This is a genomic window from Paenibacillus brevis (genome assembly GCF_018919145.1).
Classification (GTDB): domain Bacteria; phylum Bacillota; class Bacilli; order Paenibacillales; family Paenibacillaceae; genus Fontibacillus; species Fontibacillus brevis.
Map to the genome: position 1 here is coordinate 1 of NZ_JAHLQJ010000024.1, position 57671 is coordinate 57671.

Consider the following 57671-nt stretch of genomic DNA (forward strand, 5'->3'; position numbering starts at 1 on the left):
CCAGCGTTCGTCCTGAGCCAGGATCAAACTCTCCATTAAGGTGTTTGACTTGCTCATTTCAATACTGACGAGAATGATTAATTCTCTTATAATACTCACTCGTTGTTCAGTTTTCAAAGATCAACCCGCGATGTTTAATCGCTTCATTTCATCACCGCGCTGTCTTAGCGGCGACTTTTATAATATATCATACGCTCTTCCATGAAGTCAACACTTTTTATTTCACTTCATCTTTCGAAGTTATTTGAAAGCGCTTGTCCACCGGAGAAGCGATTTATAATGTACCATAGATAACAAAGTTCCGTCAACTGCCATATGCTGCTAGATCAAAATTAGTTTTAAACCCAACAACAGCCCAATACCCGGTAACCCCAAAACAAGCACTGTCGTCAGTGTCACCGGATTCAGCGGAATATATGCTTCGGCAATCCAACCCGAATAATTGACAATGTATAACCCTAAAGCAGCCACCACAATATGGACGCCCAGCCGGGACAACCAGGCGAAGCCAAGACGTCTCGAGAAAACTATAAACAGTAAGGACAGCAGAGAAACCGCCAATACAGCAATCAGTATAATCTTCATCATTTATTCCTCCTTTCGTTCCCAGACATAATCTCCATAGCCAAAGGGTTCCCAGTGCACATTTGCCTGCTTGGCTTGCTTCAACTTAATTTGATATTTCCGTTCTGCCGCCTCCAAGGTATAGATCGCTACATCGACTTCATCCTTTCCCAGGGCGTATTGAAACGCATGGGATGCTAACTCCCACTCCGCACGAGCCTTCATAACCTCATCGTACAAATGTACTTTATAAGATACTTCTTTATTTGCCTGTGCCATTTTTGAATGGCTATCCGGCCTTAGTGTCCAACGCTTCACCTCAATCCCTCCTTTTAACCTCGGGTCTACTTCATGTGTATCGAGGAAAGGACAAACTTAGAACCCACTTCTATATTTCAAAATAAAACCAAAAAACCGGATCACGAAGACCCGGCTGGATACAGCAATATTCATTTCGAAGATTTACCTAATTAAATATCACATTTCTCATCCGTGCAAAGCGCGTCCTGAGAAGACTCAATCTCCTGCAAAGGAGCGGAAGAATGCTCTTCCTGCCACACCTTTTCCAAAGTTTCTGCAAATAAGCTAACTGGCTGCGCCCCCGATATCGCATACTTACGATTGACGACGAAGAACGGAACGCCACGCACGCCGAGGGTCGCTGCTTCGGCTTCTTCCGAACGAACCTGATCCGTAAATTGCCCGCTGCTTAATACGGTACGAGTCTCTTCCGGATCCAATCCGACTTCAACTGCCAGCTTGATTAACGTATCGTGGGCCCCAATGAATTGCGATTCCACAAAATGGGCCTTTAGCAGCTTTTCGGCCATTTCCGCTCCCTTACCTTTACTCTCTGCGTACTTCGCCAGTCTATGAGCATCCAGGGTATTGATTTGTTTAATGTCATCAAAATTATATGTTAAGCCGGCCTGTGCGGCTCTTTGTATCATTTGATTGTTCATCTCTTTGGCTTGTGCAACAGGCACACCATACTTCTTGGCGAGTGATTCGTCTATAGAGACAGCAGCGTCAGTCTGAACCTCAGGATCAAGCTCAAAGCTCTTGAAAGACACCTCTACCTGATCTTTATGAGCAAATTGCTCTAACGCCTGCTCCAAGTGTCTTTTTCCGATATAGCAAAATGGGCATACATAATCCGACCATATTTCAATTTGCATTCATCGCACCTCCGAAAATTTGTTAGGTAATTACTTAAGGTAAGTTTCCTTACCCCTATTATTACTTCTACCACCTGCAGATGCAAGCTATTCCTCCAAATAAAAAAGATGACCCTGGATACCAGGAATCATCTTCTTACTAATCTAATAAAGGATTAATGCAGCTCCCGCCGTCCTTCAAGCGCTTTGGACAACGTGACTTCGTCCGCATATTCCAGGTCACCGCCGACCGGCAAGCCGTGGGCAATCCGGGTGACGCGAAGCTCAAACGGCTTCACCAGACGCGAGATGTACATTGCAGTAGCCTCGCCCTCAATATTCGGATTTGTCGCCAAGATCAATTCCTTGACGCGTTCATCACTCAAACGGGTCAACAGTTCCTTCAGCCGGATATCGTCCGGTCCGAGTCCCTCCATCGGAGAGATTGCTCCCTGCAGCACATGATAGTAGCCATCAAATTCCTTCGTTCGCTCCATCGCAACCAAATCCTTGGACTCCTGTACGACGCAAATCACAGATGGATCACGCGTCTTGTCCTGACAAATCCGGCATGGGTCTGTATCTGTAATATTGCAGCACACCGAGCAATAGTGCAGATTGCGCTTCACACTGACCAGAGCCTTCGCGAAATCGATAACATCATCCTCTTTCATGCGCAGTACATGAAACGCCAGCCTTGCGGCCGTCTTCGGACCAATCCCCGGCAAGCGTGTAAATGACTCAATCAGCTTCGCAATCGGTTCGGGATAGTACAATGAGAGGATTCTCCTTCACTTCAAGAGGTTGTTCAAAAAGTCACCTTTTGATCACGAAGTAGTTCAAGAGGATCATTCGACATCGAATCTTGCGTTCAACCTAGAAGACCGAGCGGATACTTACGAGGTATGCTTCCTTTGGAAGCATTTCGCTCATGTAGGGGCTGCCTACATTCCGTTTCTCCTTCTTCGGATTCCCGCAACCGTCTCGATGCTGAAAAGTTGACTTTTTGAACTCGCACTTCTTCAATTAGAACAAGCCTGGAATTTTCATCCCGCCAGTAAATTTGCCCATATCCTGGTTCGCAAGATCTTCCGCTTTGGTCAGTGCATCATTCACTGCTGTAAGCACAAGATCCTGCAGCATTTCTACATCCTCCGGATCAACGGCTTCCGGTTTAATCGTCAAAGACATGATCTTCTTATGTCCATTCACTTGGACGGTGACTACGCCGCCGCCAGCGCTTCCTTCAACGGTCTTGCTTCCCAGTTCTTCCTGGGCCTTCAGCATTTGCTCCTGCATCTTCTTCACTTGCTTCATCATTTGATTCATATTGTTCATCGGGTTCACATCTCCTTCACAAGTCTTCATTTATTATAATCGTACTGGCATCCAATAGAAAAGAAAAGCTAATCCTTGATAACCACCAGCTCTTCCCCAAATAACTCGAGTGCTTCATCTACCCAAGGCTCCTGGCTTGTATTCCCGTCCTCAGGCGGCGGCTCCAACTGAAGCGGCTCAGCCGCCGGTGTCTGCGCGCCTTGAAGCGCATCATTCCAATCCTTTTGCATCATCGTTACCAGACGGCATGGCCGTCCCAGTTGACGCTCCATCACCTGTTCAATTAACTGCTTGTTCGCCGGCTTCTCCGTTGTCTCCCGGTGAATATCGTTCTTGAAGGCTACCAGCACTGCATCCTCTTGAACCGATACAGGCTCCCCATTCATAAACCAGGCATGAATCGTGACCTTCTCTTCCTTGACTGCATGCAGGATCTGGTTCCATTTGCCCTGGACCTCCAGGAACTCCTGACTGTTCCGCTGAGCCAAATACCCATCCATTCCGGCAGGCATCTTAGATGGAGAAGAAATCCTTGGCGCGGCGCTTCGAGCCGCAGGACGGCTGCCGCCTGAACCTTGACGGTCTCCGCTGCCGGAAACCAGGCCATCCTTAATCACCTGTTCCAGCTTGCGTTCCAGCTCGGCAACCTGCCGTCTAAGCTGTTGAACCTCGCCAGCAGGCACACCCCCCGCTGCTCCGCTAGCCGAAGCCGGGGACATATGGCTCGACGCCGGCGATTCCTCTGCACTGCCTCCGGACGTCAGACTGCATAGCTTCAGAAGTGCCACCTCAAACAAAGTTTGCGGCTGAACAGCGTACTTCATTTCCGTCTGATAATGATTTAGTGTATCCAGAATCTGAAATAGCTGAGCTTTAGAGAATTTATGCGCCATTTCCCTGAAATCCCGCACATCCAGCACGCGCTCTGTCAGCTTGTCCGCTTGGGGCACCATTTTGATCATCAGCAAATCCCGGAAATAATAAAGGAGATTCTCCATGCATTTATCAGCACTTTTGCCTTCTTGCATAAAGCCCTCAATCATCTCAAGCATACCGCCGATCTCGCCTTCATGGATCATCTCCGCAAGCTTGGCGAACTGGTGCGACGGAATCCCGCCCGTCATATCCAGCACTTGTTGATAGGATACCTGGGCGTTCGAGAACGACGCGATCTGCTCCAAAATACTGAGCGCATCCCGCATTCCGCCATCAGACAATCTAGCTATATATTCCAGTGCAGCCTCCTCGGCCGTAATCTGCTCCTGTTCACAGATGGTACGCAATCTCTCCACCTGTTCCTCCATGGAAATCCTTCGGAAGTCAAAGCGTTGGCATCTGGAAATGACCGTTGCCGGCAACCGATGAGGCTCTGTCGTCGCCAAAATGAACATCACATGCGGAGGCGGTTCCTCCAGCGTCTTCAGCAAGGCATTAAACGCTTCGGTTGTCAGCATATGCACTTCATCTATAATGTACACTTTTTGCCGCACTTCTGTAGGGGCATATTTAACCTTCTCGCGAAGATCCCGGATTTCCTCGACCCCACGGTTGGAAGCAGCGTCAATTTCAAGCACATCCATCACGGCGCCCGCCGTAATTCTCCGGCAAGCATCGCACTCATTGCACGGCTCCAGTGCGGGTCCCTTTTCACAATTGACTGCCTTGGCCAGCACCTTGGCTGTCGTCGTCTTTCCGGTTCCCCTCGGCCCGCTGAAAAGATAAGCATGAGAGAGCCTTTGTTCACGAATCGCGTTCTGAAGCGTGCGGATAATATGCTGTTGCCCTACCGTATCTTGGAACGACTGTGGTCGCCAGGCCCGGTACAGCGCGATATGCTCCATTTGCGGCACCTTCTTTCTATCCATAAGCAGCATTCGCCGCCCATCTATTATACTATACTAGACCTTCCAGAAAAACTCATAATTAGGGAAAACGGCCTCAACCTTGATGAACGACACCGTTATACGCCCTACTCTATCATTTCTGTTATAATCATAGATAGATTTAGCAGAATCTGGAGAGGAGAACCAATATGATCCGCTATTCTCTAAAACTATTACTCGCCGCCAGCTTGCTTGCCGGAGGAGGAGCCGCAGTTGCCTTGCCCGGAACTGTTCAAGCCGCTGCAGCGAATTCCGCTCCCATTCAAATCTTGCTGGACGGCTATCCATTGTCTTCTACAGTAGACCCGATCATCGTTCAAAATACGACGCTTGTACCCTTCCGCACGATTTCCGAGGCCCTTGGCGTATCCGTTACTTGGAATTCTGCCACGAAAACCATACAAGCGGTTAAAGAAAGCGGGAATGAACGCACCGAGGTGGTGCTGACCCTAAACAGCAAACAGGCAATTGTGAACGGAACAACGGTTGAACTGACCGTAGCTCCCCGTTCGATTTCCGGCAACACAGTCATTCCACTAAGCTTCTTCAGCCAACAGTTTGGAGCCGGTGTAGCATGGGACCAGGCAACTAAGACCGTATCGATCCATTCGCCGCAAAAGAGAATGTACACGCTTGGCTTCTATGCCATTTCGTCCATCTCCGATGCCTCCGCCATTTCAACACTGGATGCGGTGGCCTTCGGCTGGAGCCGGATTGATGAGAACGGACAATTCACATTATCAGGCAAAGACTTCAAGCTGCCGCAGCCATTAGGGGATATCACTGCTGACAGCCTGATCGAGGATGCGGCTGAATCCGGCACAACACCTTATCTGATGGTCTATTCCTCCGATGTGAAGGGCGAGTTGACCAAAATTATCGAGGAGACGGAGGCGCGTAATAAAGCAATCTCCGATATGATCGCCGCAGCGCAGGACAAATCCTATTCCGGCATTATGCTTGATTTTGAAGGCCTTGGTCTGACAACGGACAAGCAGACAACCCGTGCATCGTACACTGCATTTGTGAAGCAGCTTACCCAAGAGGCCAAAGCTGCCGGGCTCAAGGTAGCGCTGGCGCTGCATCCGCTGAATTCTTCCTATCAGGGATACGATTACAAATCTCTTGGCCAAATCGCCGATGAAATCGTGATTATGGCCTATGATTATCAGACCAATTCAGGCAGTAGCGCAGCAGCGGCAACCAACCCCGAGCCGATTGCCAAGGTGGATGAAGCTATTCGGCTTGCCCTGCAGAATACTGACAAGAGCAAGTTAATCCTCGGATTGAACCTTCACAGCGAGAACGCCGATTCCGTCACCAAGCTGATCGGCCTTGCGAAGCGTTACGATCTCAAGGGAGTTGCCCTGTGGCGACTCGGCCTGATCAGCTCGGACGAATGGAATTCCATCCGGCAAAGCGTCGAATTTAAATCTTGATTATTCAATATCATCCGGAGTACCAAGATAAAGGCCCCGTTTTTTTCCCGGGCCTTTTTTCTATGACTTATTGAGCCGGGTTTGATGAAAGGCCCTCCGGTACTCCGTGGGCGTAACTCCGGACAAGCGCTTGAACCACTTAATAAACTGCTTATCATCCTTCATTCCGACCTGATCCGCGACCTGCTTGACCGGATGATTGGTACAGCTCAATATCTCTTTGGCCGCCTCCAGCTTCAACTTATGAATATAACTAAGCAAGCCCAGGCCGAAGCGCCGCTTGAACATCCGGGACAAATACTCCCTGTTATATCCCATCTTCTCCGCAATGCGCTGAACCGAAATATCTTCATCCATCGCATGGATTCTTGTCCATTCCAGTAAACGAATCAACTGCGGGTCGAACGGGGGCTGTGCTCCGGTTCCCTCCAACTGCTCTGCCAGCTCAATCAACAGACTCGTCATAAAATAGTCTCCTGCCGATGCCAGCCGGTATCCTCCATTCGCTGCATGCAGCACTTGTCGCGCAAGAATATGCACTCGGCTCGGGTGCGGACAAGCCGCGTATCGTGGAATATAGCCGTCCGGCTTCTCCGGCGGTTCAGCGCATTCAGGCGGATAGAAGTGGAACCAATAGAAGGATACGCCCGGTAAAGACAACCGATAACCCCGATGCTTCTCGCCCGGCTGCAGAATCAGGATATCTCCGGCCTTCACCTCATAGACTACCCTGTCGATCTCCATAAATATGATTCCAGATACGCCGATAATGAGCTCGTAATCCTGAATGACCCGCTCCATATGGGCCCAGGCCTCATCGGAAAGAAACTGCCCTCCGATCACTAACCGATGCGGCGACTTTAAATAGATCGGAAGCATGCTGCTCATCCTCTCCAAATGATCAAGTCACTTTCTAACACCTATTCTACTCGATCTTCTACCGACAAAGCATCTATTGCGGTTTATGATGATAGCATGAAGCAGCTAATATTGCCACCTGGAGAGTGATCTATAATGAATAAACAGCCATTGCCTAAAAGCTTAAGGACCATTGATTTGAACAAAGTACGCATTCAAGACAGCTATTGGTCACCGTATGTTACGCTGGTTAAAGACACGGTCATCCCTTATCAATGGGACGCATTGAACGACCGGGTAGCTGATGCGGAGCCCAGCCACGCCATTAAGAACTTTCGCATTTCAGCCGGCTTGCAGGATGGCGAATTTCACGGATTTGTATTTCAGGATACGGATCTGTACAAATGGCTGGAGGCGGTCGGCTATTCGCTGGCTTCTTATCCCGATCCTGATCTGGAAGCGATTGCAGATGAAGCGATCGAGTTGATTGCAGCGGCACAGCAAGAAGATGGTTATATCAATACCTACTACACCGTCAAAGAACCAGGCAACCGGTTAACCAATCTGACCGAATGCCATGAGATGTACACGATCGGCCATATGATCGAGGCTGCAGTAGCTTATGCTTCCAGCACCGGAAAGACCGCCTTGCTGGAAGTGGCCCGTAAGGCAGCAGACTTCATCGACCGGCACTTTGGTCCGGGAGGAGATCAAATTCAAGGCTATGACGGGCACCAGGAAATCGAGATGGCGCTGATCAAGCTGTATGAGTATACAGGCGAGGAGCGTTACTTGAATCTCAGCTACTACTTGATTAACGAACGCGGTCAAAAGCCCAGCTTCTTCCTTGAAGAATGGAACCGGCGCGGCGGAATCAGTCACTGGTCTCCCGGCAATCCGCAGAAAACCGCTCCTGATTTCAGTTATTTTCAGGCCCACAAGCCCGTACGCGAACAGGAGGTTGCCGTAGGCCACGCGGTTCGGGCCGTCTACATGTATACGGCTATGGCCGAATTAGCGATATATAAGGACGATGCCGAGCTCCTTGCTGCCTGTAAGCGCCTGTGGAATAACATTGTCCGCAAGCAGTTATATATTAACGGAAGCATCGGATCCACGCATCAAGGCGAAGCCTTCACCTTTGATTATGATCTTCCGAATGAAACGAACTACTCGGAGACCTGCGCCTCTATCGGGCTTATCTTCTTCGCCCGCCGCATGCTTCAAGCGGAGCCAAACAGCGAATATGCCGACATCATGGAGCGGGCGCTTTATAACACGGTGACGGCTGGCATTGCAAGTGATGGCAAGCATTATTTCTATGTCAATCCGATGGAAGTATGGCCGGCTGCCAGCGAGGGCAACCCCGATCGCCGTCACGTGAAATCCGTCAGACAAAAATGGTACGGCTGCGCCTGCTGTCCGCCGAACGTGGCAAGATTGTTATCCTCATTGGGCCAATATATTTATACAACCCGCCAGAATACGATCTACACACACCTGTATATCGGTAATGAAGCCCAGTTGGAGCTTGAAGACACTAAGGCTTTAATTACAATGGACAGCAGGCTCCCTTGGCACGGACAAGTAAGCTTGAACATATCGCAGCTTGAGGGTAGCGGTCATTTTACGCTTGCTCTGAGAATCCCTTCCTGGACTGATAGCAGCACCATCACCGTAAACGGATCCCCAGTCCAGCCGGAAATTCATGATGGTTACGCCCATATTAAGCACGATTGGTCCGTCGGTGATGTGCTGTCCGTAGATTTTTCGCTTTCGGCACGACGCGTCTATGCCAACCCTCTTGTCCGGGCGAATGCCGGGAAGGTCGCGTTGCAGCGGGGACCGCTTCTGTACTGCCTTGAGGAAGCGGACAACGGCGCAGTTCTAAGCTCTCTGTCCCTGCCGCACGACTCGGAAATACGTGAAGTGCAAGGCCAGTGGCATCCGGAGCTGATCGTTCTGGAAGCTGACGGATACCGGACCGGGAATGGAGAAGCTCAAGAAGCCCCTCTCTATTCCACCTCGGCTTCCGAGCGGATACCGCAGAAGATCACTGCCGTTCCTTATACACTGTGGGGCAACCGCAAGCCTGGGGAAATGCAGATTTGGGTCCGCGAATAACAACTAACATCAAAAGCCTCTTCAGCCCGTCAGATTCCTAGGGCGGGAGAGGCTTTTATAAAAATAAAAAAACACCTCTGCCTACAGGCAAAGATGTATTCTTAGTAAATTTAAACCGTGCACCTGTTATTGATCGTTGCGATCCAAGCGGCACCTCTGAGGCGCAACTCGGGACAGGCTCCCCTCCGGCACAAGAGTGGGACTGCTTATGGCTGCTTCCTTCCGGACCTGACCAGGTTCACAATTACTCATTGCGGAGGACCCGTCCGTCAACGTCTGCCGCAGAGACCAAGCCTCACATCGACAAGACCGCTAACAGGACTTCAACCTCGCTATAGCGGATTGCGAGTTACAGGGCACCGCTACCTCCCCATCTAGCACGGTGAAATTAAGTATAGCCCATGCCTGTTCAAAAAGCAACCCGGAGGCAAAAGTTGGCTCTGCCCCATTCCCCTTCCGCTCTCCTATTCCGTTATTGCCCTGTCCTCGGCTTCAGGCTCTGCCTTGCTCGAGATCATCGAGTAGCCTATCCCCGAATAGGTCTTGATCACTTCCAGATAATGATCGCAGCCGGCCTGCTTCAGCTTCTTGCGGATACGCGCCACCGCTACTCTTAAATACTCAATTTCATTGCAATAGTCCGGCCCCCAGACCGTCGTCAAAATTTGATCATGACTAATAATCTTGTTCATATGCATTCCCAAAAGCTCGAGAATCAAATATTCGATATTGGTCAGCTTCACTTCATTGCCTTTAACATAGGCGCGCTTCTGGGCGATATTGATCTCTAGGTTATAGGTGGTGATTCGGCTCTCCTCGCGGCTCAGCTCATAATGGACCTTAGTTCTGCGCAGTACTGCCTTCACCCTTGCAAACAGCTCGTCCAGCGAGAACGGCTTCGTCAAATAATCATCCGCCTCCAGATCGAAGGCCTGAAGCATATCGTCCGACGCACTGCGCGCCGTCAGGAAGATCACCGGCACCTTGCTGAACTTGCGAAGCTGCTTCAGCACCGTGAAGCCGTCCATATTAGGCATCATGACATCCAGCAGCACCAGATCCGGCTCATGCAGGTCGAACTCCTCCAAAAACTGCTCGCCGTTGGAAAACGTGCAAACCTGATAATTAAAGGACAGCAGATTGGCTTTAATAAACCGAACGATTTTCGGCTCATCATCAACGATTGCAATTTTGTAGTTATTTCTCATGTTGCCCTCCTATGGAGCTTGGATAAGCGGCAGCTTTACGGTAAAGGTGCTTCCTTCCTTCAACCGGCTCTGTACATAAATATCGCCGCCATGCTCGCGAATCAATCCTTGACTAATCGATAGCCCCAGGCCCGAGCCCCCGCTTTTTCTTGCTGCCGAGATATCAACCCGGTAGAAGCGGTCAAAGATTTTCTTCTGGTTTTTTTCCGAAATGCCTATTCCGTTATCATTTACTTCTATAATAATAAACTCATCATCATGGTGAATGTCGATGGTAATTTTCTTCTTCTCGGCAACATTGTAGGTAAGTCCGTTCATAATCAAATTGATAAGCACCTGTCTAAGCCGGGCTTCGTCTCCGTATAATAACGGAAATTTGGAGTTCGTATCGTAATTGAATACGATCTCTCCTTGACTCATTACCTTTTCAGGCAACTGATTCAGCGTGCCCTTAATTAGCTTGAACAGCGGGAAAAAGTCTTGGTGCAGCAGCAGCGTGCCGGTCTCGATCTTCTTCACATCCATCCAGACATCGATCAACTCTTGCAAATGCAGGACATCCTCATGAATCCCCAGCAGTAAATCATTGGAGAAGGACTCGTCCCACTGATTCGATATCCCCCGCAGCAAGGTCTCTACGCTGCCTCTAATATTTGTTAACGGTGTCTTGAATTCATGGCTGGCGATCGAAATCAGATTGCTTTTGATTTGATCGATCTCGTATTCCTTCGTAATATCCCTGATGCTGTATACGTTGCCAAAGGGCTCGCTATTTTCATAAACCGCAAATTTTTTGACTTCAAAATAGCGTATTTTTCCCGGAGCCTGCACCTTGATACGGATCTGGGCATCATCCTTTGCGGCAAATTCCTCGATATCCGACGACTCCAGCTCGTTGATTTGCACAAACATTTTAAATAATTGATTCTCATTAATAACCGTCTTGCCGTCATTATAGGCTTTGATAAACTTCACGAAGGCCTCGTTCTGATGAATCACGTTCTTTCGTACGTTAAGCAGGACAATGCCGTCGGACATGCTGTTGAGCAGGTTGTCGAGCTTATAGAGCCAATCCCGATAGAGATAGGAATTCAGCTTGGCCTGATACAGGGAGCTAAACAGATTAGCCAGGGAGATTAGACGCTCCGGCGGCTCATGCTGGATATCTGACCGCCCTCCATCGTCAAATACAATTTTACCGTTCTCCACCTCGTGAACATGAATGGAATGCACAATCGGATGACAATGGGGAAAGCGCCCCTCCAGAAAATCTTCCCACGCCTCGCCCTGATGAACCAGGCCGTCCGCAGTGATAGAATAGTCAGGAAACCAACAGCTGACCTCATAGCTCGTCAAATTCTGCAGCTCCTTCAGGCACTCCTTCAGGAACAGCTCCTTCCCTACATATCCCTGCGCACGGGAGCCAAATCGGTCATCCAAGTTATTCTGTTCGCTCAAACCGCTTGTGTTTGGGAGCATCGTCCGGTCTCCTTTGAGATAAGTTCATTCGTTGATTTCTACCTATTTTAAATCATTTGCGGCCATACTTCTAAAAAAGAGAAACGGAAAAACTCCATATTCCAGCTTACAGAATATGGAGTGCGTATATAGACTAAGCGTTAACTTTAACCTGGCGTACCGTCTCAACGGTCACTTTACCGTTCTTGACGACAAACAATCTGGCTGGCATATCGATAATGGCATTAGTTACTGATGCCGTATCCAGCAGCACGAGATCCGCGTTGTTGCCGACCTGAATGCCATACCCCTTCAAATCCAAAGCTTTGGCAGGATTTGTGGTAATCATCGGCAGAACCGTATGCAGATCATCCGCTCCGCCCAAATGAGCGGCCGGGATCGCGATCATGGCTGTCAGCATTAAATCGCCGTTGCCATAAGGCGTGAATGCGTTGCGGATATTATTTGTCGCGATACACATATTTACGCCGCCGTCGCGGAGCAGACGAATCGGGGTTACCGTACGGCGTACATTGTAGGCATCATTGCGTGCCCCAAGATGCAGGTCCGTGCACGGAAGGCTCATCACGCTGATCTGAGCTTCATGCATCTTCTCGATAATCGGCATCAGCTGCTCGCGCGGCATTGCGGCGATACTGGTCAAATGGCCGACCGATACCTTGCCCACGAAGCCTTCGGCAATCGTCTTCTCGGCTACGTAATCGATAGTCGTACCTTCGGCGTTATCTTTGAAATCCTGATGGAGATCAATCGGCTTATTGTACTTTTTCGCAAGCTCGAATACAAAGTCGATATGCTCTTTGGCCGAGAGATCATTATAAGGGACTCCGCCGACAATGTCGCAGCCCATAGCCATAGCTTCGTGCATCATCTTGTCGGTGCCAGGCGCCTTAAAGATCCCCTCTTGCGGGAAGGCAACGACCTGGATGTCCATCAGATTCTTATATTCCTCGCGAAGCTCCAGAATAACTTCCAGACCGGCAAATCCCTGGGATGGATCGAATTCAGAATGCGTCCGCAAATGCGTTGTTCCGTTCTTAACCAGCATGTCCAAGGTTCTCCGCGCCCGGTCACGAATGTCGTCTTTCGTGAACGTCGGCTTCAATTGAGCCGTAACGGAGATGGCTTCCTGCAAGGTACCCGATTTATTCGGCAAGCGATTCGCGATGAGCGCCTTATCCAAATGAAGATGGCTTTCGACCAGGCCGGGAATCAGCACCTTCCCATCGGCTTCGATGATTCGGGCGGCCTCTCCTGCGATATTGGATTCTATTCCAATGATCTTTCCGTTTTCAATCGCAATGTCGCACAGTTCCGTGCTATCGTCTATTCTCGCTTGTTTAATCAAGATGTCCATTGTATACCCCTCCTACTTGAATGTCTGAAAGACTATCTATCCGAAGATCAATGAGAGAACCAAGAGAATGACCATGGCCAGACCAACCCATTTTCCGTTGCCCTTCACCACTTGGAGAATCGGGATTTGGAAGCCGGAGGACAGGGCCTGCATCGTGATATTAACAAAGCTCAATTGGCTTCCCAGACCAACCCCCATCGCAACGAAACCGAAGGCCATAGGTGAAAATCCCAAAGTAACTGCTATCGGCAGTACCAGTGTCAGGATGGAACCTACATAAGCACCTGCCGGAATACCGACCAGAATACCCGCCAGTACGGCAACGGGAACCACAATGGCCGAAGGGGCTTCCGCCGCAACGCTTGAGATCGCCGCAAATGCGCCGGTCTGGCCGATCATATTGATGAATGCCAGGAAGATACCTACGCTGAACAACCGGGTCAAGATATAAGTAGAGCCGTCAACCATCGATTCAAGAGATTTATTAAGCGTAAACTTCGTGCACAAGAAAATCAAACCAACGGTGACCATGGTGTACACAAGCGGTGTGAACAAGCTGTACCCGATCGCTTTGTTGATCATCGGCCCCAGGATAACGGAAGCCAGCAGGAAAACCGCCGGAATCGTCATTTTGAACAGTTGCTTATTGTTCATACCCGCATATTCGCTGCTCTCTTCGCCAACGAACAGAGCTTTTCTCCGCTTAGCTCCCCAGAATGCAATCGCAATTCCAAGGATTACGAAGCCCAGAGTGAACAGACGCATCTCAGCAACATAATCCGCTACCGGGATCCCGGAAAGCTTGGATACGATTCCCGACTCCAGAGATGCAGGGGATGTTGTAAAGCTGACTGCCGATACGATCGACATGGCTGCAATCACTTCCGGAATGGCTCCCAGTGCCGCAAACGCCAGCGGTGCAATAACCATCGCGCTTCCGCCGCCGATTCCCGACATGTAAGTTGCAGCTGCTTGAAGAAGCACGATAAATGCCGCGAAATATTCAACGCGTCCCTTGATCCCTCTACGAACCAAGGTCAGAGCTGAGGTATAACCCCCGGATTTGAATACGGCCATCGCGACCGCCGAATTAATGATCGGCACTGTAATCGAGAGCATACCAGGAATCGAATCCAGGAAATGCTGGTTAGCTTCCTGAAGCGATATACCGCCGATAATCATTGCCATAACACCGCCGACCAAGCCGGCCGCGATCATGTCTACTTTCAAAAAGAGCAGTACCAGAATAACAATCAGCGGCAAGATCGTTAACAGCGCATACCATCCGGTTGGTGTTGTGACCTCCGCACTAATAGAGTCTGCCGCGAAGACTTGCAAGGGCAGCGTCAGCAACAAGAATGCCGCAAAGATCATGGCTGGGAAACGGAGTTTTTTTGTTTTCATAATTTGCACCTTTCTATGGCAGTTTATGATTCGATGAATCTGTATTTGGAACGATCCAGGTACCTGACTTACCTTCAAGTGCGTCGGCCAATTTATCGATGGAAGTAATAATGACATTTTTGCCGCCATTCTTGAGGAAGAGAATTGCTGCTTCAATTTTAGGTCCCATGCTGCCTTTCGGGAACTGCCCTTCATTCAGATAACCGGTCGCCTCATCCAGCGTGATCCGTTCCAGATTCATCTGGTTCGGCTTTCCGAAGTTGATGGCAACCTGAGACACACCGGTTAGGATGAACAAGTAGTCTGCACCAATCTCTGCGGCAAGCAATGCGCTGGCAAAGTCTTTGTCCACGACGGCCTCTACCCCTTTAAGCTGCCCATCGTGATTAACTACCGGAATCCCGCCACCACCTACTGTAATGACCGTTAAATTCTTGGACAACAGGGCTTCAATTGCATCCTTCTCAATAATTTGGGAAGGGACGGGTGATGGCACAACATGTCTGTACCCTCTGCCGCTATCCTCCACATAAGGGAATGCTTCTCCCTCTGCAAAAGCCTTGTCCAACATTTCTTTGGTATAGAACGGACCGATCGGCTTAGTCGGTTGGTGGAATGCCGGGTCATCTTCCGATACCTGCACCTGTGTCACTAATGAAACCGCTTTCTTGTTTGACCCGCGGCTGGCCAGCATATTTGTAATCGTTTGCTGAATTAGGTAACCCAAATTGCCCTGCGATTCAGCTCCATACACATCGAGAGGAAACATCGGAAGAACGTCCGCAGACAATCTCGCCTTGACGATAGAATTGCCCACTTGCGGTCCATTGCCATGCGTAACGACAACCTGATGTCCTTGCTCGATCAGGTCGACAATCGGGGCACAGCTCTGTTCAATATTCGCTTTTTGTTCCGCAATCGTTCCTTTTTGACCCTCTTGGATGATGGCGTTTCCGCCAATGGCTATAAGCATTTTTCCCATAATAAACCTCTCCATTTGAAACTGAATAAGATAGCTATCTATACCTTTATGATACGTACCGAGTACCCTGAAATCTAATCAAAAGATCATTAAAATAATCGGTGCTACGACTTCAAAAAAATAAAAATATCATAACAAAACAAAGCGAAATCAACCTCTAAATCCCTGATTTTGACATGAGCGGCAAGAAATGATGAGGAGGAGTCGGCGAGCCTGCAAGGTACTCAACAGAGTTCATCCTCTGCTAGCCCGCGCCTTCCCCATATTAAAAACCTATAACATTTTTGTATGACAAAATAGCAAACCAAAGTCCGAAATACGTATCGACCCCGGAGGTGCTGCCAACGTTCAGCAAGGCTTCCGCGCACTCTTCAAGATCGAAATCCGGCATCTCCAGCAAGGAGGCCAGCAGATCCAGAATAACGGTGCTGAAATCTCCCGGGCAAGCGCTGTAATAATAATTGACGCTGACCTGGGTTGTTAAGGCGGTCAACTCTTGCAGCAGCAATCTCACCGTCCGGGATACGCCGGAATCGGCCAGCCCCAGCAAATGCTCAATCGCCATGATGCCGACGAGGAAATCGTCTCCGCTAGGCGTCAAGCCCTGGCCTCGGCCTATAAAATATTTGACCAGGCTGGTGTCCAGCGGAAGGTTCGGGGTCTTCAAGGCCTGTGACAGCGATGCTAATTGCCGTTCTAGCTCAGAGTCCCCCTCAGTCCCAGCCGGCCATGACAGGATACTCTCCAGTGACAGACCCAGCCCGGGCTCTTTTGTAATTCGAACGGCCATTTCGCCCAACCGGGCAGCCCAGCCATTCAAATCGGGAGCTGTTCCTGGCGGCGGTTCCAGACGGCAGTGAAATTCTTGCATCAACAAAATATGGATATGAACATTGCAGTTGACGAAAGAGAGCCGCTTTCTTAAGCCGTTCCATTCTACAACCTCACCGATAAAGGTCTCCGCGGCCAGGCGATCATACAAGTAAGACTCGATATGAATACCGAACGGCACGCCATTGCCATATTCTGTCCCTACGAATACCAGATAGTCACCAAAAGAAATATTAAGTCCATTCGTAAAGATGCTATGAACCACACCCAAGCTCCTGGTCTGACTCAAGAAACCGACCGAAGAACTATAACGCCCCCTGGAAATGAACGTAGCCGGATAAAGCATTACACTTCAATTCCCAACTTTTCCGCATAAGCGAGCAGTGCCTTCTCGAAGCATCCGAATGGCACCCGAACCGTACCGGCACCGACTTGACCGACACCCGCTTGCTTATGGGCGATGCCGGTATTAATAATCGGCGTAATTCCGGTCTCGACCACCTTGCGAACATCAATGCCAAGGCAGGTCCCTTGGAAATTCCAAGTAGGAATCGCATAATTCGAGTTGTAGGCGATGCATATTTCGCTCATCTCGTTGCTGATCGCAAGCGCATTGTCAAAGCCGCCTGCACCAATGAAGCGGGTAACCCCCGGTGCGGCTACCATTGCCATACCGCCAACGCCGAATGTCTCGGTAATTGCGGAATCGCCCATATCCGGGTTCGCATCCTCCTGAGAATAGCCGGTAAAGAACAAGCCCTCAGGGGTATTTACCGGAGCGGTAAACCATTGGTCGCCCAGACCCGAGACACGAATGCCGAACTCGTGGCCATTCCGGGTCATCGCCGTAACGATGGTTCCATGCTCTACACTGCGGGCCGCGTCCATAGCCGCCTTGGAAGCAGCCATCATGATGTTCAGGAAGAATTGATCGGTATCGGCCAGGAACTTCATAACATCATGCTTGGTTTTCTCATCCAAATCGGCAATCGTTAAGTGAGGCGCAACCTCTTTTAGGAAGACCAGCGAAGCCGCAATGTTGCGTTGGTGGAATTCATCCCCCATCGTGATCGCTCTACCGATGATGACGTTAACATTCATTCCGCCGTCCATCGATCTAAGCACCTTAGACAAGGCAGGGCCGAGAACGTCCCGCATCCAGTTCAGGCGAGTGATAACTTCTTCACTGTAAGCCCCGAAGCGGAGCACCTTTCCGATGCCTTCGTTCATTGTGCAATATGCACGGTTTCCATGCTCTTTATTTTCAACAACAAGTACCGGCATATTGCCCGAGGTGATTCCCCCCATCGGACCCACGGCAGACACATGGTGGCAAGGAATGAACTGAATCTCGCCCTCTTCAAGCATTTTCCGGGCCTTGGCTTCATCATCTGCCCATCCTTCAAACAATACCGCTCCTACACAGGAGCCCTTCATTGGATCGGTCATCTGGTTCCATTCCATCGGTGGACCCGCATGCAGGAGAACCTTGCCGTTTAGCTCGGAAATCACCGATTTGGCCGGGACTACGTCCAGCAGGAAGGGCTGTGAATTTTTTATTTTTTCAATGACTGCTTGATTGGCCTCATCTATTTTTTTGAACATGTCCATCACCCCGTATGTTAATGTTTACATCTTATTGAGTATGCTCAGGATCTTTCTCAGCTTGTCATTACCGCCGGCTACCGGTCTCCAGTCGAACTGTACGACGCTGCTGCCTTCCGTCTCCAGATTGTCGGCAAAGCTGCTCAGACCGATATTGATGACTCTTGGCTTGGCATCGAGTAACTGCTTGATCGCTTCGGATGGCGAACTCACAACGGCTTCCGGCAGAGTTAGCTCTTGAACCGGAAGCTCTCTGGAGCCCACTTCAACCTCGTGCCCGATCATGCGAAGCGCTGTACGAACCGCGCTGAAATTGCTGTCTGTCATGATTGCTCCGGCATCCAGCATTAACTTGAGCTGGCTATCATAGTTCTGAGGATCCTTCTTCGTACCGCAGATCGATCCTACGAAATACAATTTGCGTCCTTCATTTGCTGCATTGGCCATAGCCTTCTTGATCGCCTTCGATAAAGATGCCGCCATGTCCTCATGCGCTCCGTAACCAAGCACCAGATCGAATAACACCACGGCCACCTCAGGAAGCTTGGACGTCTCTTCGATGAATTGGAAGCGTGTGGTTCCGTCAATCATCGGGTGAGGACGCCCTTGCGTGTACATATCGTCGCCGAGGTCAATAACCTCATGACCCTCATGCTGCAGCAAGTAGCCTTCATCGTACTTCCGGTATTTATCAATCATCAGCGCTTCTTTCATGAGTGTAGCCGCTTCATAGGCCAAGGTTCCGCCCGTGTACAGTCCGCGAATTTTTGTCTGAACGGAGGTAAGTCCCAGATCGGAAGGCAGCTCGGCTTCAGACGCCAACTTCAGCTTCGTTCCTTTCGCCAGCTCTACCGCCAGGATCGCGGTCTCTTCCAGCGTATGGGCAAATTTAACGGATGGCAGATAAAATTCAGGCTTTTCACCCATGAAAATCGCGACAACCGGCTTTTCGATATTCGCCAGCAGAGCTACAACCTGCTCACGCACCTTCGGTGCCGGAGGCTTGGAGATCACGACTACAACTTCAGTATCCGCGTTGTCGGCGAGTGCACGGATTCCGTCCAGCATCGTAATCGCTTCAATGCTCTCCGACAGATCGCGGCCGCCCGTTCCAATCGCATGGCTGATGCCCGCACCGAGCTTGTCGATCAACGTAATCACTTCCTGAATACCCGTACCGGAAGCGCCGATGACGCCGATATTCCCCTTACTCACAATGTTGGAAAATGCAATCGGTACACCTCCAATTACGGCGGTTCCGCAATCCGGACCCATAACGAGAAGCCCCTTCTCCTTCGCGAATTCCTTTACGCGCTTCTCGTCTTCAATTGCCACGTTATCGCTGAACATAAAGACATGGAGTCCGTTCTCAAGAGCGCTCATCGCTTCATCCGCAGCATATTTGCCGGGGATGGAAATGACGGCGAGGTTCGCGTCAGGCATCGCTTGTACGGCACGATCCCAAGTTCTGACCTTCTCCACCTTTTTGCTTGCAGATGAGGAAGCCTGATTCTTCAAAAATTGGTCCACTTCATCGAGAACGGTTGCGACAACTTCTTCGCGTTCTGCATCAATCGCGATGCATAGGTCGCTTGGAGCGGCCTTATCCAGCTCTGTGTTATGCATACCGGTATTTTTCATAATATCGATATTCGCAGGCGTTCCCATCATGACGGACACCTGGTTTACCCCGTCGATATCGGACAGTTTATTGGACATAAGCATCAGACTTACGGAATCTTGATATAAGTTTGGCTTTATGATGATGTGCAGCAAGCCAATCCCTCCCAGTTCATGTAGTTAGCGTTTACATAATCAATTGTACTTGCTGGGCCGTAACAATCGCATAAATTCCAGGCCCAGTACATTAAAAATAGATAAACAATTGCCAAGTACATTATTCTATATAAGAGTCGAACTAAGGAGCACACACTCCGGGTGAAAACGTGTGAAGTGCTCCTATAGTATTATCATCCCTGAAAAGTGCAAAAAAAAATCCCCCGCAATATTGCGGAGGATTTCGCATTTTCTGATTAGATACCGTATTTCTTTTTGAAACGGTCCACACGGCCACCTGCATCCAAGAACTTCTGCTTACCTGTGAAGAATGGATGGCAGTTGGAGCAAATTTCAACGCGCAGCTCTTGCTTAACGGAACCTGATTCAAAGGTATTACCGCAGGCACAAGTAACTGTAGTCACGTGATATTTAGGTTGAATGGCTTCTTTCATGACTTTCACCTCTTTCCGCCCTGGGCCTCATGCGGGCACAGAGTTATCATGACACATAAAATGATTATAGCACGGCGGTATTCCATGCGCAATTGCCTATCTCAGGAAATTTTGTAATCTTCGGAGCTATACTCGAACCTTTACCCGAGCCAGTTCCGCAGGCGGGACATGAGTGTAAGACCCAATGACCACATCGGGAAGCTCCTCCTGAAAAATCTCAATCGCCTGCTTCATCCCAAGCACATCGCCCTTGGCCTTAGGAATCAAATCCAGATAGCTCTCCGGATCGATATTCAGATTACGGAACTGTATCAAGCGCAGCTTGGTACGACGAGCAAATTCTATCATCGCTTCCAGTTCCTCCTCCCGGTCTGTAACCCCTGGGAAGATCAGATAGTTGATCGAAGTATATACACCTTGATCATATGCATATTTCAGTGACTTTTCCACATTAGCCAAAGTATAACCGCGTGGACGATAGTAGGCGTTATAATGATCATCCCGGGCGCTGATCGTGCTTACGCGCATCAAATCAAGCCCCGCATCGACAATACCCCGAATATGATCGCTGAGTCCGGCATTCGTGTTGATATTAATATAACCCATATCCGTCTGACGGCGGACCTCGCGAATGGATTCGATGATCAGCTTCGCTTGAGTAGAGGGTTCTCCTTCACAGCCTTGACCGAAGCTAATGATCGACTCCGGTGTCTTCAAGTGCTCCAGCATAACCTCAACCAGCTCCTCCACACGAGGGCGAAAGTTCATCCGCGTCTGTGGAGAGACGAAGCCGCTGTCATCCGGTTGCTCGGAGATACATCCGAAGCAGCCCGCATTACAGGAATAAGATACGGGAACCGCCCCTTCCCAACGATTCAGAAACGTATTGGAAGCCGTCAGGCACTCATAGCCGAGCGCACAATTCGACAGGTGGTCATACAATCGGTTTTCGGGATATTTTGATTTAAAGGCCTTAACCTGACTCTTCAGCTCCAACGGATCGCAGTGAAGCGGATTCCATTTCTCCGGATCATCGGAAAGACGGGCCGTTACATAGAACTGGCCTTCCTTCCACACAACCGCAGAATACCCAAACAAGGGAAGCTTATATTCCTTATCCGTCTTCACATAGCCAGGCAGGCACAACCGCGTAAAGCCTTGGGGCAGCAAGGCTCCAACAGCCTGGAACTTGCCATCCAGCGGGGTCATTTCCCCGGTGTCAGGGTCCATTCCGATTGGCCGTGTACAAGGAAGACTAACCAATGTCGCCCCATCCGGAAGCGGAATCAGCTCATCCTCCAATATTTCCACGATCATATCCGCGCTGCGGGCAAGCCCGTACAGTGACGGATGATCAAATACTTGCCCTTGTTCATCGGCATATACTAAATACATGTTGTTCTCCTTCTATATGTGCTGGTCCGTTGAAACATCCTGCATTAAGCGGGCAGCCGTGTGAGGTGTTCTTACGATCGCTGTTGTTCGCGGATTTCTCTGATTGGACTAAACCAAGTTAAGGTAGAAATCCGCTCACAAAGGCGAACATTCCATTTCTTCAGAACACCTCACACTCTTGCCTTACCATTAACACAGATCTGTTCAACGGGACTACGTCGCAGAGTTCGAACTCGAACTGGAAGACGACGACGGACGGGAGGTTCGGCGTGCAGTGTTGCTTCCGCTATTGGAAGCGGTGGAATTGCCCGCCGCGTCGAACGAAGCCAGGAATTCAGCGTTGGATTTACTATCACGCAGCTTCTTCAAGAAGCCCTCCACAAAGTCATGGGAATCATTCATACTCTTACGAATGGCCCAAATGGTATCCAGCTCTTCCTTAGTTAACAGCACCTCTTCACGCCGTGTACCGGAACGCCGGATATCGATAGCCGGAAAAATACGGCGCTCTGCCAGCTTGCGATCCAGGTGAAGCTCCATATTGCCCGTTCCCTTAAATTCTTCATATATAATGTCGTCCATCCGCGAACCTGTATCCACGAGAGCGGTCGCCAGAATCGTCAAGCTGCCGCCTTCCTCAACGTTCCGCGCCGAGCCGAAGAAACGCTTAGGACGGTGAAATGCAGCCGGGTCAATCCCGCCGCTCAATGTGCGGCCCGATGGTGGAACCACCAGGTTATAGGCACGGGCTAGCCGCGTAATACTGTCCAGCAGAATGACAACATCCTTTTTATGCTCCACCAGTCTGAGAGCCCGCTGCAGCACCAGCTCTGCCACCTTGATATGATTTTCAGGCAGTTCATCAAAGGTCGAAGCAATCACTTCGCCTTTAACAGAGCGCTGCATATCGGTAACCTCTTCGGGGCGCTCGTCGATCAGCAGGACGAATAACTCGATGTCGGGGCGATTCGTAGAAATGCTGTTGGCAATCTCCTTCAGCAGCAAGGTCTTTCCTGCCTTTGGCGGCGCTACGATCAATCCGCGCTGTCCAAGGCCAACTGGGGCAAGTACATCCATAATTCGTGTGGATAAATGCGTCGGGGATGTTTCAAGCACAAGCTTTTCTTGCGGATATAAAGGGGTCAAAGCCGGGAAGTGCAAGCGCTCAGCAGCAACCGTCGGATTCTCTCCGTTCACAGCATTCACTTGCAGCAGCCCGAAATACCTTTCATTCTCCTTCGGTGTCCGGCATTTACCGGATACAAGGTCACCGGTTCTTAGGTCAAACTTCCGGATCTGAGAGGCCGAGATATAAATGTCCTCGGTACTGGGCAAATAGTTAATCGGCCTGAGAAAACCGTATCCTTCCGGTAAAATCTCCAGTACGCCTTCCATAAACATCAGACCGCTGGACTCAGCCTGCGCTCTGAGTATGGAAAAAATCAGCTCTTTCTTCTTTAATTGTCCGTAATATGGAATTTGATGCTGCTTTGCCAGCTTGTACAGCTCCGTCAGCTTCATCTCTTCCAGATCGGCGATTTGCAGATCCATTGTAATAACCACCTATTTTCCGATTATATGAAACACTTAAAAATTGCTAGACTATAATGTCTATTATTACCCTATATTAAGCACATTATGCGAGAATCGCCCTACCTATTCAACCTGACGCCAAACATCTGCACCCAGCATCCGTAGATTTGTAACCAGGTTATCGTATCCGCGATCGATCAATTCGACCCCCGAAATCTCTGTTACCCCCGATTCCACGGTCAATCCGGCTACGACCAGCGCGGCTCCGGCACGCAAATCCGCCGCTTTCACCTTCGCCGCATTCAATGGGGAGCCCTCGATAATCGCGGACCTGCCCTCTACGCGAATCTTCGCCCCCATCCGAACCAATTCAGGCACATGCTTGAACCGGTTGCTATAGACAAAGTCGCTAAGCACGCTAACGCCCTCAGCCTGGGTAAGCAGACTGGTCATCGGAGATTGAATGTCCGTAGGAAACCCAGGGTAGACCAATGCTTTGACATCCACATGCTCATATCTTGACGTACCGATCACTCGAATGGACTCGTCCAGCTCTTCGACGGAGACGCCCATCTCCAGCAGCTTTGCTGTAAGAGCCTCCAAGTGCTTGGGAATAATCCCGTCTATCATTACATCACCGCGGGTTGCTGCCGCAGCGATCATATAAGTGCCTGCCTGAATCCGATCCGGGATAATCGAGTGCCGGCAGCCCTTAAGCTCCTTCACACCCTCGATCCGAATCGTCTCGGTTCCGGCTCCTTTAATGCTTGCGCCCATGGAATTGAGCAATGTTGCTACATCTATAATCTCAGGCTCTTTAGCCGCATTTTCAATAGTTGTAAGTCCTTTGGCCCGTGTAGCAGCCAACATAATATTAATCGTAGCACCGACACTGCTGACGTCCAGATAAATCTTGGCTCCGCGCAGCTCCGTCGCTTTCAGATGAATTGCACCATGTTCATTCGTTACCGTCGCGCCCAGCGCTTCAAAACCTTTGATATGCTGGTCAATCGGGCGCGGTTCAAAATTGCAGCCTCCCGGCAGTCCGATAATGGCCTCATTAAACCTACCGAGCAATGCCCCCATCATATAATAGGAAGCCCGAAGCATCTTGACAGGGCCGTTCGGCATTGGAATGGATCTGATATCGGAAGGATCAATACGCATTTGGGATTCTTCCCAGGATACGCGGGCACCGAGCTCTTCCAAAATCTCGGCATAAATGGCCACATCGCTAAGATGAGGCAAATTATCAAGCACAACTTCAGATTCTGCCAAAATTGCAGCCGGAATAAGCGCAATCGCACTATTCTTTGCACCGCTAATCGTTACAGTCCCGCGCAGCGGACGTCCGCCACTGATCATTAATTTCTCCATAAGCTCAAGGGTCCCCCTACATGAATTGCAGCTCGGTCACTCTACTGAGCCAAACTTTTTTGCTGTGAAAATGGAAAGACACCGTCTAGGCGGTGTGCTCTCCATCTCACTGTATTCAATTGAAGCAATTAATAGTAATTAAGCCTTGTTGCTAGTACCGAATTCGCGGATTTTGCCGATAACGGTCTCTTTGATCGCTTCGCGGCCTGGCGCGATAAATGTACGAGGATCATAAGCATCCGGTTTCGCAGCCAACACTTCACGAACTACTTTTGCAAATGCAATTTGGTTCTCTGTGTTCACGTTGATCTTGGAAGTACCCAGGGAGATCGCTTTATCGATATCGTGTTTAGGGATACCTGTTCCTCCATGCAATACAAGCGGAAGCTTAACCGCTTCGCAAATTTCAGCCATTTCCTTGAAGCCGAGGTTTGGCTCGCCGTGGTATGGTCCATGTACGGAACCCAGGGCAGGTGCCAGTGTATCGATACCTGTCTCCTTCACGATACGAACGCACTCGTTCAGGTCAGCATATTGAATACCGCCGATCACGTCGTCTTCTTGTCCACCGACAGTACCGACTTCCGCCTCTACGGATACTCCCTTAGCATGAGCGTATTCAACCACTTTCTTCGTCATCGCGATGTTCTCATCAATTGGATGATGGGAGCCGTCGATCATAACGGAAGTAAAGCCAGCGTCGATCGCTTCTTTACACTTCTCAAAGCTGGATCCATGGTCAAGGTGGATCGCTACAGGTACAGTAATCTTCATGTCATGAAGCAAGCCTTCAACCATCTTAACAACGGTATAGAAGCCGCCCATATGACGAGCCGCACCTTCGGAAACGCCCAGGATTACCGGGGATTTCTCTGCTTCTGCTGCTGCCAGAATGGCTTGAGTCCATTCCAGGTTATTGATGTTGTATTGACCTACAGCGTACTTGCCCTCAAGCGCTTTACTCAACATGTCTGTCATAGATACTAATGGCATGGGTTTCAATCCTCCTAAGGATGATGGAATTATCTTCTCTAGCCGACATTCACACCTTATTATTATACCACAACATGTCAAAAATACGAATCAAGCTTGCGTCGGTTCGACGAACAAAAACGACCGGAGTGCATCTCCGGCCGCTTACACTTCCTGTTTGTTGTCAAATACAGTCACACCACGGAACTTCCACGCAACTGCATGTTGACGGCTCCCCGCATTTCGTCGATGTCGAAAGGCTTGGTAAAGTGCATCAGCGCCCCCAAATCACGAGCCTGCTTAATCATGTCAAGCTCGCCGTAAGCTGTCATCATAATGACCTTGATATCCGGATTGACTTCTTTAATATGTCTCAGAATCTCCAACCCATCCATCCCTGGAATCTTCATATCAAGCAGAACGAGATCCGGCGATTCACCGCGGACAATTTCCAAAGCAAGCTTGCCGTTGGCAGCTTGATAGGTTTTATAACCTTCGCTGCTGAACACTTCCATCAATAAAATCCGGATTCCGTTCTGATCATCAACGATTAGTACCTTCTTCTCTTCCACTAGACTAACCCTCCTACAAGATCCACCATCGGAATTAACATTCTAGTAAATAATTCGCCTCGTTCTTGGAAATCCCTTCTAATTTGGAAAAAAGAGACTCAAAAAACAATAAAGGTGAAAATTTTCCTGTAGATTTTGGGGTATTTGGGCAAGAACCTGTTATTTCATGTAATGAACGTCCTTCACAGACTATTCAAAACGGGTAATTGAAGCCTTGACAAACTCCCGGAATAACGGCTGCGGACGGTTCGGCCGCGAAGTAAATTCCGGGTGGAATTGTACAGCAAGGAACCAAGGATGATCTGGAAGCTCCACAATCTCCACCAGGCGTCCGTCAGGCGAAGTACCCGAAATACGCAGCCCTGCTGCTTCAATCGCTTCACGGTAGGTGTTATTGAACTCATAACGGTGACGATGTCTTTCATATACGAGCTCATCATTGTAGCACTGCATAGCCAGCGAGCCCTCCTGAAGCTTGCAAGGATACAGTCCAAGACGCATTGTGCCGCCCAGGTTCTCGATATCCTTCTGCTCTGGCAGCAGGTCGATTACCGGATATTCTGTCGAAGGATCGATCTCGGAGCTGTTCGCTCCCTGCAATCCAACCATGGATCTTGCATACTCGATGCATGCAACCTGCATGCCCAGGCAGATGCCGAAGAACGGAATCTGTTTCTCCCGCGCATAACGGATTGTAGTGATCTTGCCCTCGATTCCACGGTCTCCGAAGCCGCCGGGAACTAGAATTCCCCCAATACCTTGCAGACGCTCGTGGACATTCTCTTCCGTAATCTCCTCAGCGTTCACCCAACGAATCTTTACATCGGCATTAGCCGCAAAGCCCGCATGGGAGAGGGACTCTACCACGCTCAGATAAGCATCATGAAGCGCCACATATTTACCAACAATGGCGATCTCGACGGTCTTCTCCAGCTTGTTGATCCGTTCTACCAAGCCTTCCCACTCGCTCATATCCGGTGCAGGAGTCGTCAGCTTCAGGTGGTTCACGACGATCTCGTCCAAGCCTTCCTCACGCAGATTAAGCGGTACTTCATACAAGGTATCGGCATCGCGGCATTCCACCACGGCGTTCGGATCGATATCGCAGAACAAGGCAATCTTCGCCTTCATATCATCAGACAGTTCATGCTCGGTCCGGCAGACGATGACATTCGGTTGAATTCCAATGCTGCGCAGCTCCTTGACGCTGTGTTGAGTCGGCTTTGTCTTGACCTCTCCAGCAGCCTTGATATAAGGAATCAAGGTAACGTGAATGTACATGACATTCTCCCGGCCAATATCGCTCTTGATCTGCCGAATGGCTTCAAGGAACGGCAAGCTCTCGATATCCCCGACCGTGCCCCCGATCTCGGTGATGACTACATCCGAACCCGCCTCACGTCCGGCACGGAATACGCGCTCCTTAATCTCATTCGTAATATGCGGTATGACCTGTACGGTTCCTCCCAAGTATTCGCCGCGGCGCTCTTTGCCGATAACCGAGGAATAGATTTTACCCGTTGTTACGTTACTGTTCTTGGACAGATTAATATCAATGAACCGCTCATAGTGTCCGAGATCCAGGTCCGTCTCCGCCCCGTCGTCCGTAACGAACACCTCTCCATGCTGGTAAGGACTCATGGTTCCAGGGTCCACGTTGATGTACGGATCGAATTTCTGAATCGTTACCTTCAAGCCTCTGTTCTTCAGCAATCTGCCGAGCGATGCTGCTGTAATCCCCTTCCCTAATGAGGACACAACGCCGCCTGTCACGAAAATATATTTTGCCACTGTCCAAAAACCTCCTAAATTAGTACGGGTCCCGTCAAAAATAACTTCATATAGCGTTGCCTATTCCGCTAAAAAACATAGCAAATAGGCCTAAAAAAACAAAAAAAGTGACACCCGAACAAGTCGGGGCACTTTTTATGAACAGTTTTTTTGAATTTGTTTCATAAGCCCATGCAATAGTTTACCCGTTACGAGAAACCCTGTCAAGGCAATTTCAGGCTAATCTTAAGTGGCAATTATTTGTCTTCTTCTTCGTCAAAATCTTCTTCTTCCGACTCCTCATCGAGCTCTTCCTCTTCTTCATCGACCATGTCCTCGTCTTCAAGAAGAGAATCATCCTCGACTTCTTCCACTTCTTCTTCGTCATCATCCGTGAACAGCTCGTCTTCGTCTTCGGATTCTTCATCGATCGCATCGAAATCATCATCGTCAGAGGTGTAGGTTTCTTCCTCTTCGGTGAAATCATCATCCAAATCATCGTCTTCGTCATTAATAATGCGCGGACGCTTGGCATTCCCAACCGGATCCTCAGAACGCTCAATCGGATACCAGCGCTTCAAGCCCCATAGATTTGTACCTACGCAGGCGAAACGGCCATCAATATTGATCTCCGTATACAGCTGGGCAATGGCATCATTTATTTCTTCCTCGGACATTCCGCGGACCTTTGCAACTTCATTCATCAAGTCTCGGTAATAGTATGGCGTGTTCGCCACCTTCAAGATCATAAAGGCCAAGTCGACCATCGGAATCTCTTGCACTTTTTCCGGGTCCAATTTCAAATTGAGCGGGGTACTCACTTACGGACACTTCCTCTCGCAACAATGTTCAACAGCTATTAATCATCCTACAAGATAACACTGCCCTAGAGGACAATGCATCTTATAAACATATCCATATCACAAAATAGTAAACCTTATTTGCCATTAAAAAGCAAGTTTTAGTTGTGCCCAAACCGTGGACAGATCAATAAGAAGAGACGGGGGAACAAATCCCCCGCCTCATGACTGTATCCACTTTGAAGCGAAGTCCGCCCTTCAGCTTCAAAAGATGGCGAAGCGCCTTCAAGCCCTTCCCTGTATCGTATGTTTTATCCCGCACTTTGACACGGTGCCTGCATGCCCATCCTGAAAAAACTTCCCTCTCCATCCGGGACAGCCGCCGGGCTGCCTATTTTATAAGAGCAGGGCCCCTACCCCATTCATGGTTCCTCGAGGCGTCATACAATACCTCAACACGCTTCGGACAGGAGGGCTACATGCATGGATGAATCCAGCTTCCTGCGGTATTTGAATGAGACCACGAACACCTCTGGCCCGAATGGCCGCTACATTCTCCGATTCAGTTCTCCAGGACAATACATCAAGATCACAGCCCGGCTGCAAGAAGAGCAAGAGCGCTATCCGAATCTTGATCAGATTCGCATCTCCCCGCTGCTCGGGGCTTTGCTGTGCCCTCAGGGCGCTCTGGACCCCAAGACGCTGCGCGAACGATTCGGGGTAATTGCGGAAAAGGATGAGCCTGTAGATATCCTGGCGGCAAGTGCACTCGATAAGGATTTGTCCTCCGGGCTGCCATGGGGAATTCGCCGGATCGGGGCCTCTGAAGCCTGGTCCGTCTCCACAGGACATCAGATTCGAATCGGCGTGATCGATACCGGGGCCGACTTCAGCCACCCCGATCTGCGAAGCTCTTTGTCCAGAGGGGTCAATCTGCTCAACCCGATGAGTCCTCCGCATGATGATAACGGGCATGGGACGCATATTGCGGGTACTATTGCCGCCTCGGGCGGCTCCAAGGGGATGATGGGCGTTGCCCCGCGCGCGCTCATTCATCCTGTCAAAGCATTTGACCATAACGGCTCAGCCTATGTCTCGGATATTGTGCTGGGCATCGACTGGTGCGTCCAGAACCGGATGCACATCATTAATATGAGCTTCGGCATGAAGAGCAAGAGCCAGGCGCTGCTAAACACAGTCCGCAAAGCGTATAACGCGGGTATTGTGGTGGTTGCTTCCTCGGGCAACGATAAGAAGAGCAATGGTGCAGATTATCCCGCCCGGTACCCGTATACGATCTCCGTCGGAGCAACCGGACGCGACGGCAGGATCGCTCCGTTCAGCAACCGCGGATCGCGGATCGATATCTATGCGCCGGGCGAGAAGGTCAAATCCTGCTGGCTGGGCAACGGCTACAAGGAGATGAACGGCACCTCCATGGCCACCTCGCACGTCAGCGGCGCCATCGCGCTGCTGCTGGCCCAGCGCCCGGGCCTGTCGCCCGCCGAGATCAAGCGGCGGCTGCGGCGCACGGCCCGGCCGCTGCCTGCAGGCGCGGCCGGCAAGAGCAAGACCTCCCACCCGCCGGGGGAGGTCAGTGCCTCCCGCCTGCTGCGGGGAGGGGGCCGCAAAGCCCCCGTAGCAGGCGCAAAAAAGCCGGCAGGGAAGTCCTCCTAGAGACTTCCCTGCCGGCTTCGCGGCCGCACCGCGTGCCAGCCCTGCTAGAGAGGCAGGGCGGCAGGCGCGGCGGCGGGCACTACATCCGCTCCGGCGCGGACACGCCGATGAGCCTGAGCACGTTCGCAATGACCGTGCGAACGGCCCCGAGCAGCACGAGACGTGCTGCTGTCTGTTCCGCGTCTTCCGTAATGACGCGTTCAGCCCGGTAATAGCTGTGCAGCATCGCTGCCAGCTCATATACATAGCGCACCAGGCGATGCGGTGCATAGCTGTTCGCCGCAACCGCAATCTCCTCCGGCAGCTCGCCCATCTTGCGGAGCAGATCATATTCATGCTCTGCCGTCAGCTTGCTGAAGTTCACCGCATTCGGCTGCGGGATCTCCACGCCCTGCTCCTCCGCTTGGCGGAAAATGCTGCAAATTCGCGCATGCGCATATTGCACGTAATAAACCGGATTCTCGTTCGAGGTCGAAATCGCGAGATCCATGTCAAAATCCAGATGGGAGTCCATGCTCCGCATTGTGAAGAAGTAACGGATCGCATCCACGCCGACCTCGTCCATCAGATCGACCATCGTAACCGCTTTGCCGGTCCGCTTGGACATCTTCACCTTTTCCCCATCCTGGAACAAGCTGACCATCTGGGCAATCAGCACGGTAAGCTGCTCTGGATTTTTGCCGAGTGCCTGCATAGCCGCCTTTACCCGAGGAATATATCCATGGTGGTCCGCCCCCCAGATATTGATCAAGCGGTTGAAGCCGCGGTCATACTTGTTGCGGTGGTAGGCAATATCCGGTGTCAGATAGGTGTAGGTGCCGTCGTTCTTAACGAGAACGCGGTCCTTGTCATCTCCATAATCGGTTGTGCGCAGCCAGGTAGCCCCATCCTGCTCGTAAGTCTGGCCCTTCTCGCGAAGCTCGGCGAGGGAGGCTTCTACTTGTCCATCCTCATACAGCGAAGTCTCGCTGAACCAGACGTCGAAGTCAACCCGGAAGCGCCCAAGGTCTCGCTTGATCTTGGCGAGCTCTTTTTCCAGCCCATAACTGCGCAGGAACGCTTCGCGCTCCTCGGCCGTCATTGACAACAGCGCATCGCCCTTCTCGGAGACGAGCTCCTTGGCAAAGCCCTTGATGTCTTCGCCGTGATAGCCATCCTCCGGCATCGGAACATCTTGTCCGAGCTCCTGAAGATATCTTGCTTCAATAGACTTGCACAGGTTGACAACCTGATTGCCTGCATCATTAATGTAGTATTCCCGGGTTACCTCGTAGCCCGCAAAGTCCAGCACATTACACAAGGCATCCCCCACGGCCGCTCCCCGGGCATGTCCTAAATGAAGGCTTCCCGTCGGGTTCGCGCTGACGAATTCCATCTGAACCCGCTCCCCTTGACCTGCATCGACTCGTCCGTAATTTTTCCCTTGGCTGTAGACCTGCTCGATGACAGGATACAGATAGCTTTTGCCTAGCCGGAAATTAATAAAGCCCGGGCCTGCAATTTCAGCCTGCTCGATGCCCGCCTTGGCATAGTCGAGATACCCGATCAGTTCCTCGGCGATTTGGCGCGGGTTCTTCTTGGCGATCCGGGAGAGCTGCATAGCCGCATTGGTTGCCAGGTCTCCATGCGCCTTTTCCTTCGGCACCTCCAGTACAATGACCGGAACTTCCTCCCGCTGCGCTAGGCCTGCCGCGATAATCGCCTCGGCGATCGCTTCCTTTAATGCCTGATTGATTCTTTCCAATGGATTGACTGTCATTGTTACTGTTCCTCCTGTATATGTAAGCTGATAGCGAAATGTCCCGACAAGTCCTCAAAGACATACAAATCATACTCACAGACTACATGACCGGTTGTCCCCGTCAGATTCGTCTCCAAAGACCGCGTGCGCGTCGAAAGATTGAAGCTGGTCAGCGGTGAGCGATAAAACCCCGGCAGCCGCCGTCCGACCTCGAACGTCTGCTCCGACTCCACCCCGCCGTGACGCATAATTTTCAGAGCGCCTCCGGTGATTTTCACCAGTGTCCGGGTTGCTCCGCTACCCTGAATCTCCTCCGGCTCCTCGTAACGGATATAGGTTGCATCTTCTTTGACAAAGACCACCCCTATCCACTCCTGGACGGTCTCCTCCCGCCCTTGTCGGCTCTTCACCACAATTCTGGCCTTGGTCTGTTCCGGCATGTCCTGAATCTCCATTCTATATCATACATGGTTCCTATTGTACTACTATATCCAGTTCGAGGCGCCAATTCAATAAGAGAACGGGAGTCTGTCCAGGATCGCTGAACGTGATGTAGTGCCCGGAGAGCTCCCTCCGCCGGAGCGCTTGCAGGAAATACGAAGAGACTTGTACAATTTTTCGCACAAGTTGCTCTCCAACCCTTGTCTGCTTGATCCAGGTTGTACGAAAAATCATACAAAAATCAATGCACAGTATCCAAGACTCGAAAAGTTATATGGTCTTTCAGTTAAAATACCCGTCATTCCCCCGAAAAGAGCATTTTTCGCACGAAATATCGTACAAACCATCCTTCACTCCCTGCACAATCATCACGGGTCAAGGTAATCCATCCATATCCAGTATCAGTATCTAATAGCCAATATTCAGTAGCCAAAAAAAGCCCGTGCGGCATCTAAATGCAAACCGCACAGGCTTATTCATTCTGCATATCATTGCCCAGTACCCACCTATTTCACCAGATCCTCCACAAACCTCGGCAGAACAAAGGCCGCCTTATGCAAGCGAGGCGTATAATACCTGGTGTCCAGTTCAGCGATGGACGCTTCCTCGGCTTCAAGCGGGTCATACTTCTTGCTGCCCATGGTGAACGTCCACAAGCCGCTTGGATAAGTAGGTATGTTGGCTCCGTACACCCGGACGATCGGAAAAATATCCTTTACATCCCTGTTCACTTTTTGAATCAGATCTGCCTTGAACCACGGGTTATCGGTCTGCGCCACGAAAATGCCATCTTCCTTCAACGCCTCATGAATGCCTTGATAGAAGCCGCGTTCAAACAGCGGCGCAGCCGGACCGACCGGCTCGGTCGAATCGACGATGATGACATCGTATTTGTCCTTACTCTGGATAATATGCATGTAGCCGTCGCCCACCTGCACATCCACCCGCGGATGATCAAGCTGGCCTGCGATCTCCGGCAAATACTGCTTGGAGTAGGCGATTACCTTACCGTCAATCTCTGCAAGAACGGCTTTCTCTACTTGAGGATGCTTGATGACCTCGCGGATGACTCCGCCGTCCCCTCCGCCCACAACCAGGACCTGCTTGGGATCAGGATGGGTAACGAGCGCAGGATGCGCAGCCATCTCATGGTAGACAAACTCGTCCTTCACGGTGGTCATAACCATTCCGTCAAGCACCAGCATCCTTCCGAATTCCTCCGTATCTATTAGGGCCAGATCCTGATACTCTGTCTTCTCAGTGACCAAGGTCTCGCGGATCTTAGCTGTAATTCCGAATTCCGGCGTCTGCTTCTCAGTGAACCATAACTCCACCTTGCAACCCCTTCTTTCCGCTTAGATATAGTTTGGTTACCCTTACCTTAACCAAACCCGGCCGAGAATAACACAGCGGAATGACTCCGAGAAGTCCAAGTGAGGGCTGCACGCCGTACTTCGGAGCTATTCCTCGGCTGCCCCGAGCGCCCGGTTCTTCTCTTTAAAGCGGTTGTTATGGGAGGATACCATGGCGTACTGATCTGCCTCCGGCTCGATAAAGCGCTTTGCGCCATTTACGGCTTGAACCGCATCAGTAAATGTCCCGGCAATCAGCCGAACCTTGTTCGTGTAATCGATATAGTCACCCGCGCCAAATACGCCCGGAAGCGCCGTCTGCAGCTGCTCGTCGACCTCAGCCGTCCATTCTCCCATCTTGATGCCCCAATTGCGAATCGGGCCAAAGTCGCTCTTCATGCCATGATTTACGATGACTGCATCCACGTCGAAGGACATCGTTGCGCCTGACTCCATATGGGCAACCGTGACCTGACTAATCGTCTCTCCATCTACACTGTGCAGCTTCTCAACTTTATATGGGGTATGAACCCGTACCGAGGATTCCTTCATCCGCGTCACATTACGCTCGTGACCGCCAAATTCATTCCGCCGATGCACAACCGTGACTGACCCTGCTACCGGCTCCAATTCATTTGCCCAGTCGACCGCAGAGTCGCCACCGCCCGAGATCAGAACATGCTTGCCTCGAAATACCTCCAGCTCTTGCACAGTATAATGAAGATTCGTCACTTCAAAACGTTCCGCGCCTTCGATCTCCAGCTTTGCCGGCCTGATCATGCCGTAGCCTACCGCCATGATCACTGTCTTGGTCCAGTGCTGCTCACCGGAGGCTGTCGTCAAAATATAGGTGCCGTCCTCCTGAAGAGACAGGTGGGTAACCTGCTCGCCGAGAATAATCTCAGGATCGAAGGTTCTCGCCTGCTGCTCCAATTGCCCGATAAGCTTCTCGCATGGCATCGGTGTCACGCCGCCAACATCCCAGATCATTTTCTCAGGGTAATGAAGCATGCGTCCTCCCAGTACCTCGTTCGCCTCAATCAGCTTTGTCTTCATATCTCTCATACCACTATAGAAAGCACTGTACATGCCGGCTGGACCGCCGCCAATAATGGTGACATCAAAACACTCCATGCAATTGTTCCTCCTCAAAGGCATTCTATAAAAATTAAAATAATCATTTATTCTCATTCTAATTGAAAATGATTATCATCGTCAATGAAATTCACAGAATAAAGTACCATTCTCTTCCCCATACTGTTAGATAGGACATCCAATCATTGGCAATTTCATTTTTTAGAGGTTGTTGAAAAATTCATCTTTTGAACACGCACTTATAGGGGGGAGTACGCATGCAAAAGCTAACACGCAGTAATCGCAAGCCTCGGCGCGGTAAATGGCTGAGGTTATTCCAATTCATGCTGGTCTTTACGCTTGCCGGAGCGGTGCTGCTTGGCGGCTTACTTGTCTATCTGTACCAAGCGGTGCTCCCGCCTGCAGGTGCTGACCGCAACTCTCAGCTGCTCGATCTGCAGGGTCAAGCTATCGCTGTGTTCACAACCGGCGAACGAAACCAGCAACAGGTGAAGCTGGAGGATATATCGCCCTGGGTCGTTCAGGCCACACTAGCCGTTGAAGACCGGAAGTTCTATGAGCACTTCGGGTTCGATATAAAGGGAATGCTCCGGGCTGTACTCGTCAATCTCCGGGAGATGGACAAGGTGCAGGGCGCCAGCACGCTTAGCCAGCAACTGGCCCGTAATCTCTATCTGTCCCACGAGCGTACTTGGTCCCGCAAGCTTAAGGAAGCTAAGTATACCGCCCAGTTGGAAATGCAATATAGCAAGGACGAAATTTTGAATATGTATTTAAATGAAATTTATTATGGACGCGGAGCCTACGGAATTGAAGCGGCGGCCCAGCTCTATTTCGGCAAATCTGCAAAGGAGCTCAATCTGGCGGAGAGTGCCATTTTAGCCGGAATCCCGAAGGGACCCACCTACTATTCGCCCTACAACCATATGAAAAATGCCAAGGATCGGCAAAAGATCGTCCTGAACGCCATGAAGGAGATCGGGGCAATCACAGCCGATGAGGCCGAGAAGGCGTATGAGGAGCTGCTGGCCTTTCAATCGCCACAGCAGCGGACTGGCGGCGATCAAGCTCCTTATTTTCGCGACTATATCCGAAATGTAGTCGTGAATGAGCTTGGATTCAATGAGGATCTGCTGGAAAGCGGCGGACTTCGCATCTACACCACCCTTGATATGGATGCACAGCGCGCTGCCGAGGATGCCGTTGCCTCAGAGCTGGAAGGAAGCGATGGGCTTGAGGTGGCATTAGTAGCGATCGATCCGCGCAACGGCTATGTAAAGGCACTGGTAGGCGGCACGAACTATACGACCAGTCAATATAATCATGTCTTCGCCAAGACCCGGCAGCCCGGCTCCAGCTTCAAGCCGATTATGTATTTAGCTGCACTTTCGTCGAAAAAGATGACACCGGTCAGCATGTTCAACAGCCAGCCGACCCTGTTCCACTATGATGAGGACCGCAAAACCTATAGCCCGAAAAATTACGGGGACAAGTATTTGGGAGAGATCGATATGCGTCGTGCGATCGCAGCCTCCGACAATATTTATGCTGTAAATACGCTGCTGACCATAGGCGCAGAGGAGGTCGCTGCATTAGGAGCAAAGATGGGGATTACCAGTACGCTTACACCTGTTCCTTCGCTTGCGCTGGGGACTTCTCCGGTCAGTCCGTTCGAGATGGCTTCAGCCTTTGCCGTCATCAGTAATCAAGGTAAGCGGATTGAGCCGGTGGCCGTGCTGAAAATAACGGACGAGGAAGGCCATGTGCTTTATGAGACCAAGGAGCAGAAGCAGGAGCAGGTCATCGAGCCGGCGGCGGCTTATGTACTCACCCGGCTGCTGGAGGGCGTGTTCGAGGTGGGCGGCACCGGTAACCGCGTCTCCGAGGTGATTCAGCGACCGGTCGCAGGGAAGACCGGAACAACCAGCACGGATGCTTGGCTTGTGGGCTATACTCCGGAGCTTTCAACCGCAGTCTGGGTCGGTTATGACAAGGGGAAATCGCTTGGAACGGCAGAATCGCGCAAGGCGGCACCGATCTTCGCCAAGTTTACGGAGAAGGCGCTGGAAAAGGTGCCTCCGAAAATTTTTCCGATGCCGGATGGCGTGGTGAGCGCTTATATTGATCCTTCCAGCGGCAAGCTGGCCACCGCAGACTGCCCTGACAAGCAGCTCGTAGTCTTCCTAGAAGGAACGGAGCCGACCGAATTCTGTACCGAGCACAGCGGCGAAAGTGTGGAAGCCGAGGATTTGGCGCCTTTGCCGGTTCAGGAAGAGCCGGAAAACCGGTCCTGGTGGAGCGATCTGAAGCGATGGTGGATGAATTAATTCCACTGTCGGTAGTAATTAGTAATTACACAAAGTACACTCCTTTGTTCGCAAGCTAATTGTAAATCGGTAAGGCGACGATTTTAGTGCAGAATGGCACTAAAATTGACGACACGAGGACTGAGTAATATAGAAGTAGTTGTAGTTGTAACCCTAGGCTTAAGATCCTATTTCCCTATTACCTGGATCGTAGGAAAATTAGTTTACTAACTACCACCATTATATAAGTTGAGCGAAAAGACAGCATGCTCTTGATCGATGCTGACTTGCCTCTGCTTCATGGCGCCGATATGATGAAGGAAAACAAGCTGCAGCTTGGGAATCATGCTGGCAGCGACCAAAGAGGGGGCTCTTCATCATGAATTTTGGGCTTACGCCCGGTGATCTCCTTCCTCGCTCGTTCTACTCGGTCTCGGCATTGGAGGCGGCCCCGCTGCTGCTGGGGCAGATTCTGGAGCGGGATACCGAGGAAGGGATGATCCGCTGCCGGATTGTCGAGACAGAGAGCTATGGCGGTGTGGAGGATAAAGGCAGCCATGCTTACGGCGGGCGGCGCACAGCACGCACGGAGGTAATGTTTGGCGGGGGCGGAGCCGCCTATGTGTATTTGATCTACGGCATGTACCACTGCTTGAATGTGGTAACCGGGCCGCAGGACGATCCGCAGGCCGTCCTGATCCGGGCGGTGGAGCCGCTGACGCTGGAGGACGAAGTCCTCATGCGGCGCTGCCGCGGCTCCCTTGTGCGCCGGCCAGCGGACTTGTCGGGAGGACCCGGCAAATTGTGCCGGGCTCTGGGGATCGACAAGGCGCTGAACGGCGCACTGTTCTATAGCGGCGCCAGCCCGCTGCGGCTTGCCGCAGGAGGGCCGGGCGCCGACGGGAGCGGCGAGACGATCGTCGCCGCTCCGCGCATCAATATTCCTTACGCAGAGGAATATGCGGCGAAGCCCTGGCGCTTCTATTATCGTGACAATCCGTATGTATCGATCGTTGATAAAAATTCTGAAGCTCACTCGAAACCTTCTTCGGACTTCCCGCGTTTGTTTAATAAATAGATAAATGCTGGAAATTTAGAGGAGGAGTAACATGCGCAAGATCCCATCAACAACAGCACGAGTAGCTGCAGCAGCTCTAGCCCTGACCGTTGCAGCAACCGCCGTTCCCGCCATACCTGGCCTATCCGGTCTGCCAGGGCTATCAGCTCTGACGACTCAAGCCGCAGCAGCAGAGAAGACTATTTATACCCTGAATACCAAGCCGTTCAAGCAATCGGGACAGCTCTATCTTCCCCTTCGGGAGGTCGCTCCGCTGTTGGATCTGCAGCTAACCTATAACTCATCTGCCAAGAGCTACCAGCTTACAGGCATAACCCAGACCGCCCAGTTCAAGGCTGGCAGTGCAAAAGCGACAAGCCAGAGCGGAGCCGTCTTGTCTTTGGGGGCATCTGTCCTTGTCAAGAATGGAGTTACCTATGTGCCAGCCTCTCTATTCTCCAAGCTATTTTCTATTCCGATCACCTCTTCAGGCGAACAAAATATCAGCTTCTCCTTTACCTCGCGCTACCTTTTATCGAGTTCAGGGGATATGCTGTTCTGGCTTAACCGTTCTCAAAATACGCTCTATGGCGGCCGTGCCGGAACGCTTCCTTCGCGCCTGGGGGCGATCAATCTTAGATCACCGGACTGGCTGTACATGGATGCGGCATCCATAGATAAGGACACTTACGTGCTGGAGATCAGCAACGCCCATGGGGAGCCTCATATATTCAATGACCGAATCCGGGTTCTAATCCATGGCGGCAAGCAGGTATATCAGGCCGGCTACTCCTATGGCGGACCTTCCATGGTGAATTTGCTGCCTGATGCACTGAGCCATAAGGGACAAATCATCATGAATTACGGTCAATATGCCGATCTGGTGTCACCGGACGGAACCGTACAGGAGACTATCCGCTTTGAAAATTATGGGACAGCGGATGAGGTGTACAGTCTTGAGGCCATAGAGGATGACTTCTTCTTGATTCGGGAATATACCCTAGGTACACTGCTGCTGGTCGACCGGAGCTCCGGCGCTGCCGTTCCCCTGTATCTTAGCCTGCACAGCGAGGAATCGATTGATATGATTGAGCATAGTGAATGGGGAGTCGGAGACGGGTTAACCTACATGGGCAGAACCGGGAATCAACTGAAATTTTCGGCTAAATCGCCCTACTCCAGTGCAGATCCTACGGTGAAGTTCTACATGCTTCCGTAAGAGAAAGGATTCTTTTCTTTCTATAGAAATAGAGGACGTCCCTCCGCAGCTCGCTGCCACGGGAGAACGTCCTCTATTTGTCTTTTGTGATACCCCGGTCCTGATCAGTCTTCAAATGCTGCCTTCACATGATCCGGAGACCGCTCCCACCATTGTTCATTGGTATCCAGAAGCAGCTTCTTAAGCAGTTGCTTTTGTTCCGGGGAAAGTCCCTCCAGAAGCACCTTCCGCTTCAAGGCATAGTCCATCCGGTTCACATGATCGGCAAGAATCTTCCAGCCGCGTCTGGCTTCCGTATCAATCCACATCTCGCAAGCCGTCAAGCCGCCGTAAAACTGCCCTTCCGGCGAGCGATCCACGGCAACCCATACAATCCACACCTGACGACCGTTAGGAACGTCGTCCCGGTTCATAGAGAACTTGATTCCCTTCTCTACTTTGCTCTTCGCATGCATTGCACCAATATCGATATAGGCTTCATTACCGTCAAGAATAACGGGTGACATGCTGTTCAGGTCAATGGAACCGGCCCCGAACCCCTTGTGCTTGCTCTTATCCTCATTGCTGATAATGTTCAGCGCAAATATTTTCTTCTCTTTATTCATATGTTCCTCCTGAAACCGGGTCAGATTAATTTAATTTTAGCTAATAATCTCCCAAATGCAAACATATACATGCTGTAGATGCTTGTCAACGGGAGGTATCCATTGTATGACCCGACGAACTACTATTCTCGGCTTATCTATTCTCGCCATTTGCCTTATTGTCGGCACGCTCCGCTACTCCCTGGCCTCACCGCCCGGGGAAGAGACTTCCTATGCCTCGGAACAGGTCAAGCCCCTGGCTGCCGCCGAGACCCTGGCCAATGCTGACTCAGGCAGCAGCAACAAACCCGTTCCTTCTGCAGCAGAGAGCATTCAGCAGCCTACAGCCGAGGTGCTTAGCTACCGGGTTACCGAGTACCACATTCAGGTGAAGCTGGATGAACAAAACCATGTTCTGACGGGTACTCAGACGGTCACCTGGACGCACCCCGGAAAAAAGGCGGTTAATGAGCTGTATTTTCATCTGTATCCGAATGCCTTTGCCTCCGCTGATACGACCTTTATGAAGGAATCCGGCGGCAAGCTGCGCGGAGATGTGATGCCTAAGGATGGCTGGGGCGGCATGGAGCTGACAGAGATCCGGACCACGGACGGTATTTCACTACTCCACCGGATCCAGTTCGTCCAGCCTGATGATGGAAACGCAAATGACCAGACTCTGGCGAAGGTCCGCCTCCCGGTCACGGTTCGGGGCGGGGAGAGCATTACGCTCAAGATTCAGTTCAAGGTCGAGCTGCCTAAAATTTTTGCACGCATGGGAGCGGCAGGGGACTTCGTGATGGCTGGTCAATGGTTCCCCAAGCTCAGCGTCTACGAGCCGGCCGGAACGAGGGGCCGAACTGCCGAGGGATGGAACCTTCACCAGTATCATGGCAATTCTGAATTTTATTCCGATTTCGGAATCTATAGCGTGAATATCGATGTCCCTGACCATTATACGGTCGCGGCCACCGGCTTCCAGACCAAGCCCGCCATCAGAAAGGACGGCCGCAAGTCGATCCAGTTCTATGCGGATGATGTGCATGATTTTGCATGGTCGGCATCCCCTGATTTTGTCTATGTCGAGGAGCCTTTCTCCTCGTCCGAGGTACCCGGAGTACGGATCAAGCTGTATCTCGATCCCAAGCATGAGGATTTGAAGGAACGTTATTTCTATGCGGCCAAGGTCGCTCTGGCAAATTTCAGCAAATGGTATGGAAGATATCCTTACTCTACCTTGTCCATCGTCGTCCCTCCGGAAGAAGGCAACGGAGCGGGCGGGATGGAGTATCCGACCTTAATAACGGCATTCGGTGCATCCGGCGATTCCCCCAGCTACGATGAGCTGGAGCGTACGGTCATCCATGAGATTGGGCATCAATTTTTCTACGGAATGGTCGCAAGCAACGAATTCGAAGAGGCCTGGCTGGATGAGGCCTTCACCTCCTATGCCGAGGATAAGCTAATGGAGCAGGAGTTCGGCATTCAAGCCAACCTGCCGGTTCAGTCCGCGATCATTACTTCCCCTGTATCCCTTACCGAAGTGGCCTGGAAGTACGGATCGGGAGACAATTACGCCAAAAACGTTTATTATCGCGGCAAACTGGTTCTGCTTGATATTGAGCGCCAGGTCGGGACGAAGACGATGAAGCGAATTATGTACAGCTATAGTACAAAGTATCGCTTTAAGCATCCGACTACGGCCGATTTTGAACGGATTGTAGAGCAGACTACCGGACGAAGCTGGAAAAGTTATTTCAAGCAATATGTATACAACGGCGGGATGGCTGATTTTGCCGTGGAGGATATTCAGGTCCGGGAGATTACCTCCAAGGAAGGAACGCCTCTGTACGAATCGGTTGTCACCCTCCGGCAGTTGGGCGGCGATGCTTCCAAGGTCCCTCTGCTGTTCAGCTTTAAAGACGGGCATACGGAGAAAAAGGTCTGGAACGGGGAAGGCGAACGCATCGAGTTGAAGCTTCAGTACAAGGAGCCGATCGACTTCGTTCAGATTGATCCTGACTATTCCCTGGTGCTGGAGAACAAGCATATCAATAATTATCTCAAAAACGAGATCCAAGAGCCGGTTGAGACTCGGACCACCTTAGGCGCTGTAAAATTACTCGAGTCATTGCTTGGGCTGCTTGTATGGTAAGGGAATTTACTAACCCAATCACCCTCGGGAGGGAAATGCTATGACCTATGTTAAGCAAGGATGGGGACTTGTCCGAAGCCAGTTTCCCTCTGTCATCATCCTGTTTCTATATCAGCTGCTATGGGGCTTCTTTCTTTACCGGATTGTAAATATGGCGGTTATCGCCGTGTTATCCCGGTATCCCGATCCTCCGCCGACCGAGATCAGCCGTCTGCTGTACGGGTTTGAGGCCCAGCTCGAGCTGCAGCATAATGCTGCTGTTCATCAATATTTGTGGATACTCCTTGGCATGATCGCCCTACGGCTGCTGCTCAGTCCCCTGCTAGAATCCGGCATACTCTACGGACTGCTCCCGCAGGACTCCCGGAAGAGCGGGCTTCCCTTCTTTCGGGGAATGAAGGAATTCTGGAAGCCAGTGGCCCTCTTCTATATACTTGAGCTGGCATTCTTGTCTCTTCCCTTCTTCTGGATCGGACCAAGGCTGCTTGAGCAATTGCCACCACTTATTCGTGAAAGCAATCCCCTGTCCTCCCTTCTAGTTATTAGCGGATATTTGTTGATCTATTTGGTCTATGGCTGGCTAATTCATCAAGTCCTTCTGTTTATCAAATTCGGGTATCTCTTTAAAGCGGGACTCTGGACGTCTCTGGTGATCTGCTTCCGGCACATGCTTCAGGGCATCTTGATCGCGTTCGTGCTTGGCAGCTTTACGCTAGGCATATTCCTGATTTTCGGCGTGTTCTCCTGGATCTTTACCGGCATACTGGCTCTTGTCCTACAGCAAACCTATCCTTTTATCCGAAGTCTATTCCAAGTCTGGAATGTAACCTCTCAATATCGGCTCTGGCATACTAGGTCACAAAAAGGTTAAAAAAAATTTACTTTTTAAAAACCCTTGCCCCTTAAGGCCTCCGAGTGATCTCGGAGGCCTTAAATGCCGCTTGGGCCTATAAGTCTTGTGATTTAGCCATTGCCAAAATATACTTGCCTTTGCTACAATAGCAACAGAGCAAATTCAGTAACAGTTTTGTCATTATTATTGTCATCCTTGGCAGGGATCCTCCTCCAGATGTCGAAATAATATGCTGACAGAAGAAAATCGAGCCGAATTCCCTTCACGGGGAACGGGGGAACCACTTTGGGTGAATTGATCTCGTAACAGAGGGATCATAGGGGACCTTCAACCGAATCCTTAAGCTAACCTCGTAGGCATTGGAAGGAGTTTTACCTTGAAGAAGCAACTCACAGCAGCAGCCGTAAGTTTAGCCATCATGTTTACACTCGGGGCTGGTAGCGCTTTCGCGGATTCCAAGCTGGATTCCGTTATCGATGAAGGCCTTGGAACTAAATACGTCTCTGGTGGAACATCTACTAATGGCTTTGACTGCTCCGGTTTTACGATGTATGTCTTCTCTAAGATCGGCATTAAGCTGCCGCATCAATCCGCTTCCCAATACAAGATGGGAACGGCCGTAGAAAAGGATGAATTGATTGTTGGAGACCTGGTGTTCTTCAACACCTCTGGTAAGGGAGTATCCCATGTTGGGGTATATGTAGGAGACGGCAAGTTCGCTCATGCTTCTTCCTCCAAGGGCGTAATCATCAGCAAATTGAGCGAAAGCTATTATGTGAAGCGTTATGTTGGTGCCAAGCGCATTATGAGCACAGATAAGTATGAAGAAGTAACTACTGAAATTACGACTGACCATGATGACGTAGAGTAAGTCAACACGAGGCCCGCAGGAATTCTTAATGAATTCACTGTGGGTCTTTTTTATTCACTTAAGACTATTTACCCTGTTTCCGATTGTCTTAACCAGTTCTAAATCACCTTTTTTAGCCAGTTTTTATGATAAGCTTGCCAACACTGGATGGGCTTTGGTAGAATAGCTAAGGTAATAGTAACAACTTTGTAATTATTGCAGTAACCATTGCAGCTACGTCGTTCTTTTCGGGTGCAGACTACTAAGAACAGCCGAATTCCCGGCACCCGGGAAACGGGGGAACCACTTTGGGTGAATTGATCTATACATAAGAGATCATAGGGAACCTTCAACCGAATCCTTAAGCTAACCTCGCAGGCCTTGGAAGGAGCAGTTACATCTTGAGAAAAGCAGTTATCGCAGCAGCAACAAGCCTGACCGTATTGTTCACCATGGGGACGGGAAGCGCTCTTGCCGGAGAATCCACACTCACCAGTGTCGTCAATTCAGTCTATGGAACACCGTACAAATACGGTGGCGTTACCACTACCGGCTTTGATTGTTCCGGATTTACCCGGTACGTCTTTAAGAAGCTTGGCATTGATCTGGCCCGTGTCTCTTCTGCCCAGTATAAGCAGGGAACGGCCGTATCCAAAAGCCAGCTGCAGGCAGGCGATCTGGTCTTCTTTAATACGTCGGGCACAGGCCGGGTATCCCATGTAGGAATTTACCTTGGAGACGGGGAATTCGCCCATGCCTCATCATCGAACGGAATTAAGGTCGATAGTCTGGACAGCTCTTATTACAAAAACCGTTATGTCGGAGCAAAGCGGATCCTCAGCAAATATACTTATGCCAAGTATGCTGTAGAATCCTGATTCATGTTCTTCCTTGCCGCAGCGATTCTTGCCGGAATCGACTGCGGTATTTTATTTCTACATTTCATTAAACGCAGGAATTATCAAAAAGGTTACTTGCTATACCCTATTTTTTTATTTATGAGCGCACCTTACCCTTCATATACCCATACTCTGGAGAACGAAACAACCGAAAACGCCTTTACAACCGGCCCATTTCCCGTTAGAGTGAGTTTAAAAAGGAATGGGATCCACTCCTGTCGAAGATATATTCTCTATCGCTAAAGGAGGCGCAAAGATGGAACAACCTGCCGTACCATTTCGTGTTGTACCAATGGAAGAAAGTCATGGGGCCGATATTTGTACCTGGAAATATGATTCCCCTTATGATGTGTATAGCTGGCTCCCTTGGGAGCAGATGAAAGCGCTTGATGTAGAGTTCGGCAACCCCACGCTCCGCGCCCAGCAATATGTCTCTTTACTGAATCCGGAAGATGAGCTTGCCGGATTCGCTCAATATTTTCCTATGGAGGGCGTTACCCGGCTAGGGGTAGGTATGAGGCCAAATCTATGCGGCCATGGTCTGGGCAAAGACTTCGTGAAGGTGATTGTTGCAGAAGCCAAACGGAGAAAGCCGCAGGATGTGATTGATCTGGAGGTGCTGACCTGGAATACCCGGGCCATTCGCGCTTATCAGAAGTCCGGTTTTGTGATTACCGACCTTTATGAGAAAATGACCCCGGGAGGAATCTCCAAGCCCTATTACTGCATGGTATATCGGGGATAATTTCATTATTGATCTCCGCTGTGATTATCATCACGATTAAAGGGTCGTTTATTTATAATTCGGCCGAATTCGTTACTTTTTTTGACACAAAAGCTATGATCAGCTGTCATGTTCCGTTATAATGGAAGGAGCAGCTTACATAGAAGGGACGAATTGGAATGCAAAAGTGGATCATGAGCGGATTACTTGCGGTGGCTTGCATCTTTGCAGCCGCGCTTATGTTTACCTTGCCAGGCCGGGATCAAGTCGCCCAAGAAGAGAAGCCTCAAATGCCGGCCGTTACGCTGAATGCTGAGCAAGCCGAGACGATCGTTAATAATAACTGTATCGCTTGTCATGGAGATCAGCTTCAAGGTGCAAATGCTCCTGAACTGGCTCATATTGGCTCCACACTATCTGCAGATCAACTGTACAGCATTATTACGAAGGGTAAAGGCGGGGGAATGATGCCTTCCTTCAAGGATAAGCTGAAGGAAGAGGAAATTGCCAACGTGGCCCTATGGCTGTCAGAGAAAAAATAGCTCACACATAAATACGCCCGCCGGATAACTTATCCTGGCGGGCGTTCATCTTGCAGCTATAATGAAGAAGGGCAAAGCGGACTAACCAGCAGTTCGCTCCCGTTCAAATGCCTCATTATATTGATGAGCTTCCTTAATATCCAACGCCGTAATGCCTCCCTCTTCCCAGGAGGTCAGACGCAGGGTCACTGTCTTGTAATCAATCGTAATAAAAGGGTGATGATTAAAGGCCTCTGAAATCGCCGCAACCTCATCGACAAAGGCGATTCCTTTCATAAAGCTTGAGAAGGTATACTTTCGTATAATCCAGCGCCCCTCTTCCAGCTCCCAGCCTTCAAGCTTCTCCAAATGCGCTTCTACCTCTTCCGGTGTAAACGGCATTTTTGTTCCCCCTATTCTACCTCAATACATTCTATCATCGGTTTATTGTATTCATGTTCATCGGTGTTCATGCCTGGCATACGACGTATCATCTGGTACTCTATGCAGCCCGGAGGCGTCTGCTTGGTCAGCTTCTATTTTACCATGCCTGTCTGAGGAATCCAAAACCGCTGCCTCAGATCAACATTACCGAGGTCAATTCCTCTTCACCAATCAGAAAGTTAATCCGATGCCCCTCCGCATCATGAATAACTACAGCGCTGCCCACTTCGATCACAGGCTCTGACCCTAATCCATAGAACAGGTCCTCAGCCAGCGCCTCTTGTACCTCGGCCTTCGCTTCTTGATCCAGCTGCTCCCATTCTGATACTTCCATTTCGAAGAAAAGATAGCAGTCATGGATTCGGCCAATGGCTTCCGTCAAATCCTTCAAAATATATTCATAATCTCTTCCATGTTTTACTCCCACAGCGGATATACCCCTTTCTATACAGTCCTAAAGGACCGTATTCTTATTATACCGGAAAAAGCACCTTAAAAAAAAAGGGGATTCTGTCGATAAAATAGATAAACTGATATTCGGCTTCAATTTAATTGTCCCAGCAAGGATGCCAGGGGCAAGAACGCCAATTCAATTCTCTCAAGGACGAGGTGTGCAATGGAAATCTCAACTATTATTGGACTTATTCTCGGCTTCATAGCGCTGATCTTGGGAATGTTTCTAAAAGGAGCGCCTGTTGAAAGTCTGCTTCAGAACCCTGCGGCATTCGTAATCATTTTTGTAGGTACTGCCGCTACTCTGTTCGTAGGCTTCCCGATGTCGGAGCTTAAGAAGTTCCCAAAACTGATTATGTTAACGATCATCAAACCAAAGATGATCAGTAAGGCAGAATTAATCTCCATGTTCATGGAGTGGGCTACCATTACCCGCCGTGAAGGCTTGCTCGCATTGGAAGCCAAGGTGGAAGAAATCAATGATGACTTCTTGCGGGGCGGCATGCGGATGATCATCGACGGCAACGATCAGGAATTCGTTCAGGACGTATTAACCGAAGACATTGCAGCGACAGAGGAACGGCATAAAGCCGGTGCTCTGATCTTCTCCCAGGCAGGAATGTATGCGCCAACCCTCGGGGTACTCGGGGCGGTTGTCGGTTTGATCGCGGCGCTATCCGATATGAGTGATGTTGCGAAGTTGTCCCACGCTATTTCCGGTGCGTTTATCGCTACCGTTTTTGGTATTTTTACAGGTTATGTCATGTGGCATCCAATCTCCAACAAGCTGAAACGTCTGTCTAAGAAAGAGATGGAAGTGAAGCTCATGATGGTGGAAGGGCTTCTGTCCATTCAATCCGGTGTATCGACGATTGCTATCCAGCAGAAGCTGGCCGTATTCTTAACCCCTGCGGAGCGTGCGGAGATTCTGGAAAAGGGGGCTGGCGCGGGTGAGCAAAAGGAATAAGAAACACCAAGATCACGAAGAACATGCTGACGAAAGCTGGCTGTTACCCTATTCTGACTTAATGACCCTTCTGCTGGCGCTGTTCATCGTCCTCTTCGGGATGAGTAATGTGGATGCCCAGAAGTTTCAGGAGATGAGCGAAGCATTCCATAGCGTATTAACGGGGGGCAGCGGCATCCTCGATCATAACGCTCTCCAGAGCAGCACTATCAATGGAATCAGCGACAGCCAGTTGCCTAAGACTTCTACAGACGGTCTGATGAACCAGAAGAAGCAATTAATGCAGCAAGAGCAAGAAAGCCTTGAGGCGCTGAAGAAGCAGCTGGACACTTATATCGAAAATAACGGCTTAACAGACCAACTCGATACCAAGCTTAATCAATCTCAATTAATGATTACGATTAGCGACAAGGCGCTCTTCCCGTCTGGGGAAGCGGATGTGAAGCCCGATGCCCGCATATTGGCCAAGGCAATCTCTAATCTGCTTCAGGAATTCCCTGATTACGAAGTGATTGTGTCGGGACATACAGATAATGTGCCTATCTCAACGGCCAAGTTCCCATCCAACTGGGATCTTAGCTCGGCCCGTGCGCTTAATTTTATGAAGATCCTAATCTTGAACGAGAAGCTTGATCCCATGAAGTTCAGTGCGATCGGATATGGTGAATACCATCCCGTTGCCAGCAATAACACCAATGTCGGCAGAGCACAGAACCGTCGGGTCGAGGTCTCCATCATCCGGAAGTATCAGGATGGCGATCAGCAGATTGGCTTGCCGGCCACACAAGAATAAATTAATAAGTTGAACTAATGACTATACGTTTTGGGGGCAATGTGTGAAGTATGCCCTAACCACGTAGCTTCTTCAGTTCAACTTGCATCGCAGGAGTGAGGCTCCTTCAATTCAGCCGCACGATAAAAAAGGGCTTATTCACTAGATCATCAGATCGAGCGAATAAGCCCTTTTGTTGTCTGCTTACAACAGCTTGTAATTCAGCGCTTCGCCCAGCTCCTGCTTCTCCTGCGGAGTCAGGTCGCGCCATGTTCCTATCTTCTGGTCTCCAAGGTGGATGTTCATAATCCGAATCCGCCGGAGCTTACGAACCTCATAACCGAGCGCACTGCACATGCGGCGAATCTGCCTGTTCTTTCCTTCCATAAGAATGATCCGGAATACACGTTCTCCGATCCGGGTCACCTTGCACGGCAAGGTCATCTCGCCGAGAATCTTCACGCCTTCTCCCATGGCTCTCAGGAACGAGGGAGTCACCGGCCGGTCGACCGTTACAATATATTCCTTCTCATGCTTCCCTTCCGCACGAAGAATCCTGTTTACGATATCCCCATCACTCGTCAGCAGAATCAGACCTTCTGAATCTTTATCCAGGCGGCCAATCGGAAAGATGCGTTTCTCATGACCGACAAAGTCCACGATGTTGCCCCGAATATGACGCTCTGTCGTGCTTGTTATTCCTGTTGGCTTATTCAGCGCGATATACACATGCTGCTCCAGCTTCTCCCGAAGCGGCCTTCCGTCAACCCGGACATCATCGCCTTCCTCCGCCTGACTTCCAAGCACTGCAATCTCTCCGTTAATGGTAACCTTTCCCGACTCTACAAGCCTATCGGCTTCTCGTCTGGAGCAATAGCCTGTCTCACTGATAAATTTATTAATTCTCACCCTTACTGTCACCCTTCATGCTTTACTCTTCAATCTACGATTCGTTATCCCGCTGCTCCAGGCTGTTCGGTCTGGAGTTCTCTCTTGGTGCCAGGAAGAAGAATTGTAACCCGGGTTCCCTCACCAAGCTCGCTGTCAAAGCAGATCTTTCCCTTATGCCCCTCAATAATTCGCTGCGTAACCATTAGACCCAGCCCGGTTCCCTTCTCTTTATTCGTGTAAAAAGGTTCCCCCAGCTTCTCCAAACGGTCCTTCGAGATTCCCTCTCCCTCGTCTTCCACACAGATAACTGCATTTCCGTCTTCCTCTTCTCCGACAAATAGAGATATCTTCCCGCCGCGAGGCATGGCTTCCATGGCATTCTTCAACACGTTGATAAAGACCTGCTTCAATTGATTCTCTTCACAGTGTACCAGAACTGGCGTCGAGTAGAAATGGGACTCAAATTCAATATTATGTAGATGCGCTTCACTGTCCAACAAGGAGATCACATCACCAATCGTAAAGCGGATATCCCTGATTTCAAACTGGACCGCCTGCGGCTTCGCCAGAATCAGAAATTCACTGACAATTAAATTGATCCTATCCAGCTCTGATAACATGATATCCGTATGCAGCTGACTGATGCTCTTGGAGCGCTGCTGCATCTGCAAGAAGCCGCGAAGGGTTGTAAGCGGATTGCGGATCTCGTGAGCCACGCCGGCAGCAAGCTGGCCTACTGTCGTGAGCTTCTCCGACCGGCGCAGCAACTCCTCCATCTTATTATGTTCTGTCATATCTCTTGAGATGCTGATAAAGGCCACGATAAGTCCATCCTCATCATACACCGGCGATTCGCTAATGCTGACATGCACCTGGCTGCCATCCTTGCGAAGACGTACGGTCTCTGTCAGCACGAACGGTCTGTCCCGCTCGATGACCTTGTACCACCCGCTCCGCTCATCTGACGAGGAGGGAGGAATAAAGTCTAGTCTGCTGCCGACAATCTCGTCAGAGGTCCAGCCATACAACGTCTCAAATGCTTTATTGATCCGCGAGATCGTCCCATCCAGATCCGTGACATGAATGGCATCCGCCGTCTGATTAATGATGGATTCCAAATGCTCGCGCATCAGACGATTTTCTTCATTTTTCTGCCGGAGCTCTGTCATGTAATGATTCATATTGTCAGCCATCTGGTCCATCTTCTGCGCCAGCTTGCCAATCTCGTCATTTCTCCTCATCCCGATTCGGGCATCGAAGACACCCGCTGAAAAGTGATTCACCCTGGACAAAATATGCTGCAGCGGCCGGATAAGCTCTCCGGCCATCAAGTAGCTGACAAACACGACCATAAGCAGCAATAGGACCGAGACACTTAGCTGGTCCATCATAAATTCGGACAGCACAGCAGAAATGGATCTGTAGCTGGAGACTACCCGAATGACATAAGCGCGGTCTGAAAATTTTACCGGAATATAACTCTCAAGCACCCGTTCTCCATTCCATTGGATCTCATATCTCAAGGGCTCAACCTGATCAGCGGCCGCAACGGCACGAAAAAAGGTTGTTTCCTCTAATTCATCCGGCGCGCCAAATAAGCGGGCCATCTCCCGCCTAGGTGCATATGGGTCGATTCCGGAGATATTGATCAAGCTATCATTGGCTTCCATCGTCTCCCGGACAATTCGCTCCGGACTCGTCATCTGAAGCGCGGTAGACAGGGTAGTAGAACGAGACTGCGGGTTCTGCCCGCCAATATATTCATATACCGCACGGCTCTGGCCGATGGCAAGTGCTATCTGCTTCGCCACCAGTACGGCATTGCTCTCGCTGGCTCTTTGGAGGCTGTCCCGGGTAGAGAAGTAGCTTAGAACTAAATTCAAGGAAAGAAGAACTACAGCAAATATCGTCATCGTTAGAGAAAGCTTTATTTTTATGGACATACAAGCCTCCTCAAGGGAAAATAGTTGGAGAATTCTGGGTAGTTCGACATCAATTTCATCATACCTGTAAGTAAGTAATTTGCAAAGACGTTGAAATTCCCAAATGTTTTGCCTAGAATAAGAAATTATACCTAATTATTGTCGATAAAAAACGCACTTTATAGGCAAGTTATCCACATGTTTTAAACATATTAACAATACATTAACTGGATATGTGAATAGAATCGTGGATAAATCTACACTTATGCACAGTATTGTCCACAGTATGTTAACAACGAATATTTGTTCGTTGGATTTTGTGTATAAGAGATCAAACTAGAGGAGTGAACATCCATGTCGACTTCGTTGTTTCCTGCGCCGCCGGAATCTACCCATCCGCATGAATATTGGATGGAGCAGGCCATTGTAGAAGCCCGGAAGGCAGAGGAACTGGGAGAAGTGCCTATTGGAGCGGTAATCGTATTTGGAGATATGATTGTCGGACGGGGATATAACTTGCGGGAGAGCTCTCGAGACGGTACCGCCCATGCGGAGATGCTTGCTATTCGTGAAGCCAGCAATACGCTGGGTGCCTGGCGGCTGCTTCACTGCCGGCTGTATGTGACTCTTGAGCCCTGTCCTATGTGCTCTGGAGCCATCGTCCAATGCCGTCTTCCTGAGGTGATCTATGGCGCTTCGGATCCCAAGGCAGGCTGTGCAGGTACGCTGATGAACCTGTTGCAAGAACCTCGTTTTAATCACCGTACGGAAGTATTATCCGGAGTCCTGGAGGAGGAATGCGCCTCTCTTCTGACAAATTTCTTCCGCAAGCTTCGCAAAAGGCCGGAACATCATCATAATTAAAGTTAAAAGAGGGCTGCCTTCATCAGGCAGCCCTCTTCCTATCCATTATTTGAAGGTGCGGTTCTAGTATCCCAGCCCGCCCATTTCTTGTTCGAATTGTTCCATCGTAATGGTATCCGTTGGAATCCCGATCTCGAACGTTTGCTTCTCATTAATCTTGCTAAAGGTACTATTGAATTGAAGCGCCAGACGAACCTTGTCCTTTGTAGAAGGATCATTGAACTCCAGATCAATGTTCGCATCCTGATAGACAGGGTAGTCCTTCTTATCAATGGCCGTATTCAATGTAAGCTCATGTACACTCAAATACTCCAGCATCTCATCCAGTGCTGCGCCAATCTCGCTCTGATCTTCCTCTTGCAGCCCTGTTCTGATCTCTTCGATCTGCTCAGGCGTTACACCAATCAGGGACCGGTATTCTTCCTTCTCGATAATGTCGAGCAGCTTCGGGGTAACCTTATGGATCAGAATCTCCAAGGCTGGTTTGACGTTATCATTCGTTACCGAGAATTGAACAACCTGCTTAGCGGAAATGCCCTCAGGAAGCTCTGCATCCTTTGGGTCAACATTCTTGAAATATGTCGCTTCATCATATTCCGCGAATACAGCGCCGGAGATCTCCCCGGTAAGCTTCTTCGACTTATTAGGGTCGAACATCTCAGGGTTGAACTCTTGGCCCGACTGCTCGATCATTTCCTGCATATCCATCACCAGGAACTTGCCTACAACCGTATCCGGCAACGGCAAGAATGGAATGCTTGGAATTTTGATATACAGCTTATCCTGGGTAACGACCATAGGAATCTTAATGGTTGTCGACATGTCCCCGGTAAGCTTGATTTCGAGCGTAAGCTCGGACTGCATCGGGTCTTGCTGATAAATGCCGCTGATGTTGATCTCTGCATCCTTCAAAATAGAGAATACAGCCCCTACCTGTGCCGCAGTATACGAGGACGAATCATCTGAAGTGTAACTCAAATCCACAATTTTAATCTGATTGTCCATGACGTAAGATTCCATACTCAAGGCTTGAACAGCTGCGCTGCTCAGCGCCTCCTTGGGATCCTTCTTGCCTGCGCATCCTGTCAGCACCAGTACCAGGGTGAATAACAAGATGAAGGCCGCCTTATAACTCCTACCCAACATAAATACTCCTCTCTGTCCAATAAGACGAAAAAATTACAGACACTCCCATATATTAAACCAATATGTGCTAAGCGGAAACCCTTTTTTAGAAAAAGAGTTAATGAATCGCATTCTTCTTGAACCGTCCGCCCTTCACATCATGGATATTTCCTACAGCCAAAAATGCATGCTGATCGAAATGATTCACGATTTCCTTAAGCTTTGCTTCCTCAAGCCGCGTAACCACACAGAAAATAACCTTCTTAGGGTCACCGGAAAATCCACCCTCGCCGCTCAGATAGGTTACACTACGGCCAAGGCGATTGACAATAGCCGCACCGATCTCATCAATTTGTTCACTGATAATCCATACCGACTTCGACTCGTTAAGACCGTCTACGACGATATCGATAGTCTTGTAAGCAATATAGTAAGCCAGCAGCGAGAACAGCGCACGTTCCCAGCCGAATACAAAGCCTGCACTAAGCAATATAAAGAAGTTTATAAACATAATAATCTCGCCGACAGAAAAGGCTGATCTGCGGGAGAAAAGAATCGCAACGATTTCCGTTCCATCCAGCGATCCTCCAAAGCGAATAACAACACCGGTACCGAGACCCAGAAGAATGCCGCCAAAGACAAAGGCAAGCAGCGTGTCCGTGACAAAAGGATCGACCGGATGCAGCAAATAAGTACCCGCCGACATGACTGAAATACCGACCAGAGTGGAAATGGCAAAGGTCTTGCCAATTTGCTTATAACCAATGATTAGAAACGGAAGGTTAAACAGAAATAGAAAAATACCTAGAGGGAGTTCTGACAGATAAGAGGACATAACAGAAATACCGGTAATTCCGCCATCCGTAATCTTGTTCGGTACGAGAAAAAGCTCCAGGGCAACCGAGACGATGATGGCTCCAATTATGATAAAGCTGAATCTCATAATAATATTGCCTACTGATCTCTGCTTATGCTGAGATGCAGCCTTGGAAAAGGCCTCTTCAGCAGGCATTTTAGCATCCACGATGTTCAAAGGGCATCACGATCCTTTCAGTAATATAGCTCTCTCCATATCTCCTCTTCCACTTCCGTTATCATTTTTTTACAAGTCCTCTCTTTATTATGACATTTTATGAGCAACCTGTCTTCCCTAATTCACATTTGGCAGAAAAAAACCCGGCATCTGCCGGGTCACTGAACCGTTGCTCCGCTTCAGCCTCAGCTGCCTTGCGGATTATTATGACGCACATGGTTTCGGTTCTTCACCTTCTTCGAGCCTGACAACGGCTCCGGGCCGCCTTGGCCATGCTCCCGATGCTTGCTGGTATCCGGCTGCGTTCCTGGTGTGGTATATCCCTTTGGCTTGGTCATAAGAAGAACACCTCCATTCTCCGATGGTGTGTACTGCCTCTGTTATCGTGCGGCATCTTGGCCGGGTTTATGCACAATATTATTAACGGGAAAAGTACTCAATGAGGATAGCGTTGATATCATAAGCTATTTCATGATTAATGCCATGCCCTGTGTTCTCAAATAAGCGTCTGTTCATTTGGTATGTCTGCAGGACTGCACCGCCTCCAAGGATATAGAAAGGATCTCTCATTCCTATTAGATAGAGGGTCTTCCCGCGAAGGCCATCAATCTGGTCATTCGTAAAGGCATTCACCTTATGAAAACGCATGGCCATATTATTATAGCCTCGTAATAAATATGTATAATGCTCCACGATCAACGGATTGTCGATAAAGACAGCGGTATTCTCTCCGGTAAGCTTGGTTAGCAGCTTAACGACATTCTTCTTGGTAGGAACCAAGGCTTCCGGCAGGAACACCCGAAGCATGGTCTTCATGGGATGGCCGGCCGGTTCTGCGGGCACACTGGAGGCCATCGAGACAACCCTTCCTACTCGTTGCGGTCTATGGACGGCATAATATTGGGCGAGATATCCCCCGTGAGATACGCCGGCAAGATCAACCTGCTTAAGTTCCAGCCCATCTAATAAATCATCGATCCATTCCGCATCTTCAAATTCATTCGTATAGTTTTCATTTGGGATACTCTTCCCGGGGCCGCCAAGCGTATCTACGGCATACAGCCGAAAATGAGGCGCGAGCGCGGCGGCATTGTATATCCACATCAGTGCCGAGTCATCCCCGACACCATGAAACAGAACAACCGGAGGGGCATCCTCTTTACCGAATACATTGATATGAGTAATCCCATAGCGTGTAGGAACCTTAACGGGAAGAACCTCGATACCCCATGCTTCAAGCAGACATTCATAGGTATTTAGAATGTTCTCCTTAGCTTTTTTCGTCCTATAGATTTTCATTTCAATGATCCCCCTCCCCGATACTGATCAAAGAATCTCCCCAGTAACGACGACAGCTCAAGCAGTGCCAGCGCACGCTCTTCGCTCGTTGCCTCGACGACGGAACCGGAAAAATATTTGTGGAACACATAAAGAATCTTGGACTGATACTCCGCAGCCAGATGCTCCGCATCATCTCCTTCCATCCACCCCTTGTCCATCATGAATGAAAACACCCTCTTATGGTGATCAAGAGGGACACTAAAGAGCAGCTGCCGATAAAGCTCAGCCGCTTCAGCATTCCTCTGCTTCTCTATCGTCAGCAGACGGATCAGTTTGTTGATGTTCTCCTCCAGCAGATAGCCTTCCAGATAAGCAATTCCGGCAGAAATAAATTTCTCGCGCTCAACCTCAGGAACAGCCTCCAAAGCCTGAATGAACTGCTCCTTGCGCACCTGAATCCACTGCTCCGACTTGCGGAACAAAGAATAAAGAATATCTTCCTTGTTCTTAAAATGATAGTAGATGGAGCTTTCCTTGATCCCTACTGTCTTGCCGATATCTCTGATGGAGACCGTTGAATAGCCGTCCACGCAAAAGAGATCCAACGCAGCGCTCAGTATCTTTTCTTTCGTACCATGCTCTGCTTGCCTCATCAGTCTAACCCCCTTTATCAAGCTAACAGTTGTTAGGCAACAAGAGTTTATCTAACAACTGTTAGATTGTCAATAACAAAAAAGGACTTAAACCATAAAGGTCTAAGTCCTTTGAACATTTTCAACTGGCGGAGAGGATGGGATTCGAACCCATGTGGGCTTGCACCCTAACGGTTTTCAAGACCGCCCCGTTATGACCGCTTCGGTACCTCTCCAAAGGTAAATCCAATTTGCGTAACAAATCAGATTCTACCACAATGCAACCATCTTATCAAGCTATTTATGCTTGGTAATTTCCTGTACATTCCCCATGTATGGACGAAGCACTTCTGGAATTTCCACACTGCCGTCTTCACGTTGGTAATTTTCCAGAATAGCAGCGACGGTACGGCCTACAGCCAAGCCTGAGCCATTCAGGGTGTGCACGAACTCCGGCTTCGCCTTCGGCTCCGGACGGTAACGGATATTAGCCCGACGCGCCTGAAAATCCTCTACGTTCGAGCAGGAGGAGATTTCACGGTACATCCCGCTCTCAGGCAGCCATACTTCGAGATCATAGGTTTTAGCAGCTGTGAAGCCAAGGTCGCCCGTACAAAGCGCGAGCACCCGGTAGGGCAGGTTCAGCAGCTGGAGAATGCGCTCTGCATTCGCCGTCATTTGCTCCAATTCTTCGTAGGAGGAGTCCGGATGGACGATCTTGATCATTTCCACCTTATTGAATTGATGCTGGCGAATCAGGCCGCGCGTGTCGCGTCCTGCGGCACCCGCTTCCGAACGGAAGCATGAGCTGTAAGCCACATATTTTTTCGGAAGATCCTCGGCACTCAGAATTTCCTCGCGATGATAATTCGTAACAGGGACCTCGGCTGTGGGAATCAGGTAATAATCGCCTTCGGTCAATTTGAACAGATCC

Annotated in this window: 54 protein-coding genes, 1 tRNA gene, 1 other RNA gene and 2 riboswitches (1 of these 58 running past the window's edge); of the genes, 15 read left to right on the forward strand and 41 right to left on the reverse strand. The window is 50.0% G+C overall.

What is annotated here, in order from left to right; genetic code table 11:
- Window positions 1-321: 321 nt before the first annotated feature.
- From KQJ23_RS20695 to dnaX, 6 genes are all read right to left on the reverse strand, one after another.
- On the reverse strand, window positions 322-585 hold the full coding sequence (locus KQJ23_RS20695) for a pro-sigmaK processing inhibitor BofA family protein (protein ID WP_216480821.1): 264 nt from the start codon (window positions 583-585) through the stop codon (window positions 322-324).
- Between the two features lie 3 nt (window positions 586-588).
- Complete coding sequence (locus tag KQJ23_RS20700; protein WP_346779437.1) at window positions 589-882, reverse strand: DUF2508 family protein; 294 nt, start codon at window positions 880-882, stop codon at window positions 589-591.
- A 152-nt stretch (window positions 883-1034) separates the two neighbouring features.
- Entirely contained in the window at window positions 1035-1742 is a 708-nt protein-coding gene (locus KQJ23_RS20705; protein WP_216480822.1) for a DsbA family oxidoreductase, read from the reverse strand.
- Window positions 1743-1897: 155 nt separating this feature from the next.
- Window positions 1898-2497: a recombination mediator RecR gene (gene recR, locus KQJ23_RS20710; protein ID WP_044482677.1), complete on the reverse strand. Its 600-nt coding sequence runs from the start codon at window positions 2495-2497 to the stop codon at window positions 1898-1900.
- A gap of 250 nt (window positions 2498-2747) precedes the next feature.
- Window positions 2748-3059, reverse strand: a complete 312-nt coding sequence (locus KQJ23_RS20715; RefSeq protein WP_044482676.1) for a YbaB/EbfC family nucleoid-associated protein — start codon at window positions 3057-3059, stop codon at window positions 2748-2750.
- A 68-nt stretch (window positions 3060-3127) separates the two neighbouring features.
- On the reverse strand, window positions 3128-4900 hold the full coding sequence (dnaX, locus tag KQJ23_RS20720) for a DNA polymerase III subunit gamma/tau (RefSeq protein ID WP_216480871.1): 1773 nt from the start codon (window positions 4898-4900) through the stop codon (window positions 3128-3130).
- Between the two features lie 191 nt (window positions 4901-5091).
- Between dnaX and KQJ23_RS20725 the strand changes: the two genes are divergently transcribed.
- Complete coding sequence (locus KQJ23_RS20725; RefSeq protein WP_216480823.1) at window positions 5092-6381, forward strand: stalk domain-containing protein; 1290 nt, start codon at window positions 5092-5094, stop codon at window positions 6379-6381.
- 60 nt (window positions 6382-6441) lie between these two features.
- Here the strand turns inward: KQJ23_RS20725 and KQJ23_RS20730 are convergent, their stop codons facing one another.
- Window positions 6442-7269, reverse strand: a complete 828-nt coding sequence (locus KQJ23_RS20730; RefSeq protein ID WP_216480824.1) for a helix-turn-helix transcriptional regulator — start codon at window positions 7267-7269, stop codon at window positions 6442-6444.
- 126 nt (window positions 7270-7395) lie between these two features.
- Here KQJ23_RS20730 and KQJ23_RS20735 point away from each other — a divergent pair, with 126 nt between their 5' ends.
- Complete coding sequence (locus tag KQJ23_RS20735; protein ID WP_216480825.1) at window positions 7396-9363, forward strand: glycoside hydrolase family 127 protein; 1968 nt, start codon at window positions 7396-7398, stop codon at window positions 9361-9363.
- Between the two features lie 115 nt (window positions 9364-9478).
- On the opposite strand, the gene ffs is transcribed toward KQJ23_RS20735, so the two are convergent.
- The 18 genes from ffs to KQJ23_RS24035 all read right to left on the reverse strand — a co-directional run bounded on the left by ffs (window position 9479) and on the right by KQJ23_RS24035 (window position 29201).
- An RNA gene (gene ffs, locus KQJ23_RS20740) (signal recognition particle sRNA large type) lies at window positions 9479-9746 on the reverse strand.
- Between the two features lie 81 nt (window positions 9747-9827).
- Window positions 9828-10571, reverse strand: coding sequence for a response regulator transcription factor (locus tag KQJ23_RS20745; protein ID WP_216480826.1), 744 nt, complete (start codon window positions 10569-10571; stop codon window positions 9828-9830).
- 9 nt (window positions 10572-10580) lie between these two features.
- A complete protein-coding gene (locus KQJ23_RS20750) occupies window positions 10581-12050 on the reverse strand; it encodes a sensor histidine kinase (RefSeq protein WP_216480827.1) in 1470 nt (489 codons plus the stop codon).
- 133 nt (window positions 12051-12183) lie between these two features.
- Window positions 12184-13407 (reverse strand): amidohydrolase family protein, encoded by a 1224-nt coding sequence (locus tag KQJ23_RS20755; RefSeq protein ID WP_216480828.1) that lies wholly within the window; start codon window positions 13405-13407, stop codon window positions 12184-12186.
- 36 nt (window positions 13408-13443) lie between these two features.
- Window positions 13444-14811 carry a citrate transporter gene (locus KQJ23_RS20760; RefSeq protein ID WP_216480829.1) on the reverse strand — a complete coding sequence of 456 codons (1368 nt, stop codon included), beginning with the start codon at window positions 14809-14811 and terminating at the stop codon, window positions 13444-13446.
- Window positions 14812-14824: 13 nt separating this feature from the next.
- Complete coding sequence (gene arcC, locus KQJ23_RS20765) at window positions 14825-15793, reverse strand: carbamate kinase (protein ID WP_216480830.1); 969 nt, start codon at window positions 15791-15793, stop codon at window positions 14825-14827.
- A 265-nt stretch (window positions 15794-16058) separates the two neighbouring features.
- Window positions 16059-16913, reverse strand: a complete 855-nt coding sequence (locus tag KQJ23_RS20770; RefSeq protein WP_216480831.1) for an oxamate carbamoyltransferase subunit AllH family protein — start codon at window positions 16911-16913, stop codon at window positions 16059-16061.
- Window positions 16914-16969: 56 nt separating this feature from the next.
- Window positions 16970-18229: a YlbE family protein gene (locus KQJ23_RS20775; protein ID WP_216480832.1), complete on the reverse strand. Its 1260-nt coding sequence runs from the start codon at window positions 18227-18229 to the stop codon at window positions 16970-16972.
- A gap of 24 nt (window positions 18230-18253) precedes the next feature.
- Complete coding sequence (gene fdrA / locus KQJ23_RS20780; RefSeq protein ID WP_216480833.1) at window positions 18254-20005, reverse strand: acyl-CoA synthetase FdrA; 1752 nt, start codon at window positions 20003-20005, stop codon at window positions 18254-18256.
- A gap of 257 nt (window positions 20006-20262) precedes the next feature.
- Entirely contained in the window at window positions 20263-20460 is a 198-nt protein-coding gene (gene rpmE, locus KQJ23_RS20785; RefSeq protein WP_044482671.1) for a 50S ribosomal protein L31, read from the reverse strand.
- Window positions 20461-20586: 126 nt separating this feature from the next.
- Window positions 20587-21855 carry a radical SAM family protein gene (locus tag KQJ23_RS20790; RefSeq protein WP_216480834.1) on the reverse strand — a complete coding sequence of 423 codons (1269 nt, stop codon included), beginning with the start codon at window positions 21853-21855 and terminating at the stop codon, window positions 20587-20589.
- A gap of 213 nt (window positions 21856-22068) precedes the next feature.
- A complete protein-coding gene (gene rho, locus KQJ23_RS20795; RefSeq protein WP_216480835.1) occupies window positions 22069-23406 on the reverse strand; it encodes a transcription termination factor Rho in 1338 nt (445 codons plus the stop codon).
- A gap of 105 nt (window positions 23407-23511) precedes the next feature.
- Complete coding sequence (gene murA, locus KQJ23_RS20800; protein ID WP_216480836.1) at window positions 23512-24765, reverse strand: UDP-N-acetylglucosamine 1-carboxyvinyltransferase; 1254 nt, start codon at window positions 24763-24765, stop codon at window positions 23512-23514.
- Between the two features lie 138 nt (window positions 24766-24903).
- A complete protein-coding gene (gene fba / locus KQJ23_RS20805; protein WP_216480837.1) occupies window positions 24904-25758 on the reverse strand; it encodes a class II fructose-1,6-bisphosphate aldolase in 855 nt (284 codons plus the stop codon).
- Window positions 25759-25931: 173 nt separating this feature from the next.
- Window positions 25932-26309, reverse strand: a complete 378-nt coding sequence (locus KQJ23_RS20810) for a response regulator (protein ID WP_044482666.1) — start codon at window positions 26307-26309, stop codon at window positions 25932-25934.
- Between the two features lie 189 nt (window positions 26310-26498).
- Window positions 26499-28100 (reverse strand): CTP synthase, encoded by a 1602-nt coding sequence (pyrG, locus tag KQJ23_RS20815; RefSeq protein WP_216480838.1) that lies wholly within the window; start codon window positions 28098-28100, stop codon window positions 26499-26501.
- A 236-nt stretch (window positions 28101-28336) separates the two neighbouring features.
- A complete protein-coding gene (gene rpoE, locus KQJ23_RS20820) occupies window positions 28337-28900 on the reverse strand; it encodes a DNA-directed RNA polymerase subunit delta (RefSeq protein WP_216480839.1) in 564 nt (187 codons plus the stop codon).
- A 166-nt stretch (window positions 28901-29066) separates the two neighbouring features.
- Window positions 29067-29201, reverse strand: coding sequence for a hypothetical protein (locus KQJ23_RS24035; RefSeq protein ID WP_283571218.1), 135 nt, complete (start codon window positions 29199-29201; stop codon window positions 29067-29069).
- Between the two features lie 161 nt (window positions 29202-29362).
- On the opposite strand from KQJ23_RS24035, the gene KQJ23_RS20825 reads away from it, so the two are divergent.
- Window positions 29363-30556 carry a S8 family peptidase gene (locus KQJ23_RS20825; RefSeq protein ID WP_216480840.1) on the forward strand — a complete coding sequence of 398 codons (1194 nt, stop codon included), beginning with the start codon at window positions 29363-29365 and terminating at the stop codon, window positions 30554-30556.
- Window positions 30557-30635: 79 nt separating this feature from the next.
- Here KQJ23_RS20825 and argS read toward each other — a convergent pair whose 3' ends face one another.
- From argS to KQJ23_RS20845, 4 genes are all read right to left on the reverse strand, one after another.
- Window positions 30636-32315 carry an arginine--tRNA ligase gene (gene argS / locus KQJ23_RS20830; protein WP_216480841.1) on the reverse strand — a complete coding sequence of 560 codons (1680 nt, stop codon included), beginning with the start codon at window positions 32313-32315 and terminating at the stop codon, window positions 30636-30638.
- Between the two features lie 2 nt (window positions 32316-32317).
- Window positions 32318-32737: a YwiB family protein gene (locus KQJ23_RS20835; RefSeq protein ID WP_216480842.1), complete on the reverse strand. Its 420-nt coding sequence runs from the start codon at window positions 32735-32737 to the stop codon at window positions 32318-32320.
- 507 nt (window positions 32738-33244) lie between these two features.
- On the reverse strand, window positions 33245-34072 hold the full coding sequence (gene speE, locus KQJ23_RS20840; protein ID WP_216480843.1) for a polyamine aminopropyltransferase: 828 nt from the start codon (window positions 34070-34072) through the stop codon (window positions 33245-33247).
- 126 nt (window positions 34073-34198) lie between these two features.
- Complete coding sequence (locus KQJ23_RS20845; RefSeq protein ID WP_216480844.1) at window positions 34199-35224, reverse strand: NAD(P)/FAD-dependent oxidoreductase; 1026 nt, start codon at window positions 35222-35224, stop codon at window positions 34199-34201.
- Between the two features lie 218 nt (window positions 35225-35442).
- Here KQJ23_RS20845 and KQJ23_RS20850 point away from each other — a divergent pair, with 218 nt between their 5' ends.
- The 3 genes from KQJ23_RS20850 (at window position 35443) to KQJ23_RS20860 (ending at window position 39767) form a co-directional block, all read left to right on the forward strand.
- Entirely contained in the window at window positions 35443-37512 is a 2070-nt protein-coding gene (locus tag KQJ23_RS20850) for a transglycosylase domain-containing protein (RefSeq protein ID WP_216480845.1), read from the forward strand.
- A 358-nt stretch (window positions 37513-37870) separates the two neighbouring features.
- Window positions 37871-38569, forward strand: a complete 699-nt coding sequence (locus tag KQJ23_RS20855) for a DNA-3-methyladenine glycosylase (RefSeq protein ID WP_216480846.1) — start codon at window positions 37871-37873, stop codon at window positions 38567-38569.
- 31 nt (window positions 38570-38600) lie between these two features.
- On the forward strand, window positions 38601-39767 hold the full coding sequence (locus tag KQJ23_RS20860; RefSeq protein WP_216480847.1) for a stalk domain-containing protein: 1167 nt from the start codon (window positions 38601-38603) through the stop codon (window positions 39765-39767).
- Between the two features lie 104 nt (window positions 39768-39871).
- Here KQJ23_RS20860 and KQJ23_RS20865 read toward each other — a convergent pair whose 3' ends face one another.
- Window positions 39872-40372 carry a YwhD family protein gene (locus KQJ23_RS20865; protein ID WP_216480848.1) on the reverse strand — a complete coding sequence of 167 codons (501 nt, stop codon included), beginning with the start codon at window positions 40370-40372 and terminating at the stop codon, window positions 39872-39874.
- A 106-nt stretch (window positions 40373-40478) separates the two neighbouring features.
- On the opposite strand from KQJ23_RS20865, the gene KQJ23_RS20870 reads away from it, so the two are divergent.
- The 6 genes from KQJ23_RS20870 to KQJ23_RS20895 all read left to right on the forward strand — a co-directional run bounded on the left by KQJ23_RS20870 (window position 40479) and on the right by KQJ23_RS20895 (window position 46374).
- A complete protein-coding gene (locus tag KQJ23_RS20870; protein ID WP_216480849.1) occupies window positions 40479-42506 on the forward strand; it encodes a M1 family metallopeptidase in 2028 nt (675 codons plus the stop codon).
- A gap of 40 nt (window positions 42507-42546) precedes the next feature.
- Complete coding sequence (locus tag KQJ23_RS20875) at window positions 42547-43377, forward strand: hypothetical protein (RefSeq protein WP_216480850.1); 831 nt, start codon at window positions 42547-42549, stop codon at window positions 43375-43377.
- A 221-nt stretch (window positions 43378-43598) separates the two neighbouring features.
- Window positions 43599-43733: riboswitch (cyclic di-AMP (ydaO/yuaA leader) on the forward strand.
- Window positions 43734-43735: 2 nt separating this feature from the next.
- The gene (locus tag KQJ23_RS20880; protein WP_216480851.1) at window positions 43736-44230 is read left to right on the forward strand and encodes a C40 family peptidase; all 495 of its coding nucleotides are present in this window, start codon (window positions 43736-43738) and stop codon (window positions 44228-44230) included.
- A gap of 239 nt (window positions 44231-44469) precedes the next feature.
- Window positions 44470-44605: riboswitch (cyclic di-AMP (ydaO/yuaA leader) on the forward strand.
- Between the two features lie 5 nt (window positions 44606-44610).
- Window positions 44611-45087, forward strand: a complete 477-nt coding sequence (locus KQJ23_RS20885; RefSeq protein WP_216480852.1) for a C40 family peptidase — start codon at window positions 44611-44613, stop codon at window positions 45085-45087.
- Between the two features lie 277 nt (window positions 45088-45364).
- Window positions 45365-45853 (forward strand): GNAT family N-acetyltransferase, encoded by a 489-nt coding sequence (locus tag KQJ23_RS20890; RefSeq protein WP_216480853.1) that lies wholly within the window; start codon window positions 45365-45367, stop codon window positions 45851-45853.
- Between the two features lie 158 nt (window positions 45854-46011).
- Window positions 46012-46374 carry a c-type cytochrome gene (locus tag KQJ23_RS20895; RefSeq protein WP_216480854.1) on the forward strand — a complete coding sequence of 121 codons (363 nt, stop codon included), beginning with the start codon at window positions 46012-46014 and terminating at the stop codon, window positions 46372-46374.
- A gap of 81 nt (window positions 46375-46455) precedes the next feature.
- Here KQJ23_RS20895 and KQJ23_RS20900 read toward each other — a convergent pair whose 3' ends face one another.
- Window positions 46456-46755 (reverse strand): 4a-hydroxytetrahydrobiopterin dehydratase, encoded by a 300-nt coding sequence (locus KQJ23_RS20900; protein ID WP_044482646.1) that lies wholly within the window; start codon window positions 46753-46755, stop codon window positions 46456-46458.
- Between the two features lie 175 nt (window positions 46756-46930).
- Entirely contained in the window at window positions 46931-47224 is a 294-nt protein-coding gene (locus KQJ23_RS20905; RefSeq protein ID WP_216480855.1) for a hypothetical protein, read from the reverse strand.
- 189 nt (window positions 47225-47413) lie between these two features.
- Between KQJ23_RS20905 and motA the strand changes: the two genes are divergently transcribed.
- Both motA and motB read left to right on the forward strand, forming a co-directional pair.
- Window positions 47414-48217 carry a flagellar motor stator protein MotA gene (gene motA / locus KQJ23_RS20910; protein WP_216480856.1) on the forward strand — a complete coding sequence of 268 codons (804 nt, stop codon included), beginning with the start codon at window positions 47414-47416 and terminating at the stop codon, window positions 48215-48217.
- Complete coding sequence (motB, locus tag KQJ23_RS20915) at window positions 48201-49010, forward strand: flagellar motor protein MotB (RefSeq protein WP_216480857.1); 810 nt, start codon at window positions 48201-48203, stop codon at window positions 49008-49010. The genes motA and motB overlap by 17 nt, the downstream gene beginning before the upstream one ends.
- 183 nt (window positions 49011-49193) lie before the next feature.
- On the opposite strand, the gene rluF is transcribed toward motB, so the two are convergent.
- Both rluF and KQJ23_RS20925 read right to left on the reverse strand, forming a co-directional pair.
- Window positions 49194-49898 (reverse strand): 23S rRNA pseudouridine(2604) synthase RluF, encoded by a 705-nt coding sequence (rluF, locus tag KQJ23_RS20920; protein ID WP_216480858.1) that lies wholly within the window; start codon window positions 49896-49898, stop codon window positions 49194-49196.
- Window positions 49899-49942: 44 nt separating this feature from the next.
- Window positions 49943-51793, reverse strand: coding sequence for a sensor histidine kinase (locus KQJ23_RS20925; protein WP_249529949.1), 1851 nt, complete (start codon window positions 51791-51793; stop codon window positions 49943-49945).
- Window positions 51794-52156: 363 nt separating this feature from the next.
- Here KQJ23_RS20925 and tadA point away from each other — a divergent pair, with 363 nt between their 5' ends.
- Complete coding sequence (gene tadA / locus KQJ23_RS20930) at window positions 52157-52666, forward strand: tRNA adenosine(34) deaminase TadA (RefSeq protein WP_216480860.1); 510 nt, start codon at window positions 52157-52159, stop codon at window positions 52664-52666.
- Between the two features lie 63 nt (window positions 52667-52729).
- Here tadA and KQJ23_RS20935 read toward each other — a convergent pair whose 3' ends face one another.
- From KQJ23_RS20935 to serS, 7 genes are all read right to left on the reverse strand, one after another.
- Window positions 52730-53809, reverse strand: a complete 1080-nt coding sequence (locus tag KQJ23_RS20935) for a DUF6612 family protein (RefSeq protein WP_249529950.1) — start codon at window positions 53807-53809, stop codon at window positions 52730-52732.
- Window positions 53810-53909: 100 nt separating this feature from the next.
- The gene (locus tag KQJ23_RS20940; RefSeq protein ID WP_249529955.1) at window positions 53910-54734 is read right to left on the reverse strand and encodes a YitT family protein; all 825 of its coding nucleotides are present in this window, start codon (window positions 54732-54734) and stop codon (window positions 53910-53912) included.
- Between the two features lie 275 nt (window positions 54735-55009).
- A complete protein-coding gene (locus KQJ23_RS20945; RefSeq protein WP_216480862.1) occupies window positions 55010-55162 on the reverse strand; it encodes a small acid-soluble spore protein P in 153 nt (50 codons plus the stop codon).
- Window positions 55163-55244: 82 nt separating this feature from the next.
- Entirely contained in the window at window positions 55245-56123 is an 879-nt protein-coding gene (locus KQJ23_RS20950) for an alpha/beta fold hydrolase (protein ID WP_216480863.1), read from the reverse strand.
- Window positions 56120-56758, reverse strand: coding sequence for a TetR/AcrR family transcriptional regulator (locus tag KQJ23_RS20955; protein ID WP_216480864.1), 639 nt, complete (start codon window positions 56756-56758; stop codon window positions 56120-56122). Before KQJ23_RS20955 ends, KQJ23_RS20950 begins: the two co-directional genes overlap by 4 nt.
- 126 nt (window positions 56759-56884) lie before the next feature.
- Window positions 56885-56973: transfer RNA gene (locus KQJ23_RS20960), tRNA-Ser, on the reverse strand.
- 61 nt (window positions 56974-57034) lie between these two features.
- Window positions 57035-57671: the end of a serine--tRNA ligase gene (gene serS, locus KQJ23_RS20965; RefSeq protein ID WP_216480865.1), read on the reverse strand. It continues 647 nt past the right edge of the window; 637 of the gene's 1284 nt are visible here — the last part of the coding sequence; its start codon lies off the right edge, out of view; the stop codon is at window positions 57035-57037.

Excerpts from the sequence above, each read along its gene's own strand:
- KQJ23_RS20745 (WP_216480826.1), bottom strand. The coding sequence starts at position 10,571 with ATGAGAAATAACTACAAAATTGCAATCGTTGATGATGAGCCGAAAATC.
- KQJ23_RS20855 (WP_216480846.1), top strand. The coding sequence starts at position 37,871 with ATGAATTTTGGGCTTACGCCCGGTGATCTCCTTCCTCGCTCGTTCTAC.
- KQJ23_RS20900 (WP_044482646.1), bottom strand. The coding sequence starts at position 46,755 with ATGCCGTTTACACCGGAAGAGGTAGAAGCGCATTTGGAGAAGCTTGAA.
- KQJ23_RS20735 (WP_216480825.1), top strand. The coding sequence starts at position 7,396 with ATGAATAAACAGCCATTGCCTAAAAGCTTAAGGACCATTGATTTGAAC.
- KQJ23_RS20760 (WP_216480829.1), bottom strand. The coding sequence starts at position 14,811 with ATGAAAACAAAAAAACTCCGTTTCCCAGCCATGATCTTTGCGGCATTC.
- KQJ23_RS20945 (WP_216480862.1), bottom strand. The coding sequence starts at position 55,162 with ATGACCAAGCCAAAGGGATATACCACACCAGGAACGCAGCCGGATACC.
- rho (WP_216480835.1), bottom strand. The coding sequence starts at position 23,406 with ATGGATCTGCAAATCGCCGATCTGGAAGAGATGAAGCTGACGGAGCTG.
- KQJ23_RS20705 (WP_216480822.1), bottom strand. The coding sequence starts at position 1,742 with ATGCAAATTGAAATATGGTCGGATTATGTATGCCCATTTTGCTATATC.
- murA (WP_216480836.1), bottom strand. The coding sequence starts at position 24,765 with ATGGAGAAATTAATGATCAGTGGCGGACGTCCGCTGCGCGGGACTGTA.
- fba (WP_216480837.1), bottom strand. The coding sequence starts at position 25,758 with ATGCCATTAGTATCTATGACAGACATGTTGAGTAAAGCGCTTGAGGGC.
- tadA (WP_216480860.1), top strand. The coding sequence starts at position 52,157 with ATGTCGACTTCGTTGTTTCCTGCGCCGCCGGAATCTACCCATCCGCAT.
- KQJ23_RS20845 (WP_216480844.1), bottom strand. The coding sequence starts at position 35,224 with ATGGAGTGTTTTGATGTCACCATTATTGGCGGCGGTCCAGCCGGCATG.
- KQJ23_RS20835 (WP_216480842.1), bottom strand. The coding sequence starts at position 32,737 with ATGCCGGAACAGACCAAGGCCAGAATTGTGGTGAAGAGCCGACAAGGG.
- KQJ23_RS20695 (WP_216480821.1), bottom strand. The coding sequence starts at position 585 with ATGAAGATTATACTGATTGCTGTATTGGCGGTTTCTCTGCTGTCCTTA.
- motA (WP_216480856.1), top strand. The coding sequence starts at position 47,414 with ATGGAAATCTCAACTATTATTGGACTTATTCTCGGCTTCATAGCGCTG.
- KQJ23_RS20750 (WP_216480827.1), bottom strand. The coding sequence starts at position 12,050 with ATGCTCCCAAACACAAGCGGTTTGAGCGAACAGAATAACTTGGATGAC.
- argS (WP_216480841.1), bottom strand. The coding sequence starts at position 32,315 with ATGACAGTCAATCCATTGGAAAGAATCAATCAGGCATTAAAGGAAGCG.
- KQJ23_RS20790 (WP_216480834.1), bottom strand. The coding sequence starts at position 21,855 with ATGTATTTAGTATATGCCGATGAACAAGGGCAAGTATTTGATCATCCG.
- KQJ23_RS20875 (WP_216480850.1), top strand. The coding sequence starts at position 42,547 with ATGACCTATGTTAAGCAAGGATGGGGACTTGTCCGAAGCCAGTTTCCC.
- KQJ23_RS20725 (WP_216480823.1), top strand. The coding sequence starts at position 5,092 with ATGATCCGCTATTCTCTAAAACTATTACTCGCCGCCAGCTTGCTTGCC.
- KQJ23_RS20755 (WP_216480828.1), bottom strand. The coding sequence starts at position 13,407 with ATGGACATCTTGATTAAACAAGCGAGAATAGACGATAGCACGGAACTG.
- KQJ23_RS20895 (WP_216480854.1), top strand. The coding sequence starts at position 46,012 with ATGCAAAAGTGGATCATGAGCGGATTACTTGCGGTGGCTTGCATCTTT.
- KQJ23_RS20825 (WP_216480840.1), top strand. The coding sequence starts at position 29,363 with ATGGATGAATCCAGCTTCCTGCGGTATTTGAATGAGACCACGAACACC.
- KQJ23_RS20715 (WP_044482676.1), bottom strand. The coding sequence starts at position 3,059 with ATGAACAATATGAATCAAATGATGAAGCAAGTGAAGAAGATGCAGGAG.
- KQJ23_RS20890 (WP_216480853.1), top strand. The coding sequence starts at position 45,365 with ATGGAACAACCTGCCGTACCATTTCGTGTTGTACCAATGGAAGAAAGT.
- dnaX (WP_216480871.1), bottom strand. The coding sequence starts at position 4,900 with ATGGAGCATATCGCGCTGTACCGGGCCTGGCGACCACAGTCGTTCCAA.
- KQJ23_RS20865 (WP_216480848.1), bottom strand. The coding sequence starts at position 40,372 with ATGAATAAAGAGAAGAAAATATTTGCGCTGAACATTATCAGCAATGAG.
- KQJ23_RS20950 (WP_216480863.1), bottom strand. The coding sequence starts at position 56,123 with ATGAAAATCTATAGGACGAAAAAAGCTAAGGAGAACATTCTAAATACC.
- KQJ23_RS20870 (WP_216480849.1), top strand. The coding sequence starts at position 40,479 with ATGACCCGACGAACTACTATTCTCGGCTTATCTATTCTCGCCATTTGC.
- KQJ23_RS20925 (WP_249529949.1), bottom strand. The coding sequence starts at position 51,793 with ATGACGATATTTGCTGTAGTTCTTCTTTCCTTGAATTTAGTTCTAAGC.
- KQJ23_RS20955 (WP_216480864.1), bottom strand. The coding sequence starts at position 56,758 with ATGAGGCAAGCAGAGCATGGTACGAAAGAAAAGATACTGAGCGCTGCG.
- KQJ23_RS20860 (WP_216480847.1), top strand. The coding sequence starts at position 38,601 with ATGCGCAAGATCCCATCAACAACAGCACGAGTAGCTGCAGCAGCTCTA.
- KQJ23_RS20850 (WP_216480845.1), top strand. The coding sequence starts at position 35,443 with ATGCAAAAGCTAACACGCAGTAATCGCAAGCCTCGGCGCGGTAAATGG.
- KQJ23_RS20730 (WP_216480824.1), bottom strand. The coding sequence starts at position 7,269 with ATGAGCAGCATGCTTCCGATCTATTTAAAGTCGCCGCATCGGTTAGTG.
- KQJ23_RS20775 (WP_216480832.1), bottom strand. The coding sequence starts at position 18,229 with ATGTTCAAAAAAATAGATGAGGCCAATCAAGCAGTCATTGAAAAAATA.
- rpmE (WP_044482671.1), bottom strand. The coding sequence starts at position 20,460 with ATGAAAGAAGCCATTCAACCTAAATATCACGTGACTACAGTTACTTGT.
- arcC (WP_216480830.1), bottom strand. The coding sequence starts at position 15,793 with ATGGGAAAAATGCTTATAGCCATTGGCGGAAACGCCATCATCCAAGAG.
- KQJ23_RS20940 (WP_249529955.1), bottom strand. The coding sequence starts at position 54,734 with ATGAGATTCAGCTTTATCATAATTGGAGCCATCATCGTCTCGGTTGCC.